This window comes from Micromonospora sp. ATA51, from assembly GCF_016802855.1.
GTDB lineage: Bacteria > Actinomycetota > Actinomycetes > Mycobacteriales > Micromonosporaceae > Micromonospora > Micromonospora sicca.
Genome location: NZ_JAEVHJ010000023.1, coordinates 1 through 40,502, shown reverse-complemented (window position 1 = coordinate 40,502; position 40,502 = coordinate 1). Strand labels below are relative to the sequence as shown.

At 70.9% G+C, this 40,502-nt stretch carries 45 protein-coding genes and 5 pseudogenes; 23 read left to right on the top strand and 27 right to left on the bottom strand.

Annotated features, from left to right (window positions below):
- The first annotated feature begins 2 nt into the window (after positions 1-2).
- From JNW87_RS06640 to JNW87_RS06625, 4 genes are all read left to right on the top strand, one after another.
- Entirely contained in the window at positions 3-887 is an 885-nt protein-coding gene (locus JNW87_RS06640) for a serine hydrolase (protein WP_238453300.1), read from the top strand.
- Positions 888-1,039: 152 nt separating this feature from the next.
- Positions 1,040-1,294: a hypothetical protein gene (locus tag JNW87_RS06635; protein ID WP_238453302.1), complete on the top strand. Its 255-nt coding sequence runs from the start codon at positions 1,040-1,042 to the stop codon at positions 1,292-1,294.
- A complete protein-coding gene (locus JNW87_RS06630; RefSeq protein ID WP_238453301.1) occupies positions 1,252-1,539 on the top strand; it encodes an MBL fold metallo-hydrolase in 288 nt (95 codons plus the stop codon). Before JNW87_RS06635 ends, JNW87_RS06630 begins: the two co-directional genes overlap by 43 nt.
- Positions 1,536-2,039: a hypothetical protein gene (locus JNW87_RS06625; RefSeq protein WP_238453299.1), complete on the top strand. Its 504-nt coding sequence runs from the start codon at positions 1,536-1,538 to the stop codon at positions 2,037-2,039. The genes JNW87_RS06630 and JNW87_RS06625 overlap by 4 nt, the downstream gene beginning before the upstream one ends.
- Positions 2,040-2,091: 52 nt before the next feature.
- Here JNW87_RS06625 and JNW87_RS06620 read toward each other — a convergent pair whose 3' ends face one another.
- Positions 2,092-2,319, bottom strand: coding sequence for a TM2 domain-containing protein (locus JNW87_RS06620; protein WP_109801640.1), 228 nt, complete (start codon positions 2,317-2,319; stop codon positions 2,092-2,094).
- Between the two features lie 106 nt (positions 2,320-2,425).
- Positions 2,426-2,986, bottom strand: coding sequence for a DUF1697 domain-containing protein (locus JNW87_RS06615; protein ID WP_236647739.1), 561 nt, complete (start codon positions 2,984-2,986; stop codon positions 2,426-2,428).
- A gap of 240 nt (positions 2,987-3,226) precedes the next feature.
- On the opposite strand from JNW87_RS06615, the pseudogene JNW87_RS06610 reads away from it, so the two are divergent.
- Both JNW87_RS06610 and JNW87_RS06605 read left to right on the top strand, forming a co-directional pair.
- Positions 3,227-4,626: pseudogene (locus JNW87_RS06610) on the top strand (APC family permease).
- Complete coding sequence (locus JNW87_RS06605; RefSeq protein WP_109801639.1) at positions 4,623-5,636, top strand: acetamidase/formamidase family protein; 1,014 nt, start codon at positions 4,623-4,625, stop codon at positions 5,634-5,636. The pseudogene JNW87_RS06610 and the gene JNW87_RS06605 overlap by 4 nt, the downstream one beginning before the upstream one ends.
- Positions 5,637-5,700: 64 nt before the next feature.
- Here the strand turns inward: JNW87_RS06605 and JNW87_RS06600 are convergent, their stop codons facing one another.
- Both JNW87_RS06600 and JNW87_RS06595 read right to left on the bottom strand, forming a co-directional pair.
- Complete coding sequence (locus tag JNW87_RS06600; protein WP_109801638.1) at positions 5,701-6,162, bottom strand: Rho termination factor N-terminal domain-containing protein; 462 nt, start codon at positions 6,160-6,162, stop codon at positions 5,701-5,703.
- A complete protein-coding gene (locus tag JNW87_RS06595; protein ID WP_238453298.1) occupies positions 6,159-7,091 on the bottom strand; it encodes a ParA family protein in 933 nt (310 codons plus the stop codon). The genes JNW87_RS06600 and JNW87_RS06595 overlap by 4 nt, the downstream gene beginning before the upstream one ends.
- 425 nt (positions 7,092-7,516) lie before the next feature.
- On the opposite strand from JNW87_RS06595, the gene JNW87_RS06590 reads away from it, so the two are divergent.
- Positions 7,517-9,601, top strand: coding sequence for a hypothetical protein (locus JNW87_RS06590; RefSeq protein WP_109801636.1), 2,085 nt, complete (start codon positions 7,517-7,519; stop codon positions 9,599-9,601).
- A gap of 127 nt (positions 9,602-9,728) precedes the next feature.
- Here the strand turns inward: JNW87_RS06590 and JNW87_RS06585 are convergent, their stop codons facing one another.
- On the bottom strand, positions 9,729-10,226 hold the full coding sequence (locus JNW87_RS06585; protein WP_238453297.1) for a hypothetical protein: 498 nt from the start codon (positions 10,224-10,226) through the stop codon (positions 9,729-9,731).
- A 229-nt stretch (positions 10,227-10,455) separates the two neighbouring features.
- Positions 10,456-10,863 (bottom strand): annotated as a pseudogene (locus JNW87_RS41340) (heme-binding protein); the annotation flags it as partial.
- Positions 10,864-11,021: 158 nt separating this feature from the next.
- Between JNW87_RS41340 and JNW87_RS06575 the strand changes: the two are divergent.
- Complete coding sequence (locus JNW87_RS06575) at positions 11,022-11,480, top strand: hypothetical protein (RefSeq protein ID WP_238453295.1); 459 nt, start codon at positions 11,022-11,024, stop codon at positions 11,478-11,480.
- A gap of 119 nt (positions 11,481-11,599) precedes the next feature.
- On the opposite strand, the gene JNW87_RS06570 is transcribed toward JNW87_RS06575, so the two are convergent.
- Complete coding sequence (locus JNW87_RS06570; RefSeq protein WP_109801632.1) at positions 11,600-12,376, bottom strand: D-Ala-D-Ala carboxypeptidase family metallohydrolase; 777 nt, start codon at positions 12,374-12,376, stop codon at positions 11,600-11,602.
- A 314-nt stretch (positions 12,377-12,690) separates the two neighbouring features.
- Between JNW87_RS06570 and JNW87_RS06565 the strand changes: the two are divergent.
- Positions 12,691-13,331 (top strand): annotated as a pseudogene (locus JNW87_RS06565) (DUF6642 family protein).
- Positions 13,332-13,392: 61 nt separating this feature from the next.
- Positions 13,393-13,857, top strand: coding sequence for a PPOX class F420-dependent oxidoreductase (locus JNW87_RS06560; protein ID WP_109801631.1), 465 nt, complete (start codon positions 13,393-13,395; stop codon positions 13,855-13,857).
- 3 nt (positions 13,858-13,860) lie between these two features.
- Here the strand turns inward: JNW87_RS06560 and JNW87_RS06555 are convergent, their stop codons facing one another.
- Both JNW87_RS06555 and JNW87_RS06550 read right to left on the bottom strand, forming a co-directional pair.
- On the bottom strand, positions 13,861-14,499 hold the full coding sequence (locus JNW87_RS06555) for an NAD(P)-dependent oxidoreductase (RefSeq protein WP_109801630.1): 639 nt from the start codon (positions 14,497-14,499) through the stop codon (positions 13,861-13,863).
- A gap of 99 nt (positions 14,500-14,598) precedes the next feature.
- Entirely contained in the window at positions 14,599-15,831 is a 1,233-nt protein-coding gene (locus tag JNW87_RS06550; RefSeq protein WP_109801629.1) for a serine hydrolase, read from the bottom strand.
- Positions 15,832-15,896: 65 nt separating this feature from the next.
- On the opposite strand from JNW87_RS06550, the gene JNW87_RS06545 reads away from it, so the two are divergent.
- Positions 15,897-16,490 (top strand): pentapeptide repeat-containing protein, encoded by a 594-nt coding sequence (locus JNW87_RS06545; protein WP_109801628.1) that lies wholly within the window; start codon positions 15,897-15,899, stop codon positions 16,488-16,490.
- A 327-nt stretch (positions 16,491-16,817) separates the two neighbouring features.
- On the opposite strand, the gene JNW87_RS06540 is transcribed toward JNW87_RS06545, so the two are convergent.
- From JNW87_RS06540 to JNW87_RS06525, 4 genes are all read right to left on the bottom strand, one after another.
- Entirely contained in the window at positions 16,818-17,471 is a 654-nt protein-coding gene (locus JNW87_RS06540; RefSeq protein WP_109802393.1) for an HAD family phosphatase, read from the bottom strand.
- Between the two features lie 36 nt (positions 17,472-17,507).
- Positions 17,508-17,768 carry a YciI family protein gene (locus tag JNW87_RS06535; protein WP_109802392.1) on the bottom strand — a complete coding sequence of 87 codons (261 nt, stop codon included), beginning with the start codon at positions 17,766-17,768 and terminating at the stop codon, positions 17,508-17,510.
- 62 nt (positions 17,769-17,830) lie between these two features.
- A complete protein-coding gene (locus JNW87_RS06530) occupies positions 17,831-18,661 on the bottom strand; it encodes a hypothetical protein (protein ID WP_109802404.1) in 831 nt (276 codons plus the stop codon).
- Between the two features lie 139 nt (positions 18,662-18,800).
- Entirely contained in the window at positions 18,801-19,472 is a 672-nt protein-coding gene (locus tag JNW87_RS06525) for an FKBP-type peptidyl-prolyl cis-trans isomerase (protein WP_201749696.1), read from the bottom strand.
- 156 nt (positions 19,473-19,628) lie between these two features.
- On the opposite strand from JNW87_RS06525, the gene JNW87_RS06520 reads away from it, so the two are divergent.
- Positions 19,629-20,021, top strand: a complete 393-nt coding sequence (locus JNW87_RS06520; protein WP_109802390.1) for a PPOX class F420-dependent oxidoreductase — start codon at positions 19,629-19,631, stop codon at positions 20,019-20,021.
- 54 nt (positions 20,022-20,075) lie between these two features.
- Here the strand turns inward: JNW87_RS06520 and JNW87_RS06515 are convergent, their stop codons facing one another.
- Positions 20,076-21,098: a Ku protein gene (locus tag JNW87_RS06515; RefSeq protein WP_109802389.1), complete on the bottom strand. Its 1,023-nt coding sequence runs from the start codon at positions 21,096-21,098 to the stop codon at positions 20,076-20,078.
- Between the two features lie 85 nt (positions 21,099-21,183).
- Between JNW87_RS06515 and ligD (JNW87_RS06510) the strand changes: the two genes are divergently transcribed.
- From ligD (JNW87_RS06510) to JNW87_RS06490, 5 genes are all read left to right on the top strand, one after another.
- Positions 21,184-22,125, top strand: coding sequence for a non-homologous end-joining DNA ligase (ligD, locus tag JNW87_RS06510; RefSeq protein ID WP_109802388.1), 942 nt, complete (start codon positions 21,184-21,186; stop codon positions 22,123-22,125).
- Positions 22,115-23,029 (top strand): non-homologous end-joining DNA ligase, encoded by a 915-nt coding sequence (gene ligD, locus JNW87_RS06505; protein ID WP_109802387.1) that lies wholly within the window; start codon positions 22,115-22,117, stop codon positions 23,027-23,029. Before ligD (JNW87_RS06510) ends, ligD (JNW87_RS06505) begins: the two co-directional genes overlap by 11 nt.
- 56 nt (positions 23,030-23,085) lie before the next feature.
- Positions 23,086-23,838 (top strand): TIGR03089 family protein, encoded by a 753-nt coding sequence (locus tag JNW87_RS06500; protein ID WP_109802386.1) that lies wholly within the window; start codon positions 23,086-23,088, stop codon positions 23,836-23,838.
- Positions 23,839-24,053: 215 nt separating this feature from the next.
- The gene (locus tag JNW87_RS06495) at positions 24,054-24,938 is read left to right on the top strand and encodes a GNAT family N-acetyltransferase (RefSeq protein WP_109802385.1); all 885 of its coding nucleotides are present in this window, start codon (positions 24,054-24,056) and stop codon (positions 24,936-24,938) included.
- A 237-nt stretch (positions 24,939-25,175) separates the two neighbouring features.
- A complete protein-coding gene (locus tag JNW87_RS06490; RefSeq protein WP_161557858.1) occupies positions 25,176-25,733 on the top strand; it encodes a TetR/AcrR family transcriptional regulator in 558 nt (185 codons plus the stop codon).
- A 69-nt stretch (positions 25,734-25,802) separates the two neighbouring features.
- Here JNW87_RS06490 and JNW87_RS06485 read toward each other — a convergent pair whose 3' ends face one another.
- From JNW87_RS06485 to JNW87_RS06465, 5 genes are all read right to left on the bottom strand, one after another.
- Positions 25,803-26,984, bottom strand: a complete 1,182-nt coding sequence (locus JNW87_RS06485) for an MFS transporter (protein ID WP_109802403.1) — start codon at positions 26,982-26,984, stop codon at positions 25,803-25,805.
- Between the two features lie 2 nt (positions 26,985-26,986).
- Positions 26,987-27,403, bottom strand: coding sequence for a heme-binding protein (locus JNW87_RS06480; protein ID WP_109802383.1), 417 nt, complete (start codon positions 27,401-27,403; stop codon positions 26,987-26,989).
- A 424-nt stretch (positions 27,404-27,827) separates the two neighbouring features.
- Positions 27,828-28,355: a GNAT family N-acetyltransferase gene (locus JNW87_RS06475; RefSeq protein ID WP_109802382.1), complete on the bottom strand. Its 528-nt coding sequence runs from the start codon at positions 28,353-28,355 to the stop codon at positions 27,828-27,830.
- A gap of 468 nt (positions 28,356-28,823) precedes the next feature.
- A complete protein-coding gene (locus tag JNW87_RS06470; protein ID WP_109802381.1) occupies positions 28,824-29,090 on the bottom strand; it encodes a hypothetical protein in 267 nt (88 codons plus the stop codon).
- Positions 29,087-29,332, bottom strand: coding sequence for a DivIVA domain-containing protein (locus tag JNW87_RS06465; RefSeq protein WP_236647954.1), 246 nt, complete (start codon positions 29,330-29,332; stop codon positions 29,087-29,089). Before JNW87_RS06465 ends, JNW87_RS06470 begins: the two co-directional genes overlap by 4 nt.
- 414 nt (positions 29,333-29,746) lie before the next feature.
- On the opposite strand from JNW87_RS06465, the pseudogene JNW87_RS06460 reads away from it, so the two are divergent.
- Positions 29,747-29,974, top strand: a pseudogene (locus JNW87_RS06460) (winged helix-turn-helix domain-containing protein).
- Between the two features lie 1,208 nt (positions 29,975-31,182).
- On the opposite strand, the gene JNW87_RS06455 reads toward JNW87_RS06460, so the two are convergent.
- From JNW87_RS06455 to JNW87_RS06435, 5 genes and pseudogenes are all read right to left on the bottom strand, one after another.
- A complete protein-coding gene (locus JNW87_RS06455) occupies positions 31,183-31,755 on the bottom strand; it encodes a GNAT family N-acetyltransferase (RefSeq protein WP_201749692.1) in 573 nt (190 codons plus the stop codon).
- 225 nt (positions 31,756-31,980) lie between these two features.
- Positions 31,981-32,826, bottom strand: a complete 846-nt coding sequence (locus JNW87_RS06450; protein ID WP_109802379.1) for a hypothetical protein — start codon at positions 32,824-32,826, stop codon at positions 31,981-31,983.
- 12 nt (positions 32,827-32,838) lie between these two features.
- Entirely contained in the window at positions 32,839-33,015 is a 177-nt protein-coding gene (locus JNW87_RS06445; protein WP_161557857.1) for a hypothetical protein, read from the bottom strand.
- Between the two features lie 776 nt (positions 33,016-33,791).
- Positions 33,792-34,504 (bottom strand): annotated as a pseudogene (locus JNW87_RS06440) (helicase-related protein); the annotation flags it as partial.
- Between the two features lie 81 nt (positions 34,505-34,585).
- Entirely contained in the window at positions 34,586-35,071 is a 486-nt protein-coding gene (locus tag JNW87_RS06435) for a carboxymuconolactone decarboxylase family protein (protein ID WP_109802377.1), read from the bottom strand.
- A gap of 131 nt (positions 35,072-35,202) precedes the next feature.
- On the opposite strand from JNW87_RS06435, the gene JNW87_RS06430 reads away from it, so the two are divergent.
- Positions 35,203-36,180: an RNA polymerase sigma-70 factor gene (locus tag JNW87_RS06430; protein ID WP_201749691.1), complete on the top strand. Its 978-nt coding sequence runs from the start codon at positions 35,203-35,205 to the stop codon at positions 36,178-36,180.
- Positions 36,181-36,333: 153 nt separating this feature from the next.
- Here JNW87_RS06430 and JNW87_RS06425 read toward each other — a convergent pair whose 3' ends face one another.
- Positions 36,334-36,777 (bottom strand): type II toxin-antitoxin system HicB family antitoxin, encoded by a 444-nt coding sequence (locus tag JNW87_RS06425; RefSeq protein WP_201749690.1) that lies wholly within the window; start codon positions 36,775-36,777, stop codon positions 36,334-36,336.
- Between the two features lie 15 nt (positions 36,778-36,792).
- Entirely contained in the window at positions 36,793-36,984 is a 192-nt protein-coding gene (locus JNW87_RS06420) for a type II toxin-antitoxin system HicA family toxin (protein ID WP_109802376.1), read from the bottom strand.
- 108 nt (positions 36,985-37,092) lie between these two features.
- On the opposite strand from JNW87_RS06420, the gene JNW87_RS06415 reads away from it, so the two are divergent.
- On the top strand, positions 37,093-37,293 hold the full coding sequence (locus JNW87_RS06415; RefSeq protein WP_236647953.1) for a hypothetical protein: 201 nt from the start codon (positions 37,093-37,095) through the stop codon (positions 37,291-37,293).
- Between the two features lie 38 nt (positions 37,294-37,331).
- Here the strand turns inward: JNW87_RS06415 and JNW87_RS06410 are convergent, their stop codons facing one another.
- Positions 37,332-39,011, bottom strand: a complete 1,680-nt coding sequence (locus tag JNW87_RS06410) for a DNA repair helicase XPB (protein ID WP_109802375.1) — start codon at positions 39,009-39,011, stop codon at positions 37,332-37,334.
- Positions 39,012-39,185: 174 nt separating this feature from the next.
- Between JNW87_RS06410 and JNW87_RS06405 the strand changes: the two genes are divergently transcribed.
- From JNW87_RS06405 to JNW87_RS06395, 3 genes are all read left to right on the top strand, one after another.
- The gene (locus JNW87_RS06405; protein WP_109802374.1) at positions 39,186-40,055 is read left to right on the top strand and encodes a L,D-transpeptidase family protein; all 870 of its coding nucleotides are present in this window, start codon (positions 39,186-39,188) and stop codon (positions 40,053-40,055) included.
- Positions 40,056-40,165: 110 nt separating this feature from the next.
- Positions 40,166-40,402, top strand: coding sequence for a hypothetical protein (locus JNW87_RS06400; RefSeq protein ID WP_109802373.1), 237 nt, complete (start codon positions 40,166-40,168; stop codon positions 40,400-40,402).
- Between the two features lie 6 nt (positions 40,403-40,408).
- A partial coding sequence (locus JNW87_RS06395; protein ID WP_309233917.1) for an ATPase, T2SS/T4P/T4SS family occupies positions 40,409-40,502 on the top strand: 94 nt, incomplete at its 3' end.

Genomic DNA, 40,502 nt, shown 5'->3' with positions numbered 1-40,502 from the left:
GTGTGGGGGAGCGGATCGGGGAGATCTTCGGGCGGGTAGGGGTTCGGGGGAACCTGCATGTGGTCGAGGTGGATGACGGGGGTGCGGGGCGGGAGGTGGGGGTTCGGGCGGACGAGCAGGTCGTGATCGCCTCCGTTTTCAAGATCCTGCTGGTGCTGGAGTTCGCCCGGCAGGTCGCCGCCGGCCAGCTCGACCCGACCGAGCGGGTGCTGGTGCGGGCCGATGACCGGCTCGGCGGGTGGGGGATCGCCGGCTGCGCCGACGACGCCGAGGTCTCCCTGCGCGACCTGGCCTACTTCGCCATGTCGGTCAGCGACAACACCGCCGCCGACCTGCTGCTGCGCCGGGTCGGCCCGGACGTGGTGCCGATGCTCGCCGCCGAGCTGGGGTTGTCGCGTACCCGGATCGTGGGTGGCCCCCGGCAGTTGGTGGAGACGATGCTGGCCGACGTCGGCGCGCGCACCGAGGCGGACTTCGCCCGGATCTTCCCGACGCTGCCCCCGGAGCGGGTCCGGGCCATGCGGGTCTTCGACCCGGCGCACACCACGTCCAGCACGGTTCGGGAGCTGACCCGGCTGCTCGGCCTGATCTGGCGGGACGAGACCGGACCGCCCGCCGCGTGCGCCATGGTCCGGGAGTTGATGGGCCGGCAGCTCTTCTGGACCCGGCTCGCCTCCGGCTTCCCGCCCGGCGTGCGGATCGCCGCGAAGAGCGGCACGCTGCCGGGCCTGCACCTGGAGGCCGGCGTCGCCGAGTACCCCGACGGCGGCCGGTACGCGATCGCGGTGTCCACCCGCACCGAGCGGCTCGACACCCGCCGGATCGACGTGGACCTGGCGATGGGCGAGGCCGCCCGGGTGGCCGTCGAGGCGCTGCGCGCCGGCTGAGTTCGCCACCGGTGCGGCCGCCGGCACCCGCCGTGACCTGCTCCGATATGCGACCGGATATCGGCGGTGCGGCTGGTCGATCTTGGACGTGGGGCGGGTCCGGGTGGTGGGGTGGGCGTACCGATCACCGAACCCCACGGGGAGGACGCACCATGCCCGAGAACCGTACGTCCGGCATCGACCGTCGCCGGCTGCTCCGGGACGCCGCGGTCGGCACCGCCGCCGTCTCCGCCGGCGGGCTCGCCGCCGCCGCGCTGACCACGCCGGCCCAGGCGGCCCGCCGGCCACCGCGCCGGTCGCCGCCAGCACCGGCCGACGCCGTGGCGCGGTCAGTTTCCGCTGGTGGGGTACGTCCGGCTGGCGGATCGACATCGGCGACCGGACGGTCCTGGTCGACCCCTACCTGAGCCGCCTCGACACCGGCCTGTTCCGGGGCGCCTTCGACCCGGCCACCCCGCTCGAGGTGGACACCGCCGTCGTCGACCGGCACGTGGACCGGGCCGAGAACGTGCTGGTCACGCACACCCACTGGGACCACTACAACGACGTGCCGCACATCGCCGGCCGGACCGGCGCCCGGGTCTTCGGCACCCTCACGGCCTACCACCTGGGCCTGGCGTACGGGGTGCCGGCCGGCAGCTCAGCCCGGTGAAGGGCGGCGAGGTGCTCGACTTCGGCGACTACACCGTCGAGGTGGTCAGCTCGCTGCACAGCCGCAACGGGGCGTACTCGCTGGCCTTCCCGGGAGTGCGGGTGTCCCCGCCGCCGAAGCCCGCCACCATCGCGGACCTGCCCGAGGGCGACACCCTGGCGTACCAGATCCGGGTCGCCGACGGCCCGGCGGTGTTCTTCATGGGGGCGAGTGACCTCAACGAGCGCCACCTCGCCGGGCTGGCGCCGGACGTCGCGATGGTGGCCTCGGCGGCGACCAGCTCGACGGCCGACTACGTGCCGCGGCTGATGGCGGCACTGGACTACCCGAAGGTCGTGGTGCCGGTGCACTGGGACAACTTCGAGACCCCGCTGACCAACCCGCCGACCGTCGCGCCGAGCGACCGCAAGCGCCTCGACGACCTGATCGCCGCCGTGCGGAAGGCGTCCCCGCGCAGCCGGGTGGTGGTGCCGGAGTACCACACCGCCTACCACTTCTAGGCGTACGCCGGAGGGGCCGGGATCGCCCGACCCCGGCCCCTCCGCGCGGTGCTCACTTGGCGAGCGGCTGGCCCTGCTTGTCCTTGAACGACCCGACCAGGATCAGGATGAAGTCGATCAGCGTCCAGATGCCCAGACCACCGAAGGTGATGAGCTGCAGGATGCCGGTGCCGACCTTGCCGGCGTAGAAGCGGTGCACGCCGAGCACGCCGAAGAAGAAGCAGAGCAGAAGCGCGACCACCCAGGACTTCTGGGCGGTGGCGGAAACGGGAGCGGTCACGGTGGTCCTTTCACAAATGACGTTGGCGGCCCCGCAGCGTAGCGGGACCGTGGACCACCGGACAAGATCGATAAGGTGAAGTTCAGCCGGACGGTGGAGTCGCCGCTCAGCTCGTCGCCAGGTCGCGCAGCGCGCACACCGACTTCCAGTTGCGGGTCGTCGCCACCACGCCGAGCTGCTTTTCCAGGTACGCGTTGGTGAACTTCGTCCGGCCGTACCCGCCGTCGGGGAAGTGCAGGTGGATCTCCCGGCCGGCCACCGCGTACTCGACGTTCTCCCCGGCCGGCACGGTCAGCTCGGCCACGCGGCTTTTCGTGGGGGGCGCCGACAGGAAGGCCACCAGCAGCCGGGTCGGGTCGTCCTGCCGGTCGGCGTACGGGCTGGCCTCGGTGACCGCCGTCAGTTCGGCGCCGCTGCGGACCAGCACCGGCACGGTCAGCCCCAGCTCGTCGCTGATCGCCCGCTCGATGCCCCGGGCCAGCTTGGCGGGGTCTGTCGCGGTGCTGGTGAAGACCGCGTTGCCGCTCTGCAGGTAGGTCTTGACGTCCTCGTGGCCGAGGTCGGCGACGAGACGGCGCAGGTCGGCCATCGCGATCCGGGTGGTGCCGACGTTGACCCCGCGCAGTAGGGCCACGTACCGGCCCACGCCGGCCTTCCGTTCTGCCATCCCGCCTCCTCGCGTCGATGTGCGTCCTCGTCCAGCCTAGGCAGTCCGTGCGTTGGCCGGCAGCGCCCGCCGGTGGTTGACCCGGCGATCGGCAGGGCGTAGAAGTTAATCAATAGGGAAGCCCGTCTCACTTTTCCGGTCCAGACCCGCGGCTCCATCACGTGACTCCACCCTGCCCCTCCCGTCACGAGCGGAAAGGAGACCTCGGTGACCCGACCCCCGGGCGAGGCTTCCACCCCCATCGAGCGCTTCGGCTACCGGCAGGAGCTGAGCCGTTCCCTGAGCTTCACGGACCTGCTGGTCTACGGTCTGATCTTCATGGTGCCGATCGCCCCATTCGGCATCTTCGGCAGTGTCTACGCCGGCTCCGGCGGCATGGTGGCGCTGGCGTACCTCATCGGCATGGTCGCGATGATGTTCACCGCCCTGTCGTACGCGCAGATGGTCAAGGCCTTCCCGATGGCCGGCTCGGTCTACAGCTACGCCGGCCGCGGCATCGCCCCACCGGTCGGCTTCCTCGCCGGCTGGGTGATCCTGCTCGACTACATCCTGGTGCCCGGTCTGCTCTACCTGGTGGCCAGCGTAGCGATGCACTCGCTCGTGCCGGCCGTGCCGGTGTGGGCCTGGCTGGCCGCCTTCGTCGTGCTCAACACCGCGGTCAACTACCTCGGCATCCGGATGACCGCCCGGGTCAACCGGGTCATGCTGGCGGCCGAACTGGTGATCCTGGCGATCTTCCTGGTGGTCGGCGTGGTCGCGCTCGCCGAGGGCAAGGGCGACGGATTCAGTGTGCGCCCGCTCTTCGACTCCGGGACGTTCTCCTGGCCGCTGGTGTTCGGCGCGGTGTCGATCGCCGTGCTCTCCTTCCTCGGCTTCGACGGCATCTCCATGCTGGCCGAGGAGAGCCGGGAGGAGGCCCGCCAGATCGGCCGGGCGATGGTGGCGGCGTTGCTGCTCGCCGGCACCCTGTTCATCGTGCAGACCTGGGTCGCCGCGCTGCTCGTACCGGACTCGGCGAGCCTGCTGGCCGACGGCGACCCGGAGGGCACCGCGCTCTACGACGCCGCCCGGGTCGCGGCGGGGGCTGGCTGGCCGGGCTCACCGCCCTGGCCACCGCGATCGCCTGGGGCTTCGCCAACTCGCTGGTGGCGCAGGCCGCCACCTCCCGCCTGCTGTACGCGATGGCCCGGGACGGGCAGATGCCCCGGCTGCTGGCCCGGGTCAACGCCCGACACCGAGTGCCAGCCAACGCCACCCTGCTGGTCGCCGGCATCTCCCTCGCGCTCGGGCTCTGGATGGCGAGCCGGGACGACGGCATCTCCCTGCTCTCCACACTGGTCAACTTCGGCGCGATGACGGCCTTCCTGGCGCTGCACGTGTCCGTGGTGGTGCACTACGTGATCCGTAACAGCAGCCGGGACTGGCTGCGGCACCTGGTCGTGCCGGTGGTCGGCTTCGTCATCCTGCTCTTCGTCGTGATCAACGCCAAGGTCGCCGCTCAGGTGCTCGGCTTCGTCTGGCTGGGCATCGGGGTGCTGGTCCTGCTGACCTTCTACGCGACCGGCCGGCGCCCCGAACTGCCCGCCCTGACCGACGCCGAGCACGAACCCACGGACGAGCCGGCCAAGGAGCGAGCATGAACGAGGTCGTGAAGTACCGGCCCGAGCCAGACGAGCTGTCGTACACCTTCGGCGGGCGGGAGCCGGTGCGCCGGGTACGGCCGGGCACGATCCTGGAGCTGCACACCGAGGACTGCTTCGGCGGGCGGGTACGCGGGGTGGACGACCTGCCGTCGCGGGTGTGCGAGTTCCCGTACCTCAACCCCGTGACGGGCCCGATCCACGTCGAGGGCGCCGAACCGGGGGACACCCTCGCCGTCCACTTCGTCGCCATCGAACCGGCCCGGGACTGGGCGATCTCCACCACCTTCCCGCATTTCGGGGCGCTCACCGGCACCCACGCCACCGCCACCCTGCATCCCCCGCTCGACGAGGTCGTCTGGCGGTACGACGTCGACGTGGCCGCCGGCACGGTCACCTACCGCGCCCGGCGCGGCGACTTCACCGTCGAACTGCCGCTGGACCCGATGCACGGCACCGTCGGCGTGGCGCCCGGCGCCTTCGAGGCGCGCATGACGATCACCCCGGACACCCACGGCGGGAACATGGACACCCCCGAGCTGCGGGCCGGGGTCACCGCCTACTTCGGCGTCAACGTGCCGGGAGCCCTGTTCGCCCTCGGGGACGGCCACTGCCGGCAGGGCCACGGCGAGGTCTGCGGCACCGCGGTGGAGGCGGCCATGAACACCACCGTCGTGGTCGACGTGATCAAGGGCGTCGGGACGCCGTGGCCGCGCCTGGAGTCCGACGACGCGCTGATGTGCACCGGCTCGGCCCGGCCGCTGGAGGACGCGTACCGGATCAGCCAGCACGACCTGGTCACCTGGACCGCCGAGCTGGTCGGCCTGGACCAGCTCGACGCGTACCAGCTGATCAGCCAGGCCGGCGAGGCGCCGGTCGGCAACGTCTGCGACCCCAACTACACGATGGTCGCCAAGGTGGCCAAGCGCTACCTCGGCGGCGCGAGCACCTACGACGGGACGCACACCCGGCTGCGGCAGATCGCCCGCGACTACCTGACCCACCGCTGAGCCGACGGGGACGCCGCCGTTGGCGGGCGTCCCCTATGGCGGCCAGCAGCCGGGGGCGTGGCGGTCAGCGCCGGCGGATGGCGGTGGAGTCGAGCCGGAAGCCGATGGTGCGGTCGACAATCCGCTCGACCAGCTCCATCTTCCGCAGTCCGGTTACCCCGCGCAGCCCCGTCCGCGCGGCCAGCGCCCGCAGGTCACGGGTCGTCCACGACGACAGGTACGCCGTACCGTCGTCGCGCCGCGACATGGCGGCGAGCGCCGCGTAGGCGTGCTCGGGGTCCACGGCGGACGCCGCCACCGGCCGCGTGGCCAGCGGGGCGGCCGCACCGGTCGGTGCCGCGACGGTGGTCGTCCCGGCGGCGGTCGCCAGGGCCGGGGAGGCGGAGGGACCAGATGGCGTGGCGTCCCCCGCCCGGACCAACGCCAGCCGGGCCCGCCCGGCGGCCAGCTCGGTCAGGTCCGCCGCCGAGAGGCCGGTCAGGAACTCGGCGACCCGGGCCAGGGCGGTGCGCGTCGGGTCGGTCATGCCGTGGCTCCGGCGGGCTGGAGGTGGGCGAGGAACTCGGTGGTGATCTGCCGCAGCTCCTCGCGGACCGGTGGGGCGGTGACCCGTTCCCGCAGCACCACCGGCACGCCGCGCGGGGTGTTCGTGGCGAAGAGCGTGACGTTCTCCCGCAGCGCGGTCGGGAAGACCGGCACGCCGAGCGCCCGGACCTGGTCCATGTAGCCCTGATGGGCGGCGATCGGCCGCTGCGCCATGAGCTGGATCATCGTGAACACCACGCCGGCGATCCCCGGCGCGACCTTGTGGTGCCGGCGGATGGTGGCGAACCGGCGGGAGTCCGCGTTGTACCGGTCGACCAGCTCCCGGACGTTGCCGTGCAGGTAGTCGATGCCGAGCGTGGAGAGGTAGTCGGCCCGCGCCGGGATCAGCAGGTGGTCGCTGGCGATGATCGCCGACTGAGTGACCACGTTGAAGTTCGGCGGGCAGTCGATCAGCACCAGGTCGTACGGATCCAGCGCCTCGTCGTGCAGCCCCTCGGCCAGCGAGCCCCGCACCCGGAACAGCTCGGCGTCGTACTCGTCGCCGTCGGCCACGCCCCAGGCCAGCGCCAGGTCGATGTCGACGAGCTGGAGGTGGGACGCGATCAGGTCGAGCCGGCCGGCGCCCTTGAGGTGCGCGTTCGCCGGGCCGGGGGAGACCACCAGCTCACCGAGGGTGATCTTGGGGGTGTCCCCGCGCAGCCCGTCGTACCAGCGCTTGACCGTGCGGTCGTCGCGCAGCCGGTCCCGCCAGTCGTCCGGCTCGTAGAAGCTGAACGTCAGGCTGGCCTGCGGATCGAGGTCGATCAGCAGCACCTTCATCCCCCGGTTGGCCAGCTCGGCCCCGAGGTTGGCGGTCATGGTGGTCTTGCCCACCCCGCCCTTGTAATTGATCACCGATACGACGTACACCGGCACCTCCCCAGACGGGGAACGGTAGCGGCAGCCGGATCCGACCCAAGAAGCCCCCCGTACGTCCTGCCGCGGTCCGGGCGGCCCCGTACGCATTGTCGTGTCCCTCGTCAGTGGACAGCTGCTCGGAGGATGCGACGTCGGCTTCCCGGGTGACCCGGGATCAGGTTCCGGTACGACGGGAATTTCCGGCCAGCCAGTTATCGACGTCGTGACGTCTTCGTTACAGAAAGTCTCTTCGCATTCGTCGTCGCTGATGGTCTGCTAAGGAACGTATTCCCTGGTCAGCCCCGGTAGGACTGCAACGCACGGGGCTGGAAAGGTGTTACATCGATGGCCGTGGACGAGCTGTCGCGGCCACACTCCCAGGAGGCATCCGCGTGCGAATGAGACGACCGAGCCGGATCGCGGCCCTGACGGCGGGCATGACAGCGCTCGCCTTCACGGTCTCGGCCCCGGCCCAGGCCAACGACCACGAGAACCTTCCCGGCGAACCGACCATCACGCTGCCGATCAACGACAGCGCCGCGGGCGGAACGTACAACCAGGACTTCACCCGGGTGTACGCCAACACCACGCCCGACGGCACCCCGGTCTACATCTACGTCCCGAAGGGCACCCCGCTCGACGGCACCGCGCCGGCCGGCGTGGCCAGCCTCGACCCGCAGTTCGACCACAACCCGGCCGACGGGTTCACGCCGTGCGCCACCGCCACCGCGGCGCAGTTCACCCTCACGCAGGCGGAGATCAACTACGTCGGCGACAAGCTCGCCGACCAGATCGTCGCCGTGGACGAGGAGCACTACGGCCCGATGGACGCGGCCGACCCGGCCGAGCCGGCCAGCGACTCGCTGGTGATGGTCCTCTACAACATCCAGGACGACGCGTACTACGACTGCGCGCAGACGTCGTACACGGCCGGCTACTTCGCCCCCGACTTCATCGACAGCGTCGGCATGAACGTGATCGTGGTCGACGCCCTGGACTGGGCGAACCGGGTCGGGCCGAACGACTCGCCGTGGCGCGACGCCAACCCGGCCAACGACCGTCCGGAACTGTACGAGGGCACCGTCGCCCACGAGCTGCAGCACCTGCTGCACAACTACAGCGATCCGGGCGAGCTCTCCTGGGTCGACGAGGGGCTGGCCGACTTCGCCATCTTCCTCAACGGCCTGGACGCCGGCGGCTCGCACCTGAGCAACCAGCAGGTCTTCTACGAGGAGACCTCGCTGACCCGCTGGGGCGGCACACTGGCCAACTACGGCGCCTCGTTCACCTACTTCCAGTACCTGTGGGAGCAGGCCGGCGGCAACGGCGACGGCACCTACACCCCGGACAAGCAGTACGACGACAAGGCCGGTGACCTGCTCATCAAGACCATCTTCGAGGAGCAGGCCGACGGCATGACCGGCGTGCAGAACGCCATCGACGACTTCAACGCCGCGACCGGCTCGCACCTGCGCAGCGCGGCGGACCTGTTCCGCGACTGGTCGGTGGCGGTCTACCTGGACGACGAGAACTCGCCGACCTACGACATCAAGGCCTTCAACTTCGGTGACCCGGCCGACACGGCGTGGACCATCGACATCGCCGACGACGTGTTCTGGAGCGGTCGCGGCAGCTACCAGGGGGCCACGCCGGAGGCCAAGTGGGCCCGGCTGAAGAACCGCCCGGACACCACCGCCGTGCCGTTCGGCATGTCGGTCGAGCGGTTCCGCAACCCCGGCCCGACCGTCGCGGTCGCCTTCGACGGCGACGACCAGACGGTCATCGCCCCGCACACCGGCACCACCCACTGGTACGCCGGCTACGAGAGCCAGTCCGACAACATCCTCAACGTCGACACCGCCGGCCCGGTCAGCTCGCTGGACTTCTGGAGCTGGAACTTCATTGAGGAGGGCTGGGACTACGGCTTCGCCGAGGCCCTGGTCGGCGGCGACTGGGTCACCGTCCCGCTGCGGAACGACGCCGGACAGGTCGTCACCACCAACGACAACCCGCACGGCAACAACACCGAGGGCAACGGCCTGACCGGCACCTCCGGCGGCGAGTACTTCGTGGACGACCCGGTCTACGTGCACCTCACCGCCAACCTGCCGGCCGGCGCGACCGACGTGCGGTTCCGGTACTCCACCGACGCCGCCTACCTGGACACCGGCTGGTTCGTCGACGACGTCCGGGTCAACGGCGCCGACGCGACCCTCTCCTCGCCGGCCGGCGACTGGTTCTCCACCACCGGCACCCAGGACAACAACTGGACCGTCCAGGTGGTCAGCCACTGCGACCTCACGCCGGGCACCACCTCGGCGGGGGAGATCACCGACGGCGCGGGCAACTGGGTCTACCGGTTCACCGGGGACCAGTTCACCCGTAGCGGTCTCCAGACGAAGTGCGCCGGCGGCAACCAGGACGACTTCGCCGTCCTGATCTCCAACCTGCCGACCGGCGACCTCACCTTCCTGGACGCGGACTACACCTTCCGGGTGACCAACACCGGCAACAAGAAGTAGGACGCACCACCATCGGTGGGCCCGTGCCGCGCGACGGCACGGGCCCACCGCCGCGTCGGGGTCGGGCGCCCGGGGCTACCGCGCCGCCGCGCTCGCCGTGAGCTTCGGGCAGCCGCGACGGCCGAGCTCAGGGCTTCTGGTAGGCGGGCAGGCCGAGGCTGGCGCGTACCTGGGTCGCCTGCTCGCCGCCGTCGTGCGCGGCGGCCGCGCGGATCTCCCGCATCAGCGCCGCGGCGCTCGTCGCCTCGCCGGCCAGCTTCCAGTGCGGCAGCGCCAGGTCGTTCTCCTTGAGCAGCGCAGCGACCGGGGCCTGCGCCTTCGCCGGCCAGACCGTCGTCCGCAACTGGTCCGCGTGGGCGGCGTTGGTGGTGGCGACCGTACGGGCCAGGGTGCGGACCGTACGCCACGGCCGGCCCGCCTTCAGCGCCTCCTGCAGCTCCTCCAGGGCCGTGTTGTACGGCGCCACGATCGCCAGGTAGCGGCCCTTGGCCTCGTTCGCGGTCAGCGGGGCCGGGGCCGTCGGCGCGGAGGTCTGCCAGGCCGGCAGCTCGGTCGTCCGTTCGGTGCCGCCGCCGCAGCCGGCGAGCAGCAGGACCAGGGCCAGGGCGGCGGGCCAGCGATGCACGGAACTTCCCATCTGGGCCGGGGGCGAGACACCGGAAGTCTAGGGGTGACCCGGCAACCCTGCCGGCCGCCGAGCTATTCGGCGACGGGGAGCGCGACCTCGTTACGGCGCAGGAACGACGGCTTCCACGGCGGGTCGAAGCGGGCGTACCGGACCGCGCCGCCGGCTGGAACCCGGCGGCGGCGACGGCCCGGCCCAGCGCGGTGGCCCGCTCCTCGAACGCCCGGGTGGTCCACCGGCCGGAGAACCGCGTCGCGGCGACGAGCTGCCCGGGGATCTCCCGGGTGGTGATCCGGGGATCCTCCGGCTCGGGCAGCGTCGCCGCGGTGAAGGGCGCGGGCATGGCGAACCGCACCAGCCAGCAGCCGGGCCGGTCGCCCTCCTCCTGGACCATCGGGGCGGTCACCTCGATCTTCTCCGTCCTGGCCGGCTCCTGCACCACCGGCGCGGTCATGCCGATCGGCCGCCGGGACCGGTTGGCCCCGCCGATGTACCGGGCCAGCAGTCGGAACGCCTCGCTGCCGGCCGTGGCGAAGTCGCCCTCGACGCGCACCTCGGCCACCAGGTGCGGCGGGTAGCGGCGCAGCTCGAAGCCCGGATGGCGGGCCACCACCCGGTACGGCTGCCGCTCGGTCATCGCATGCTCCCGGCCTCGCTGTCCTGTCGGAAACGCTACCGGGCTCCCGTCGCGGGGCAGGCCGGGATTGAACTCCTGCCGCTCGGGGCCCGTACCACTGGGCGAGGATGTGGTGCGGCGGGTCAGCCGCACCGCTGCCGAGTTGCGGGAGGCCTGCCGTGCGAGTTGGTGAGCAGTCGACGGATCCCATCGATCAGATCCTGGGTGAGGTGCCGGTGCCGGCATCGCTGACCCCCGAGGATGTCCGGCTCGCGGTCCGGGCGGTGGTGGTGCACGCCGCCGAAGAGTGGCCCGCCGGACCGAAGTGCCGCAACGACGGCGCTGCGTACCCCTGCCGGCTGCACCGCTGGGGCCGGCGGGTGCTGGCGGCCCACGGCCTCAACGAGCGACAGATCGACGCGCTGGTGCGGCACGGCAACCCGTTCGTGCACGTGCCCTTCCCGTTCGTGCTGACCCGGCCGACGTCAGCGCGTCCGTCGGCCCCGGTCACCCAGTCCCCGCGCGGCCAGGCCGGCCGGGTCGTCGCACCTGGGGTGCGGCCCGCCATCCGGCCCGGCGGTACCGGTCGGCCGGTGGCGCCCCCCGCCACCAGGCCGCGCTGGCCCCGGGCGAGCTGATCGGGGGCACGCCCGACAGCCCGCGCCCGGGGTGGCACGACGGCGGCCCGGCCGCAGGGTCCCCCACCCCTGTGCCGAGCCGCCGTCCACGTCCGCCGGCTCGTGGCTGCCGGCGGCGATCAGATTCCGCAGTTCGGCGCGGACCAGCTGGTCGTGTTCGAGCTGCGGTCGCGGTTGTTCTCCCGGCGGGAGTCCACGTGGACGTGGTTCCCGTGGCCGGGGTAGCCGGGACCGTAGATGCCGCTGAAGCCACGGCTGCGGGCCGTGCGGGCCAGCTGGCACAGCGAGGAACTGCGCGAGGTCAGGTCGGCGGCGTTGCCGTAGAGGTGTTGGCTGTCCGCCGCCGCCCCGCTGACCTGGTTGTTGCAGGCGATGCTGCGAAAACCGCTGCTCACGTAGATCGGTTTGTCGCCGAGGCTGCGCCGCAGCGCCTCCAGTTTCCACATGGTGCGTATCGCGTTTTCCCTGGTCGCGGTCGGTGAAAGCGGGCCAGCGCTCCACCCACCCTTGCCGCAGCCGTTGTCCAGCTCGGTGTAGCTGAAGTGCTTCGGCGTGCAGTCGTTGTCCTGCAGGTCGTAGATCTTGGCGAAGGTCTGTGGGCCGGCGATGCCGTCGACGCGCAGCCCGTACGCGGACTGGAAGCGCCGGACCGCGGCGGCGGTCTCCGGCCCGTAGCTGCCGTCGACGCGGACGATGTCCCGGTACGCGGCCCAGCCGGCCACCCGGATCTGCAGCTGGCGGACGTCGGCGCCGGAACGCCCCTGGGACAGGGTCCGTTGCCAGGTGTAGCAGCCGTCGGCGTGGGCCGCCGGCGCGGCGACCAGCGTGGCGATCGCGGCCCCGGGCAACGCCAGGGCGAACGCGATGACCGCCCGCTTCAAGGTGTTCACGCGCACAGAAGTCCTCCCGTAACAGGTCGAATAGGTGGTGATCAGGACATGGACCGGAACGTCCCGTCCCTTCCACCCTGACAGCCTTCCGGGCGGTCAGCGGCCGTTAACCAGAATTGTCCTCACAATCGCTTGTTCCTGGGCAGCCGCTGTGAATAGTGCAAATTGCGAAACACCCATGCGGATCCGGCCGGTCGAAGCGGGTCGCGAAAACGCCCATGAGTGACAGAAGCGGCGGTTCGGGGACACCGAGGGTGATGCCGGCTCGTGACCCGGGGCCGGTAAGGTCTGCGCCGGGCTCCGCGAACGGGGAGGTGGGCGTGGCGCGCGGTGGCGTCTTCTGCATCGAGGGCCAGTGGCACCGGGACCTCAACGAGCGCGGGTCCGTCCTGCCCACGCTGGAACTGCTCGAACGGCTCGGCCGGATCCGGTTCATCCACAAGGACGCGGCCACCCGCGACGAACTCTTCTACTTCCTCGACCGCTGGCTGCTCAAGCAGTACGCCGACTACCGGGTCGGCTTCTTCGCGATGCACGGCGAACCGAGCCGGCTCTGCCTCACCGACTGGGACTCCGTGGAACTGGCCGACGTTGCGGAACGGATGGCGGCCGGTGCGAGGGGCGTCGGCTCTACTTCGGCAGCTGCTCGGTGCTGCGCGCCTCCGACGCCACGCTGCGCGATTTCCTGGACATCACCGGAGCGGCCCTGATCTGCGGTTTTACCCGCGAAGTCGACTGGGTGGAATCGGCCGCCTTCGAGACCGTGCTGCTCGACGTGCTCGCCAACGGTCAGCGGCACAACGCCGCCGAGCTGCGGATGGGCTCGGCGCACTGGGCGCCGCTCGCGTCGTACCTCGGGTTCCGGGTGATCTACGCCAACGGCCGGGCCTGGCGGGCGTCGGCCCGCCCCCGGGTGCCGGCCCAGCCCTCCCCGCACGGCGTCGCCGGCCGCTCCCGCTGACGCCGCGTCACCCGCCCGGGGGCGCACCCCGGCCCGCCGGGCGGCCTGGTAGAACCGACGCATGGCACGCAGCATCGCGAGCAACACCCGGGTCGACCGGGACGCCCTCATCGAGTTCCTCCGCCCCCGGCACAAGGTCGTGCTGATGACCACCCGCGCCGACGGCCGGCCGCAGTCCTCCCCGGTCTCCTGTGGGGTGGACGCCGCGGGCCGACTGGTGATCTCCACCTACCCGGAGCGGGCGAAGGTGACCAACATCCGGCGTGACCCCCGGGTCTCCGCCTGCGTGCTCTCCGACGACTGGAACGGGCCCTGGGTGCAGGTCGACGGCACCGCCGAGGTGCTCGACCTGCCCGAGGCCCTCGAACCGCTGGTGGAGTACTTCCGCAGCATCTCCGGGGAGCACCCGGACTGGGACGAGTACCGGGCGGCGATGGTCAAGCAGGGCAAGTCGCTGATCCGGGTCACCATCGACAGCTGGGGACCGATCGCCACCGGCGGCTTCCCCGCCCGGCTGGCCGACTGAACGTCAGTACGCGGCGGTGAACCGGGCGTTCGCGAACTGCGGGTTCTCGATCTCGTCCACGATCGCCACCGCCAGGTCCTCGTAGGTCAGCACCGAGCGGCCCTGCGCGTCGGTCACCGGCTCGTCGGTGCCGGTGCGGTAGTGGCCGGTGCGCTCGCCCGGGTGGAACTCCAGCGGCGGCGGGGAGACGTACGTCCAGGTCACCCCGTCGGCGGCGCGGTAGACGGCCAGCGCGTCGGCCTGGCCCTTCGCCGAGTCCCGGTACTCGGCCGGGAAGTCCGGCTCGTCGAAAAACGGGGTGCCCTTCGGGGTCAGCAGCGTCGCCCCGCCCCCGACGTGGATCACCCGGGGCGGGTGGGGCAGCTCCCGCAGCGTGCCCACCAGGGTGTCCGCCGCGTCCCGCCACAGGTCCCGCTCGCCGCCGCCGATCGCCACCACGAACACGTCGGCGTCCTCGGCCAGCTCTCGTACGCTCCGCGGGGACGTCGCGTCGCCGGTGACCGTCCGTACCCCCGCCGGCAGGTAGCTGGTCGCCTCCGGGCGGCGCACCGCGGCGGTGACCCGGTGCCCCCGCGCGACGGCTTCCGCCGTGATCCGCGACCCCGCGGTGCCACCCGCGCCGAACACGACGATGTTGCTCATGACCGCCTCCCGCCCGGACCTGCCTCGTCTCACAGGCTATGGAGCGGGCCACCCGGCCGGTGCCGTAACGGCGATCCTGGCCGGCGCGCCCGGACGGGGTCAGTCGATCAGCGCGGAGTAGACCAGCTGGCGCAGCTGCGAGCGCAGCGGGTACGTGCTCGACGGCATGAGCTGGGTGAAGAGCAGCGCCGTGACCTCCTCCACCGGGTCCACCCAGAACGCCGTGCTGGCCAGTCCGCCCCAGTAGAACTCGCCGACGCTGCTCGGCACCCGGGCCGGCACCGGGTCCAGCACCACGGCGAAGCCGAGGCCGAAGCCGATGCCGTCGAGCACCGTCTCGGCGAAGCCCTCCGGGTGGAACGAGGCCAGGTCGCGGCCGTCGGGCAGGTGGTTGCGGGTCATGAAGCGCAGCGTCCGCGGCGCCAGCAGGCGTACCCCGTCCAGCTCGCCGCCGCGCAGCAGGAACTGGGTGAAGCGGTGGTAGTCGGCGGCCGTGGAGACCAGCCCGCCGCCCCCGGAGAACCAGCTCGGTCCGGCCAGCGCCGCCCGGCCGACACCGTCGGCGCGGACCGCCTGCCCGGTCGCCGGGTGCGGGGCGTAGAGGGCGGCCAGCCGCTTGGCGTCCGGCTCGTCGACCCACCAGCGGGTGTCGGTCATGCCCAGCGGCCGGAGGATCCGCTCGGTGAAGAACTCGTCCAGCCGCTGCCCGGAGACCACCTCGACCAGCCGGCCCAGTACGTCGGTGGAGACGCCGTAGTTCCAGCTCGACCCGGGCTGGAAGAGCAGCGGCAGCTGGGCCAGGCCCGCCGACGCCGCCGCCAGGTCCGCGCCGGCCGGCACGCCCAGGTCGAAACCCGCCGCCCGGTACAGGCCGTCGACCACCGAAGTCTGGGCGAAGCCGTACGTCAGGCCCGAGGTGTGGGTGAGCAGGTGCCAAACCCGGATCGGCTCGACCGCCGGCACCGTGTACGGCTTGAGCACCGAGCCCTTGTCGTACACCCGGACGTCGGCGAACTCGGGCAGCCAGCGGCTGATCGGGTCGTTCAGCTCGAACCGGCCCTCCTCCCAGAGCATCATCGCCGCGACGGAGGTGATCGGCTTGGTCATCGAGTAGATGCGCCAGAGGGTGTCCGACTCCACCGGGGCGCCGGCCTCCCGGTCGCGCAGGCCGTAGGTCGACGAGTGGGCGATCTCGCCCCGGCGGGCGACGACGATCTGCCAGCCGGCGAGCCGGCCGTCGTCGACGTACCTGCCGAAGTGCTCGTCGATCCGCGCCAGCCGGGCGGGGTCGAAGCCGATACGGTCCGGGTCGATGCTCACTGCCACGCTCACGCCGCCGAACCTACTCGCCGGTACGCCGGTCGGGAAGTGTCGGCCCGCGCCACTAATCTGGCCCGATGGCTGAGCCCACCGAGGATGTCACCTACCGTCACGAGGACTGGTACGCCCAAGAGCTGGTCGACCGGCACTTCGTCCGCTGCTCGTTCTTCCACGTCGACCTCACCGAGGCGATCAGCCAGCGGGCGATCTTCACCGAGTGCGTCTTCGGCAACGTGGCGTTCAACGCCTCCCGGCACACCGACTCCGCCTTCACCCGCTGCACCTTCAAGCGGTGCAACCTCTTCGAGGCCGAGTTCACCGGCTGCAAGCTGGTCGGCAGCAGCTTCGACCAGTGCGACCTGCGTCCGCTGCGGATCAGCGGCGGCGACTGGTCGTTCGTGGCGCTGCCGGGCGCGGACCTGCGCGGCGTGAGCATCACCGACGTACGGATGCGCGAGGTCGACCTGACCGGGGCGAACCTGACCGACGCGACGGTCACCGGCGCCGACCTGTCCGGCGCCCAACTGCACAGCTCCCGGCTCTCCGGCGCCGACCTGCGGGGCAGCGACCTGACCGCGCTGGACCCGACGGTGGTGGAGCGGGCCGGCGCGATCGTCGACGCCGAGCAGGCGATCGTGCTGGCGCAGGCGCTCGGCTTCCAGATCCGCTGACGCCCATTACCGCTTGGTAACAAAGTGGAAACGCGCGACCGTCCCCGTATGGCGCATTCGCCCGGTCGATGAAAACGTGAAGCGGCCACGCCCGCCCGTCCGCCGGCCGGTGCGTGGGTGGGGAGCGGAGGTTCGGTGGCGGAGGAAGACCGCACTCGGGTCGGCGGCCGGGCGTCGTCCCCGTACGGGCAGACCCGGTCCGCGCTGCGCCGGATCGCGCGGGCCCGGCGACGCCGCCGCTGGATGGTGGAGGCGCTGGCCGCGTTCGCCTGCGTCGAGCCGCAGCCGGGCGATCTGAGCGGCGGCGCGGACGCCGCCCGCACCGGCTCAGCCGAGCCGGTCCACGACGTCCGGGGTGAGCGCGTCGACCGATGCCAGCAGCACGTCCGCGAGCGCCTCCGCGTCCGGATCCAGCGGGTACGACCCGTGCGGGATCGCCACCACCCGCATGCCGGCGGCGGCCGCGGAGCGCACCCCGTTCGAGGAGTCCTCGACCGCCACGCAGCGGGTCGGATCGACGCCGAGCCGCGCGGCCACGGCGAGCCAGACGTCCGGCGCCGGCTTGCCCCGCGCGGTCTCCTCGGTCGACATCGTCGCGCCGAAGGCGTCGGCCAGGCCGGTGGCGGCCAGCGCCGCCGCGATCAGCCGGGTGGGGGAGGAACTGGCCAGTCCCAGCGGCCACCGCGCGGCCATCCGGCGCACCACCTCGTCGGCGTCGTCGATCAGCGGTACGCGCTCCGCGTACCGCCGGGTCATCTCCGCGACCACCTCGGCGGCGACCTGCTCCGGACTCCGGTCGACGCCCAGCTCGCCGCTGAGGTAGGCGGCCCACTCGTCGGTGCTCATCCCCATCAGCCGGCGCTGGGTGTCGGACTGCCAGGTCCCGCCGTGCGCGGCCACGTACGCCCGCCGGACCTCCTCCCAGACCGGCTCGGAGTCCACGATCACGCCGTCCAGGTCGAAGAGCACCGCGTCCACCATGAGCCCATCCTGCCCTGCCCTCCCGCGGCGGCCGGCTCAGGTCAGGAAGGGCGCCCACTCCCGGATCCGGACGACCTCGACGCCGGGCGTGGTGTAGTACGGGTCGGCGGCCAGCAGCTCGTCCAGCGCGGGCCGGTCCGGCACGTCGAAGACCAGCACCGCGCCCGAGTCGTCGGCCAGCGGCCCGGAGATCCGTACCTTGCCCTCGGCGTGCAGGGCGGTGATCCGCTCCCGGTGGGCCGGTCGGGCGGCGAGCCGGTCCGGGACGTCGGTGAAGGCGAGTTCCACGATCCACATGCCGGGCACGCTACGCCTCCGGCATGGCGTTCCGCCGCCGCCCTGGTGAACGGGCCGGGTGGTCAGCCCGGCTGGGTCGCGGGCAGGCCGATCGGGCTCTGCCGGGGAATGATGGTGCGGCAGCGGCGGGCGATCGGTTCGAGCAGTTCGCGCAGCCGCTCCGTACGCTCGGCGCCGAGCGCCCGCCACGGGCCGGCCGCGGCCCGGTCGGTGGCCTCCTCGACCGCGCGGAACGCGTCGCTGCCGTACGTGGTGGGCTCGTGCCCGGCGGTCAGCCAGCCGCGGGCCACCAGCCGCTCCTCGGCCGCCAGCCACTCCTCGTCGGTCCACCCCCGGGCCGGCTGGTGGAACTCCCGGGACTGGTCGACCCGGCAGCGCCAGGCCAGCACCTCGACCGGGTCCAACCCGGTGGTGACCAGGGCGGCGACGTGCCCGTCGCCCCGGTGCTCGCGCAACGTGGTGGCGGCCTGCCAGAGCCGGGCCAGCGGGTACTCGCCGGCCGGCAGGGCGGCGTTGACGCCGCCCAGCACCCGGCCGGCGGTCTCCACCTGGCCGGCGGCCGCCTCCAGCAACTCGGCGGCCTCGACGAGGTGGGTCTCCGGCAGCTCGTAGGTGAACTCGGCGAGCGCCTGGACGGCACCGGTGAGCCGGGCCCGCAACGCCTCCTCCGGGGTGGCCAGCCGCCACACCGAGGGCAGCGCCCGGGCCACCATCCGGGGCGCGAAGCTGAAGAACGCGGCGATCACCGGCGGGGCGGGCGTCGGGCCGAGCGGGGCGGCCCGGCCGGCGAAGTATCCCCGCCAGTAGCCGCGCAGCCCGACCGCCTCGTACGCGGCCCGGGCCCGCGGGTGGAAGTAGGTCACCGCGTGGACCGGCTCGAAGTGCGTCCACATCACCCGGGCCAGCTTGGGGTCGTCCAGCGCCGCCACGTGCACCTCCGCCTCGGTGACAGGTCACCGTGGGCGGGTGGTGCCGCCCACGGTGACCATGAACCTACTGCCGGTAGGTGACCGGACGGAAGACCGGTGTGACCTACTGCGCGGCGAGCACGTCCACGACGAAGCGCAGCGGACCGGCCGGCCGGCCGCCCGCACTGTCGTTGCCGTACGCCAGGTCGGCCGGGATGTCCAGCTGCACCCGGCTGCCCACGGTGACCCCGACCAGGCCCTGGTCCCAGCCCTTGATGACCTGGCCGACACCGATCGGGAAGCTGGCCGGCTGCCCGTTGTTCCAGGAGGCGTCGAACTCCTTGCCGTCCTTGTAGAACACCCCCACGTAGTTGGTGGTGATGGTCTGGCCGGCCTTGACCGCCGGGCCCTTGCCCTTGATCAGCGGGGTGACGGTGAGCTTGGTCAGCTCGCCCTTGCCCGGGCCGACCTTCGGCTTGGTGGCGAGCGCCGGATCCGCGCCCTCCGGGAGCTGCTGCTGGGGTGCGGCGGGCGCGGTGGCCTCGGGAGCCGGGGCGGTGGCGCCGGCCGAGGGGGTGCCGGCGGCGTCCTTCTTGTCGTCGTCCCCGCCGTTCACGACGACGAAGACGCCGATCAGCACCGCGACGACGGCGACACCGGCGAGCGCGCCGAGCAGCGACTGCCGGCGGCGCTTCGCCTCGGCCGCCTTCTTCGCCGCCAGCTGGGCGGCCAGCCGCCGCTCCGCCTTGGTGCCCGGGCCCTGGCCCGCCGACCGGTTCTGCACACGCTCGCTCACGTCGAACTCCCCTGCTGGGTGGGTGGGTGCGGCCCGGCGGCCGCTGCCGAGACCAGCGCACACGGTACCCGTCGGGACGCCCTCGGTGCCCCCTCGCCCGGGCCGAATCGGGCAGGAGACCGGTCGGCGGCGGTTTCCGGTAGTAGGTTCACGACCATGGCGATCCTCACCGAAGTAGACCTGGCCCTGCTCGCCGAGCCGCAGCTCGCCCACGTGGCCACCATCGAGGCCGACGGCACCCCGCACGTCACCCCGGTCTGGGTGGACACCGACGGCGAGTACATCCTTTTCAACACCGTCAAGGGCCGGCAGAAGTACGTCAACATCGAGCGCAACCCGGTGGTCGCGCTCTCGGTCGTGGACAAGGCGGACGACTTCCGCACCCTGTGGGTGAAGGGCACGGCCGAGTTCGTCACCGAGGGCGCCGACGAGCACATCAACCGGATGGCGAAGAAGTACCTGGGCCAGGACACCTACCCGTTCCGCCAGGCCGGCGAGGAGCGGGTCATCGTCCGGATCACCCCGACCGGCAAGCTCGGCCGAGGCTGACGCCCGGTCCCATCCCCTGCCGTGCGATCCGGCTCGGCAGGGGGTGGTCGCAGGTCAGGCGGTCTTACGCGGGGCGGCCTTCTTCTCGGCGGCCTTCTTCGCCGGGGCCTTTGCCGCCTTCTTCTCCGCGGTCTTCTTCGCCGCCGCCTTCTTGGCCGGTTCCGCCTTCTTCGCGCCGGCCTTCTTCGCCGGCGCCTTCTTCTCCGCGGCCTTCTTCGCCGGCGCCTTGGCCGCCTTCTGCGCGGAGCGGGCGGCCGAGATCGGGGTCGGCTCGGCGGCCTTACGGGCGGGCTCCTCGCCGCGCGCGGCGCGGGCCCGCTCGACCGAGGCCTTCAGGGCGGCCATCAGGTCGACCGCGGCGGCCGGTGCGGCCTCCACCTCCTCCGGCTGGACCACCTCGCGGCCCTCGATCTTCGCGTCGATGACCTCCTGCAACGCCGCCCGGTAGTCGTCGGTGAAGGCGTCCGGCTGGAACTCCCCGGCCATCGAGTCGATCAGCGAGCTGGCCATCGCCAGCTCCGGCGGCCGGACCTTCAGGTCCTCGTCCAGGAAACCGAAGTCCGGAGTACGCACCTCGTCCGGCCAGAGCATCGTGTTGAGCAGCAGCACGCCCTCGCGTACGCGCAGGGTGGCGAGCTGTTCGCGCTGGCGCAGCGCCACCTTGACGATCGCCACCCGCTCCGAGTCGGCGAGCGCGTTCCGCAGCAGCACGTACGGCTTGGTCGCCGAGCCCTCCGGCTCCAGGAAGTACGCCTTGTTGTAGAGGATCGGGTCGACCTGCTCGGCGGGGACGAACTCCAGCACGTCGATCGCGCGCGAGGTGGTCAGCGGCAGCTCGGCGAAGTCCTCGTCGGTGAGGATGACCATCTCGCCGCCGCCGATGTCGTACCCCTTGGCGATGTCGTCGTAGGTGACCTCCTCGCCGCAGACCGAGCAGGTGCGCTTGTAGCGGATGCGCCCGCCGTCGTCGCGGTGCACCTGGTGGAAGCGGATGTCCTTCTCCTCGGTGGCCGAGTAGAGCTTCACCCCGATCGACACCAGGCCGAACGACACCGCTCCTTTCCAGATCGCCCGCATCCCGCGCTCCTCTCCCCGGTTCTGACCAGGATCGCAAACGATCGAACGGTACGCACGCTCTTCGCTGCGCAACTACAGTCAGAAGGTGCCCGGCGCGCCCCTGAAGCCGATGCTCGCGATGACCGGGCCGCTCCCGGCCGGTGCCGGCTGGGCGTACGAGTTCAAGTGGGACGGGGTCCGCGCGCTCGCCGACCTCTCCTACGGCGACCACCACCTGTACGCCCGCTCCGGCGTGGAGATCACCACCGCGTACCCGGAATTGATCACGCTGAGGGACCAGGTCGACGACGCGCTGCTGGACGGCGAGGTGGTCCTGTTCAACGAGCTCGGGCAGCCGTCGTTCACCGCGTTGGCCGAGCGGATGCACGTCCGGAACCCGGCCAAGGCGGCGCGGCTGGCGGCCACCGTGCCGGTGACGTACATGATCTTCGACCTGCTCCGGCTGCGCGGCGAGGACCTGACCGGCCGCTCCTACCGGGAGCGGCGGGCGGCGCTGGAGTCCCTCGGGTTGGGGGCCGCGCGGTGGGCCGTCCCGCCGACCTTCGGCGACGGCCCGGCCACCTACGAGGCGGCCGGCGAGCACGGCCTGGAGGGGGTGATGGCCAAGCGGGTCGACTCGGTCTACCGGCCCGGGGTGCGTTCGCCGGACTGGGTGAAGGTCAAGCTGGAGGTCACCGGCGACTTCGTGGTGGGCGGCTGGCGGCCAGGCGCCCGCAAGATCGGCGGCCTGCTGGTCGGGGTGCCCCGCAAGGACGGCCGGCTCACCTACCGGGGCCGGGTCGGCGGCGGGATCGGCGCGGCCCTGGAGAAGGAGCTGCTGCGCGAGCTGGAGCCGCTGCGCACGCCGGCTTCGCCGTTCGCCGGGGACGTGCCGCGCGAGGATGCCCGGGGCGCCAGCTGGGTAACACCGCAGATCGTGGTGGAGGTGAAGTACGGCCAGCGCACGCCGGACGGACGGCTGCGCTTCCCCCGGATCCTGCGCCTGCGCCCGGACAAGCCACCCGAGGAGGTCGACGATGCCAGCTGACCGGTTGAAGGTGGAGGTCGAGGGGCGCTCCCTGGAGCTGTCCAACCTGGACAAGGTGCTCTTTCCGGAGGCCGGCTTCACCAAGGGCGAGGTGATCGACTACTACACCCGGATCGCCCCGGTGCTGCTGCCGCACCTGGCCGACCGAGCGCTCACCCGGATCCGCTACCCCAACGGCGTGGGGGGCGCCTCGTTCTTCGAGAAGAACGCCCCGGCCGCCACCCCCGCCTGGGTACGCACCGAGACCCTGCCCGCCCCCGGGTCGAGCAAGGGCCGGGAGACCATCGACTACGTGGTCGCCGACGACCTGCCCACCCTGGTCTGGCTGGCCAACCTCGCCGCCCTGGAGCTGCACACGCCGCAGTGGAAGATCGGCGCGCACCCGGACATGATGGTGGTCGACCTGGATCCGGGCGCGCCCGCGGCGCTGAAGCAGTGCTGCCAGGTGGCGCTGCTGATGCGGGACCGGCTGGCGGCGGACGGGGTGGAGTCGTACCCGAAGACGTCGGGGAAGAAGGGCATGCAGCTCTGCTGCCCGATCGCCGGTACACAGTCCTCCGATGTCGTCTCCGACTACGCGAGGCGGATCGCGCAGGAGTTGGAGCGGGCGCACCCGAAGCTGATCGTGTCGAAGATGGCGAAGAACCTGCGACCGGGGAAGGTCTTCATCGACTGGAGCCAGAACAACGCGGCGAAGACGACCGTCGCGCCGTACTCGCTGCGCGCCCAGTCGGTGCCGTCGGTGTCGACCCCGCTGACCTGGGACGAGGTCGAGGCGGGCGCGGCGGGCAAGCGGCCGTCGACCAAGCCGTACACGGCTGGCGAGGTGCTCAAGCGCGTCGAGAAGCAGGGCGACCTGCTGGCCCCCCTCCTGGACGGCGGCCCCGAACTGCCGTTGCCCTGACCGGGCGCCACGGAGCCGGTCGATAGGGTGAGGCGATCCGGAGTGAGGAGAGTCTGATGGCCGGACTGCCCACGGCCGTTGCGGGTGCCGTGCCCACCGACGGCGAGCCGCCGCTGCTGACGTACCGGGACGACGCCACCGGCGAGCGGGTGGAGCTGACCGCGCCCCAGCTCGGCGGCTGGGCGGCGCGCAGCGCGGGCCTGCTGCGGGACGGCTGTGGACTGGGCCCGGGCAGCCGGGTCGCGGTGCTGCTGCCGCCGCACTGGCGTACCGCCGCGGTGCTGCTCGGCGCCTGGTCGGTGGGCATGGCCGTGTCGTTCCGGCCGCGGGCCACCGCCGGGCTGCCGGTTCTCGAACCGGGCGGCGACCTGCCGTACGACGCGGTGTTCGTGACCCCTGAACGCCTCGACGACTGGCTGGAGGACGTGCCCGAGGGGCGGCACCGCTACCTCGTCGGCGCCGGGCCCGGACCGCTGACCAACGTGCCCCTGGGCTGGCTCGACTGGTCCACGGAGGTTCTCCGGCAGACCGACACCCCGCCCGACTACACCGCCGTCCACCCGTCCGACCCGGCCAGCCCGGACGGCACCAGCTACGGCGAGTGGGCCGCGGTGGCGACGGGGATCGCGGAGCAGCTCGACCTTCGGGCCGGCGACCGGCTCCTGGTCGACGCGGCCGAGCACGAGCAGCCGTTGAAGTGGCTGCTCGCCCCGCTCTCCGCCGGCGCCTCCGTGGTGATCTGCGCCAACCTGGACCGGGAACGGCTGGCCGATCGGATCGACGTCGAGCAGGTGACCCGGGTGCTCTGAGCACCACCGCCGGGCCGGTCGCCTCCACGACGGCCTGTTGGACCTGCTAGCGCGGCCCGACTGAACCCGATTTCGGGCATGGCGGACTGGAACCCGTTGACAGTGGTTCAGGCCGCGATGCCTACTGCCCACCGGACGCCGTACGCGCCGGCCCGGCACCAGCCGCCACGGCCGGACGTCGTGCGATCGGCGGCAGGCGACAGGGGCAGAGGATCATGGTGGACCGGACGGAACCGGGCGGCGACGCTCTCACGTGGAAAGAGTTCGGCGAGGGGCACCTCGCGGAGTTGACTGAACTGGCTGAGGCGTGCCTGGCCGCCGACGGTGGGCTGTCGTTGTTCGCCCGCCCTCCATTGCTGCGGGCGCGGCTGCTCCAGGACCGTACCCTCGGCGTCTGGCACGAGGGCAGCCTGGTCGCGGCCGTGGGGGTCGGCACCGCCGGGCAGCCCGCCACCAGCACCGCCCTGGTGCATCCGGCCTGGCGGGAGCGGGGCCTCGGCAGCCGGCTGTTGAGCTGGGCGGACGAGCAGGCCGGCGACGCCGACCTGCTCGTGACCACCGAGTCCTTGAGTCCGGGCGCGGAGGCCCTCTTCACGGCGCGTGGGCTCGAGCGGACCTTCGCCGAGTGGGTGCTGCGGCACGACCTCACCGCCCTCCCGGATGTCGCGCGCCCTGACGGGGTGCGTACCGAGCCGGTGACCTGGGAGAGCGGCCCCGAGCTGTTCGAGACCTACCACGCGTCCTTCGCCGACCGACCCGGCTTCGCCGCGCCCTGCGCCGAGGACTGGTTGGCTGAGCTGCGGGAGGACGACGAGTACCGGCCGGACCTATCGATGATCGCTCGCGGTCCCGACGGTACGGCGGTCGGCTTCCTCAACGTCATCGACAACTGGGTCGACCAGGTGGGCGTCGTGCCCGGCTGGCGGCACCGAGGGGTCGGGGCGTACCTGGTGGCGACCGCGTTGCGGTCGCTGGCCGGAGAAGGCACCCGGGAGGCGTGGCTCTGCGTGAACGACAACAACCGGGCCGCCGCGCTGTACCGGCGGCTCGGGTTCCGCGACGCCGGCCGCCGCGCCCGCTACCTGCACCGCCGCTCGTGACCGCCGCCGACGGTGACCCGGCCGGATCTTGTCGAGGCCAGGTTCACGTACCGAATATGGTACCATTCGGTAACAAATGAGCGTCGATGGTCGCTACTCACGTGCCGGCTGGCGAAGTCGCAGGGCCGCCGAAGGGGGACGTCGGCGCCTGTCGGGATGTGCGCTCGACTGGATCGTGCGGGAGGATGTATGGCTCGGCCTCGGACGTTTGATGAGCGGACGGCACTTCGCGCTGCGATGTTCGCCTTCTGGCGGTATGGCTATGAGGGCGCGTCGATGAGCGTCCTCATGGAGGCGACCGGGCTGGGGAAGACGAGCCTGTATCGGACCTTCGGCAACAAAGAGGGGCTCTTTCGCCGAGCGGTGGAGTTGTACCACGAGGAATTCCTGGCGTTCCGGGAGCGGGCGCTGGCGGAGCCGACTCCACGCCGCATCGTGGAGAAGCTTCTCTTCGGCCTGGCGGAACTGCACGGAGACGACTCGACCCCTCCCGGGTGTTTGGAGACAGCCGGGGCGCTGACCTGCGGTCCGGACAACGAGATCGTGCAAAAGCAACTGGCGGCCAACCGAGAGGCGATCGCCGCAGTGCTGGAACGTCGCCTTTCCGAGGCCAGCGCGAACGGCCCGCTGCCTCCGGGCCTCGGCGTCGCCGAGACCGTGGCACTGGTCGTGACCGTGATCCAGGGCATGGCAGTCCAGGCGGTCAACGGGCACTCAACGACGTGGCTTCGTGGAGTTGCCCGCAGCGTGCTGACATTGTGGGGGAACGACGCTTCGTCGTCAGCCACCGATTGACGCGTGATGCGCACACGGTGACGGGCGGAAAGCCGGATGGCCTTCCGCCCGTCACCCATCGCTGGTCGATCAGACCCCGATGAGGCTTGTCTTCACGTGACTGCGCCGTTTGAGGACGACCGTTGCGATGCCCAGCGCGACAACGGCCATGACAACGCCACCCCATGGCGTCGAGATCACGCCTGACGACTGGACGATGAGGCCTCCGAGGAGCGATCCGCCGGAGATACCCAGGTTGAATGCGGCGATGTTGAACCCGGAGGCGGTGCCGACCGCATCGGGGAACTCGTCCTCGGCGATCTGCACCACGCCCGCTTGCATCACCGGATTGATGGCGAATGCGAAGAAACCCCACACCGCGATGTTGATGAACATGGCGACTGCGGAATGCGCGGTGAACGGCAGTGCGGCCAGCACGATCGACGTTCCGATCAGGACGAACGTCAGCGTCGGCTTGGTCCCGAGCCGGTCAGCCAGCCGGCCGCCAGTGATATTGCCTGCCACGGTCGCGACACCGAAGACGACGAGAGCCACGTTCACCGCGCTCGCACTGATTCCCGTGACCTCGGTCAGGAGCGGTGAGATGTAGGTGAACGTCACAAAGGTCGCTCCCCACCCGATCGCTGTCACCAAGTACATCGTCACGAGCCGCGGGTTGCCGAGCAGCCGCGCCTGCGCGATGAGGCTTTCCGGCGGCGTGTGCGCGATCGACGCCGGAAGGAACGCGAGCAGGGATACGAGTGCCACGAGGGCGAGGCCGGCGACAACGAGGAACGGGGCACGCCAGCTCAGCTGTTCTCCGAGCCAAGACCCGAGCGGAACACCGAGGACCATCGCGATGGTGAGACCACCCATCATGACCGCTACGGCCTGTGACGACTTGTTCCGTGGCACGAGTGTTGACGCGACCGCGGCCCCGACGCTGAAGAACACGCCGTGAGCGACTGCTGTCACGACACGAGCAGCCAGCAGCATCTCGAAGTTCGGTGCCCACGCCCCCGCGAGGTTCCCGAGCAGGAACACCCCCATGAGGGCGATGATCAACCACCGCCGGTCGAAATGACCGGTGAGCGCTGTGCCCAGCGGCCCCCCGATCGTGATCGCCAGCGCGTACATGCTCACGAGCAGACCCGCGGTGGTGAGGCTTACGTGAAGGTCGGCGGCCATCCCCGGGATCAGGCCCACGATCACGAACTCGGTCGTGCCGATCGCGAACGTGGAGATAGCGAGGGCGTGCAGGGCGCGAGGCATGGTCACCTGCCTCCGTTCATGGCAAGTGCCACCGCTGCTTGCGCGATGAGCTCATCCTCTTCGACCGAGGCCCCGGAGATCCCGATCGCGCCGATCACCCGTTCCTGGCCGTCACGCAGCACGACTCCGCCGCCGAAGTTGATCAGGCCGCCGTTCGTGTGTTCCACCATGTAACTGGCTCCGGACGGGTGCGCGACGCCCGCGAGGCTCGCGCTGTCCGCCTCGAACAGCGCGGCTGTCCGCGCTTTCCGGTGCGCGACATCGATGGTTCCGAGGATCGCGCCATCCATCCTGAGGAACCCGGCCAGGTGTGCCGCATGATCCACCACGCTGATGTTGACAGGTGGCAACTTGCGGCGTGCAGCTTCTTCCCGTGCGGCGGTGATGAGCTGCTGGGTGAGTTCCGCTGTCAGCGGCATCCTCGCTCCTCCGTTTGGTACCGATCGGTTTGCTACCGAACGGTACCAAACAAGGGGGCAGCTCGGATGTGGTGGTGCTCTCACCGTCGAGGCTCCGGGGAGTAGCCCCGCCGAGTGCGCCGAGGGACAGGTCGCCATAGCGGTGGATCGGTATGGCGACCCCGAGGCGGTGATCCTGCACGCTGGCGCGTCTGCTCCGGCTGAGAAAAGGTGGGGTCGTCCCCGGCTGGCGGCACCGCCGGCTCGGGGCGTACCTGGTGGTAGGCGCGCTGCGGGCGCCGGCCGCCGAGGGCGCCGGCGAGCGGTGGCTCTGCGTCAACGACGACAACCCGGCTGTACCGGCGACTCGGGTTCGGCGACGCCGGCCGCCGCGCCCGCTACCTGCGCCGCCGCCCGTGACCGCCGCCGAGCGGCGCACCCGACCTCAGCGCTGGAGCTCGATCCAGTAACGCCGGGCGGGGCCGAATGTCGTGTCCCGGATGCCCTCGAAGACGCCGCCGCACCGCTCGATCGTCTTCACCGAGGCGACATTGTCGACCGCGCAGACGACCAGCACCCGATCCAGGCCGAGCCCCCGCGCCTCGTCGAGCATCCGACCCAGAGCCCAGGTGGCCAGCCCGCGCCCGCGGGCGGACGGCCGGATGCCGTACCCGATGTGGCCGGCCCACCGGACGTAGTCGCTGCTACCGTGCCGCAGCGCGATCCCACCGAGCACGCGGTCGTGCTCGACGATCCATCGATACGTGCAACCGGGTTTGCCGGCGTCGATCGGCTTCGCCGGGTCCGACTGGTCTGTCAGCCCAGCCACCCAGGCCGCGAATCCGGCCGGTGAGTCCACCTCGTCGGACGGGCCCAGCCCGAAACCGTCCTCGTGCGGCCCGGGACCCCACTCCGCGTGCGCCTCGAGCCAGGCTGGATGCAGGCGGACGGTGGGTGCGACCAGCTCGGGCATCCGACGACGATAACGCCGAGAACACGTACTGACACCGGAGCCGGCCCTCGGGCGCCGGCCGGTCCGTCATCAGCTGCCGGCGGGTGGCGCTCTCATTGGAAAAGCCTGCCGGGCCTTCTGGAGCGGCTCGGCTTGGTGATCACGGCATCCCCGCGCCGGCGGCGCACCATGATCGTGTTTGCCTTCTTCCTCAGCCCTTTGAGGATTCGGTCCTTCATCGCATGCCTCTCTTCTCGCGTACGTCAGATCGGCCATGGCGATTCCGCGCCGAACACTTGGTCGGCGTGGCAGCGGCGCGGGGGTCTACCGGCCTGATCCTTCTCCTGTCGCGGCCCGCATACCCGGCGAGACAGCGGCCAGTCATCACCGTCCGCCCACGCCGCCTCGCCGACTCACCCCAGGTGACGGAAATGACCGGGTCCGGGTTCACCACGCCGTGTTGGTCGGCACACCTGCGCCCGGTCGTCTTCACCGGCGGTTGAGCCACGGCGCGCACCGCGAGCAGGGCGAGGTGTGGTCCACCGGCAGCGCACACCGCGAGCCGCCGGGCAGCAGCCGGTCGCAGAAGACCCAGTGTCGTACGTTCTGCTGGTCCTCGGCCGAGACGGTCACGCCGCCCGGCTCGACCCGTGCGCTGAGCCGGGCCAGCACCCGAGCGGCGGTCCGGGCAAAGATCCGGGCGCGGTGCAGGTCGGGCGCGGTGATCGGCAGGTGGATCACCCAGCGGTCGGTCATCGGTAGCGGTGGTTCGCCGACTGGGCGCTCTGCCACGCGCGCAGGGCGTTCTTGATCCGTACATTCTCCTCCTGCACCGCGACCAGGGCGGTCTGCGCGACCGTGAGTTCGTCGGCCACCTGGTGCAGGAAGGCGCGGATCTCGACGGGGTCGAGGCCGTGCCGGCGGACGTTGAAGCACCGGTCGCGGATCTGCCAGGGCCGGAGGGGAAGCCGACCCCGGGCTGGGCCGGCGTCTTCCATCGGACGTCGTTCCTCGCGTCGGCCCGCCAGCCGACGGATCAGGTTGCGCACGGTGACCGCCCTTCGTCGGGTCGCGTCGAAGTGGAGGGGGGGGGCCTCCGCCGGTTGCGGTCGGCGAAGACCGCCCCGCCCTGCCACCGCAGCCTCGATCGGCAGTACGACAGCAGGGCCGCGCCGGGGAGCGCGGAGGGTGAGGTCTCGGCGGCGATGCGAGACCGGTACGAGTGGCGCCAACCGACCGCAGCAGCACCGCATCACCGAGAGCGACGCTACCGATACCTCTCACCTCTGTCAACGCTCTCTTACCTGTCGAATCTCGCCAGTGCGCTTCCTGCTGCTTCCCTCTCAGTTGTTGCCGCTCTTTCAGCTGGTGCTCGATACTGGAAGGGCCAACCGACTGCAAGGGGCCTCCACGTGCCGATTCCGCCAACCATGGACGAGTTGATCAAGGATCTGCTGAAGCGGATCGAGGCGGGCGAGTTCCAGCCCGGGTCGCAGATACCGTCCACTTAAGAACTAGCTGATCACTACGACCTGTCGCTCTCGACGATTCACCGCGCCGTGGCGACGCTACGGGAGCAGGGTGTGCTGGTTGGCCGCCCGGGTCGCGGTGTCTTCGTTGCTGAGACCACCCGCCCCTGACCCGCACCGGCGAGCCGGTGAGTTGATCCGCGGCCCGGTCGGCAAACAGCCGTCCTAACCCTGTCACTGAAAGATCAAAACCTCGCTCGGCCGCGCTCCCGAGGTCTGAACGGGAACAACGGGGCGTTCGGGAGCGCTGCTGATCTTCCTCGCGTAAGGCTCACTCATGCCGCTGGCCGTGGGATCTTGCCACTCGTCTGCGGGAGCCAGCGCCAAGCATGTCCGTGACAGGACGCGACCGGTTGCCGGCGATGCCGGGCGAAGCGGTCCAAACTTTCGGTGCGTCTATCAAGGCGGCCCTGGACGGGCCGCACGCGCCGCCGCCTGGGCGCGCGCCGGCCGCTGCCGCTGTCGCTCTGCGGCCGCCACGCCTGACGCCCGGCGGCTGGCGCGGACAGCGGGGAGCCTGGAGGGCCGCCGCAGAACGATAGGCCGTTGGCCGGTGGTGGTGGTGGGCCGGCAGCCGGCCGGGCCGCGCGGCCCGGACCGCGCGGCGTAGGGGAGCGGACGCCGGCACGGCAAAGCTGCCGAGCCTGAGCGCACGGAACGACACGTGGTGACATCGCTTGGCTACCACCACCAGGCTCCCCCGGCGAGGGTCGGGCTTAGCTGGACGTGCAAGCGGCGGCGCTGTCGACAGCAACGCTGACAGCAACCGCCCCGGACGCCGACGCACCAGCGAGACCAGGGATGGACGCTGCTCCGAGCTGACGGCCGCTCCCAGACGGGGACGGACGTCCCGCACACAGCTTACAAACGAGAGGTCAGGGGCGGCTCGGGTGCCCAGCGGCATCGTTGCTCAGTGCTTCTGCTTCCACCAGGCTGTGAGAACGGCAAGGAGGAAGAGGCAGGTATGGCCTGCGAAGACCAACAGACCAAACTCGACGATCGCGCCGACATCCACCGGCCGAATGTAGATGACTCGCCCGTTCTGGTCCACAACGTCCAGAGACGTCCCGGCCGCGTGGGGCACGCGGCACCCGGCTCGATCAGGGGCACAAGACACCGTCAAACCTTGTCGACCAGCGAGCAACCATGGCAACCTCAGACGCCCTGTGACCAGCTATCGAGCAAGGTCTTTGCTGGTGGGCCGAGCGCGGCACTAAGTTCCGCTTCAACGTCTGGCTCCGGACTAGGTGAGCATCCGGGTGGCGACGGGTGCAGCCAACACCGGACGTCCACGGACTCGGCGGACCCGTTCGGACGGGTCAGTCCTTCTGCTGGTGCAGCTCATCGACGGTCAGTGGCTCGCTCTGAACGAAGGATCGAACTCCGCCGGGGAGACGGCGGCCGGCGAGCTCAGCAACCATCGTGTCTGCGTCGTCGAACGACTCGACTGTGTGGAAGCCTTCACTGGCGTACAGCCTTGCGGCGAAGTTCGCCCGCTCCACGCTCAACGACACCGCCTGCAGGCCCCAATCGTGTGCGACGTACAGAACGGCGCGCAAGAGCGCCCGGCCCACACCGCGGTTGCGCCAGGATTCCACCACGCCGATGGTCAGCTCCGGCACGTCGTCACTCACGTACCCGTAGCCTGGATCGGCGGCGGTCAGGTATCGGCACCAGGCCGCGCCGACTGGCCGATCAGCCAAGTCCACCGCGATTACCCCGAAATCCCCCGGCTGCATCCAACCGGTGACATAGTGGGCCAGCTCGGGGTTCGTCAGGATCTCCTTGCGTGACCAGTTGCGCTCAGGCAGCCAGTTCATGGCCTCCATGAGCATGTCGACCAGGAAACCGCTGTCAGCCGAGGTGGCTGTACGGATGCTGAACTTCGTCACCGCCGAAGCCTCGCATACGGGACCGAGGCGAGACGAGAAGCGGTCCAGTCCGCAAGATCCGGAACATGCGCGGAATGATCAAGGATATCGCCGGCCCGCCAGTGTCCGTACATGCTGGCAGGAGGCGCGCCTGCGCGGTCAGTGCTAATCCCTTCCTAAACCGTGTGTCGCAGGGCCTCCAGCAAGGCAGGCTTGCAACCTTCGCGCGATGGGCAGGCATGCCGGTCAGCGTGCGAGCCTGTCTAGTGCGGCGGATATGGCGTCGTCGGGTGCGTCCGTTCGGACATGGCGGATGACGGCGCCGTCGGCGTTGACCAACGCGATCACGCCTGACTGCGCCGCATCGACCTCTGCCATGTCGAAGAACCAGACTGCGGGCCGAGGGATCGCGGCATAACCAACTGGAACGGTAACTTGGCCGGCCTCCTGCTCGATCTCCGCGATTGGTGCCGGGGCGTCTTTGGACCCGAACGGCTTCCATACCAGGCCAATGACGGCCGGCCGGGGACTGGTGGTCAGCGCAAGGACGCGCTGAATCCCTGTGAGCACGTGCGGCACGTCACCGACCACGACCACCACGGGCTTGCCGAGGTACGCCGCCCAACGGAGGTCACCGCCGCCGAGCCGGGCCACGGTGAAGTCAGGCACCTGCATATCCCCGACCGGTTCCGATCCCTCTTCGGGTTCCATGCGACCGGTGTCGTCCGGGTTCTTCCCGCAGGCAGCTTCGATGACATGCAGGGCCACGGTGTCCGGCGGCGGAAGCGCCGCACGGGAAAGCTCCGCACCTACCTTGCGCAGCTGCTCCGCCGCGGCGACGGCGGTCGCCGTGTCATCACCGGTCACGGCGACGGTGACCAGCGAGTCACCGGTGAGCAGGACGAGCGCACCGCCGAAATGCACGGCTGGGACGCCGCGGACCGGCGGCAGGCGCCTGCAACCGACGGCCATACTCCACGCTGAGAAGTCGAGCGGCTGATTGATGACGTCGACCGGGGGCGAACACCCGTCAACGGCCGCGAGACATGTCCCGTAGATCGCGTCGACCCGGCCGGTGTCGTCCGCGCCCACCTCGGTCAGCGGCTAATCACGGAACCGCGGGCCGAGGTAGTAGACCGGCCGTTCGGCCTCGGTGGCGATCTCGCTGAGACGCTCCTCAACCTGCTCGGGTTTGGGTGACGTGCCGGTCCCGCAACCGGCAACTGCAAACATCAACACGGCGGTCAGCCACATCGGCAGCGCCCGCCGACGCACCGTCATATACCGAAAGTAAGACCGCCCCCCCATGCGGGGAAGGACCGGAAGCTAGCGACTCATGTCGTAGTTGACGCGTGGTGGACAAGATGACGAGGGGCCCACCGGCTGGTGGGGCCCCTCTCGTCGCGTCTGAGGGGTCAAGAAGGCACCGCGCCAGCAGAAAATCAGCGAACGCTGTGGTGCGCGACCGACTCCAATGGTCACAGCCGGCATGACACCGAGGGCGGGACCACAGGGAACGACACCCGCTGAAAATGCCCGACAACATCGACCAGGCTCCCCGCAGCGGGGGTCAGATCCGGCCGGAGCGCTGGCGGGAACGCTGTCGACAGCCATGCTGAAGCAAAACAGTTGACGGCGGCGTCCCGCCGGATCTCCACCTGCACTGCGGGGCGGGTCCAGGCACCGGGAGCATGTCGACTGTGAGCGGCAGTTTGTCGCGGCGAGCCGCCCGGCGCTCCGGGATCTTGACTGTGGCACCGTCGCCGCGGACCGCACCCCTCCAGTAGCTGGCCGGGGCGCTCCAAGGCGATCTTCACCTCGCCCGGATCGGTTGGCCTCAGCCGCTTGGACTCGGAGTGTTCGTTGTCGAGTCGAGGAAGGCGCTGACGGCTGAGTCGTTTACGACATCAGGTCCATAGCGAGCACGAAGGACAGTCGGTCCCGGCGCGGTCTCCCCGAGGCTCATACAGTGATCGACTCCGTTTCCGGGGATATTGGGGTGTCGAGGCAACCCCGGACACCGCAACATCCCGCAGGCGGAGTCGTTCAGCGCGGGGTCAGTCGACCGTGGGGAGCTTCGGGCCGAGGACGTCGTCGGCGTCCACGATCGTGTACGCGTACCCCTGCTCGGCGAGGAAGCGCTGCCGGTGGGCGGCGTACTCGGTGTCGATGGTGTCCCGGGAGACCACGGTGTAGAAGTGCGCCTGCCGGCCGTCGGCCTTCGGCCGGAGCACCCGGCCGAGCCGCTGCGCCTCCTCCTGCCGGGAGCCGAAGGTGCCCGACACCTGGATCGCCACCGCCGCCTCGGGCAGGTCGATGGAGAAGTTGCCGACCTTGGAGATGACCAGCGTACGGAGCGGAACGCGTCGAAGAGCCGTTCCCGCTCCTTGTTGGTGGTGGAACCCTGGATGGTCGGGGCGTCCAGGTATTCCCCGAGCTGGTGCAGTTGGTCGATGTAGCCGCCGATGACCAGCACCTGGTCGTTCGGGTGCCGGTCCACCAGGGCCTTTACCACCGGCAGCTTGGTGCGGGCGGTGGCCGCCATCCGATCCCGCTCCTCGGCCTCCGCCGTCGCGTACGTCATCCGCTCGGCGTCGGTCAAGGTGACCCGTACCTCGGTGCACTCGGCCGGGGCGATCCAGCCCTGCGACTCGATGTCCTTCCACGGTGCGTCGTACCGCTTGGGGCCGATCAGGCTGAACACGTCGCCCTCCCGTATCAAAGTCGCGGTCAGGCCCAGCCGGCGGCGGGCCTGGAGGTTCGCGGTGAAGAGGGGTTGGTTGAAGGTCACCAAGGTGAGCGCCCGGCCCAGGATCGGATGATCCTGGGCCGGGCTGGGTTCGTCTGCGCGTTAGTCGAACGCGGCGGCGAACATGCCGGGCTGGTAGGAACCGCCCTGCTGGTGGACGATCACGGCGAGCCGGTTGGCTGCGTTGATCAGGGCGACCAGGGAGACCAGCGCGGCGATCTGGTCGTCGTCGTAGTGCTTGCGTACCTGGGCCCAGGTGTCGTCGGACACGCCCTGGTGGGCGTCGGCGAGCCGGGTGCCCTCTTCGGCGAGCGCCAGCGCGGCCCGCTCAGCCTCGGTGAAGACGGTGGACTCGCGCCAGGCGGCGACCAGGTGGAGCCGGACCGCCGTCTCGCCGGCGGCTGCGGCCTCCTTGGTGTGCATGTCGATGCACCAACCGCAGCCGTTGATCTGGCTGGCCCGCAGCGATACCAGCTCCTGCGTGGACTTCGGCAGCGGCGACTGCTGGATGACCATGCCGGCGTTGGCGAACCGCTTGAAGAACTTCATGGCGATCTCGTTGTCGAACATGTTGAATCGGGCGTCCATGGTTCCGTCCTTCACTCGTGGTGTTCGGTTGGACGAACATGAGATGCCGGCGATCGGAGCCCTGTGACGGCGCGGCCAGGTGACGGCCGCCACAGCCGGAGGTGTCACACGACGGCGGGGTCCGGCATCTGATGGACGACACAGTCGAGAGCGAACGGGAGTCACCCATGGTGGGCACGCCGCGGACCGCAGCCGACGATCGAGGCCGGGGCATCGGCCGTGACGACCGCCCGGATCCCGCCACCGAGGCGTTCCTCGCCCACCGCAACCTGCTGTTCACCGTCGCGTACGAGATGCTCGGCTCGGCCGCCGATGCGGAGGACATCCTTCAGGAGACGTGGTTGCGGTGGTCGGGCGTCGATCTCGGCACGGTGCGGGACCACCGCGCCTACCTTGTCCGGATCACCACCCGCCAGGCACTCGCCCGGCTGCGTACGCTCGGCCGCCGCAGAGAGTCCTACGTCGGCTCCTGGCTGCCCGAGCCGCTGCTCACCGCGCCCGACGTGGCCGAGGACGTCGCGTTGGCCGACAGCGTCTCGATGGCGATGCTGCTGGTGCTGGAGACGCTCGCGCCGACCGAACGGGCGGTGTTCGTGCTGCGCGAGGTGTTCGACGTCGGGTACGACGAGATCGCCGAAGCCGTCGACAAGAGCCCGGCCGCGGTCCGTCAGATCGCACACCGGGCACGGGCGCACGTCGCGGCGCGCCGGCCGCGCCGGGTCGTCTCGGCGGCCGAGACGCGGTACGCGCTCGATGCGTTCCAGTCGGCGGTCGAAACCGGCGATCTGCAGAGCCTGCTCGACATCCTCGCACCGGACGTCGTCCTTCTCGGCGACGGTGGTGGAGTCAAGCAGGCCATCCTGCGGCCCATCGTGGGAGCCGACAAGGTCGCACGCCTGCTGGCCGGCGGCTGGGGCCGGGTCGCCGACATCTCGTCGCTGCGGCCGGCGCAGGTCAATGGCTACCCGGCGCTGATCCTCCGGCTCGACGGAGAGCTCGACACCGTCCTGGCCGTGCGCATCGACGACGGCCTCATCGCCGGACTCTACGCGGTGCGTAATCCCGAGAAGCTGTCGCACATGAAGCGGGAGACCGTCCTGAGCCGCTGAGTCGGCAGCGGACACGCGGCCGGCTGATTCGTTTACGACATCAGCTCAAAAGCGTGTGAGACAGACACCTGCGCCGGGCCGCGCGTCAGTCCACGCTCGGGAGCTTCGGGCCGAGGAAGGCGTCAAACAGGGTCGTGGTGCCGGGAGACCGGATCAAGCAGCGGCGATTTCCCGGTCCTGCTTGAGCGCGGCTCTCCCGCCCTTGCTGGTCTTGCCGGCATCGCCGGCCGCACCCCTCTTCGGTGCCAGCTGCGACACGCGCTGCGGGGAGATACCAAGAAGCACGCCCGCGTCGCGGACCGTGTAGCCCTTCGCGAGTAGTGCGCGTGCGGCAGTGACCGTCGCCTCGTCGGCGGACTCCTCGGCCTTGCGCAGGGCGCTCCGGGCCTTGCGGGCGCGGGTCACCTCTTCCGGCAGGTCGGGCTGCACGTCGACATCGAAGCTGTGCGGGTCGACGTCGAGCATGAGGGCGATGGCTTCACGTGCCATTCCTTCGACCTGGTCGAGACGACGAGCCTGAGAGAACACGCCCTTGATCTCCGGCACGGTGATCGCCCACCAGGCACCCGAGCGTGCGCATCTGACCGTGTACTTCATCGACGAGCGCCCCCTTCACCTCAAGCCCAGGCTGCGCAGGATACCCCGCGCGGTGAGTTCGTTGATCTCCTTGTGTCGTGGTATGACGACGTTCTGCGGGCCGTATCGGTAGATCGTGTGGCTGCCACCCTCTCGGACCTTCTCGAAGGTCACGCCAGCATCGGCAGCCGCCTTGCTGATCTTGTTGATCAGGTCAACCCGCTTCACGCCGCGAGTCTAGTCTACTAGATGGATTAAGTAGAGCATCCTAGACGACAGTGAAGGCCCAGACTATGTTCAAGGCGCCTTCGGGACGAGCCGCTGAGAGGCCGTGTGATGCAGTCCGACGCCCGTCCCGACACCACGCGCTACACCTACCGGGTCACCTGGTCGGCCGAGGATCACGAATTCGTCGCCACCTGCGCCGAGTTCCCGTCCCTCTCCTGGCTCGCGCCTTCCCGGATCGAAGCTTTGCAGGGGCTTGAAAAACTGCTTCGCGAGGTCATCGCCGACATGAAGAAGCAGGCGACGCCGTGAGCCTCCTCGGGAGGCTCCGCATCGCCTGACGGGTACAGTCAGTCGACAGTCGGCAGCTTCGGGCCAAGGACGTCGTCGGCGTCCACGATCGTGTACGCGTACCCCTGCTCGGCGAGGAAGCGCTGCCGGTGGGCGGCGTACTCGGTGTCGATGGTGTCCCGGGAGACCACGGTGTAGAAGTGCGCCTGCCGGCCGTCGGCCTTCGGCCGGAGCACCCGGCCGAGCCGCTGCGCCTCCTCCTGCCGGGAGCCGAAGGTGCCCGACACCTGGATCGCCACCGCCGCCTCGGGCAGGTCGATGGAGAAGTTGCCGACCTTGGAGATGACCAGCGTGCGCAGCTCACCGGAGCGGAACGCGTCGAACAGCCGTTCCCGCTCCTTGTTGGTGGTGGAACCCTGGATGATCGGGGCGTCCAGGTATTCCCCGAGCTGGTGCAGCTGGTCGATGTACGCGCCGATCACCAGCGTCTGGTCGCCCTTGTGCCGGTCCACCAGCGCGCGAACCACCGGCAGCTTGGTGCGGGCGGTCGCCGCCATCCGGTACCGCTCCTCGGCCTCCGCCGTCGCGTACGTCATCCGCTCCGCGTCGGTCAGGGTCACCCGTACCTCGGTGCACTCGGCCGGGGCGATCCAGCCCTGCGACTCGATGTCCTTCCACGGCGCGTCGTACCGCTTCGGGCCGATCAGGCTGAACACGTCGCCCTCCCGGCCGTCCTCGCGGACCAGCGTCGCCGTCAGCCCCAGCCGACGGCGGGCCTGGAGGTCCGCGGTGAACCGGAAGATCGGCGCGGGCAGCAGGTGCACCTCGTCGTAGATGACCAGACCCCAGTCGCGGGCGCCGAACAGGTCCAGGTGGGTGAACGCGCCGCCGCGCCGCGAGGTGAGCACCTGGTACGTGGCGATGGTGACCGGGCGGATCTCCTTGCGCTCGCCCGAGTACTCGCCGATCTCGTCCTCGGTGAGCGAGGTGCGGGCGACCAGCTCCCGCTTCCACTGCCGGCCGGCGACCGTGTTGGTCACCAGGATCAGCGTGGTCGCCTTCGCCTCGGCCATCGCCGCCGCCCCAACCAGCGTCTTGCCCGCGCCGCAGGGCAGCACCACCACGCCCGACCCGCCGGCCCAGAACGCCTCCACGGCCTCCAGCTGGTACGACCGCAGCGTCCACGGCTTGCGCCCGTCCTTGCCGGCCTCGGCCAGCTCGATCGGGTGCGCCTCGCCGTCGACGTACCCGGCCAGGTCCTCCGCCGGCCAGCCCAGCTTGAGCAGCGCCTGCTTCAGCCGGCCCCGCTCCGACGGGTGCACCTGGATCGTGTCGTCGTCGATCCTGTCGCCGAGCATGCCGGCGAGCTTCTTGCTCTTGGCGACCTCGACCAGCACCAGCCGGTCCAGGGCGCGCAGCACCAGGCCGTGCGCCGGGTCGTTGGCGAGCTGGAGCCGGCCGTACCGGTCCATCGTCTCGGCCACGTCCACCAGCAGCCCGTGCGGCACCGGGTAGCGGGAGTACTTGATCAGCGTGTCCACCACGCCCTCGGCGTCGTGGCCCGCCGCCCGGGCGTTCCACAGCCCCAGCGGCGTCAGCCGGTAGGTGTGCACGTGCTCGGGGGAGCGCTCCAGCTCCGCGAACGGCGCGATCGCCATCCGGCAGGCCTGCGCGTCCGGGTGGTCGATCTCCAGCAACAGAGTCTTGTCCGACTGCACGATCAGTGGTCCACCGCTCACGCCAGCGTCCTCTCCCTTGCCGGATTTTCCCGCCCGTCGGCCGGCTGACCTGCCGAAGGCGGACCATCCAGTGTTGCACGCGGGAAGGTGACCGGAAAAAGTCACGCGCGACAGGCAACGTGACGGTCCTCCCACACGTCTAGCAAGCGGGACAACTGTCCAAGGGGAGGGCCGATGCTGCGTGTCCGGATTGCCGCTCGAGTCGTCGCCCTGGGAGCGGTCCTGCTGGTCGGCGTCGGTGCGTGCGCGCTCGATCCGCGGGGCGACGGATCCGGCGCTGCCGCGCCGGCCCCCGTCGGCCTGACGGAACGGGCATCGGGGGCGAGCGCGACGCCCGCGCCGGACCCGACCACCGGTCGTCCGACTCCGCAGCCGAGCCGGACGACCACGCCGAAGCCGAGCCGGACGGCGAAGCCGAGCGCCACGCCGAAGCCGAGCAGCTCGGGCTTCACCGGCTGCCCGCAGGGGGACCGGCAGCGGGACGTGGAGACGTACCTGGCCCGGCTGGGCGGATTCGGGAAGCTGACCGTGGACGGGAAGCAGTCCGCCGGCGACTGCGCCGCGATCAAGCGGTTCCAGCGCCGGTACGGGATCAGCCCGGCCGAGGGCCGCGCCGGCCCCACCACGTACGACGTGGCGCGGCGGCTCGCCACCACCGACGTACGCCGCTGCCGGGCCGGCTCCGGGCTGACCTTCTGCGTCGACCTGACCCGGCAGACGGTCTGGGCGATGCGCGGCGGCAAGGTGGTGCTCGGCCCCACCGTCACCCGCACCGGCATGGCCGGGTACGCGACCCCGGCCGGCACGTACCACGTCGGCGGGCGGAACCTGCGCGAGTGGTCCAACCCGTACGAGGTGTGGCTGCCGTACTGGCAGCAGTTCAACGGCGGGATCGGCTTCCACGAGACCACGACCTACCTGCACAACGGGGCGATCGGCTCGCACGGCTGCGTGAACCTGCTGCACGCCGACGCGGTCCGGCTCTGGGAACTGGGCTCCATCGGCACCCGGGTGGTCGTCCTCGGCCGCCGCCCCGGCACCTGAGGTCGACCCGAGGCGTGACCGGGCCGACCGGATCGGGGTTTTATCCCCTGTCACCGCCGTCCGCCGGGTGACACGCTGGAGGTCAGGTCCGGACCGGACGGGGGTGGGAGATGACGGTCGACCACGAGGCGATCCCCGACGACGACCGGGCACCGGCCCCCGAGGTCTCCACGGCCGCCCTGGTCGGCTACGCGGCGGCCGCCGTCGGCCTGGTCGGCTGGTTCCTCTTCGGGCTGCTCGTGCAGCGCCAGGGCTTCGTGGACTCGGTCGGCGAGTCGGCCGGCGCCGGGTTCGCGCTGCTGCTGGCCGTCTCGGTGATCGGCACGGTCCGGCGCAACGGACGCTGACCCCGGCTGGCGTACCTGGTCACCGGGGGCACCGGTTCGGGCAAGACCACCCTGCTCAACACGCTGCTCGGGCTGGTGCCGACGACCGAGCGAATCGTGC

Bases quoted from the DNA above. Each gene is read 5' to 3' on its own strand.
- JNW87_RS06635 (WP_238453302.1), top strand. From the start codon at position 1,040: ATGCCCGAGAACCGTACGTCCGGCATCGACCGTCGCCGGCTGCTCCGG.
- JNW87_RS06615 (WP_236647739.1), bottom strand. From the start codon at position 2,986: ATGGCAGAACGGAAGGCCGGCGTGGGCCGGTACGTGGCCCTACTGCGC.
- JNW87_RS06605 (WP_109801639.1), top strand. From the start codon at position 4,623: ATGAACGAGGTCGTGAAGTACCGGCCCGAGCCAGACGAGCTGTCGTAC.
- JNW87_RS06600 (WP_109801638.1), bottom strand. From the start codon at position 6,162: ATGACCGACCCGACGCGCACCGCCCTGGCCCGGGTCGCCGAGTTCCTG.
- JNW87_RS06590 (WP_109801636.1), top strand. From the start codon at position 7,517: ATGACAGCGCTCGCCTTCACGGTCTCGGCCCCGGCCCAGGCCAACGAC.
- JNW87_RS06560 (WP_109801631.1), top strand. From the start codon at position 13,393: ATGGCACGCAGCATCGCGAGCAACACCCGGGTCGACCGGGACGCCCTC.
- JNW87_RS06555 (WP_109801630.1), bottom strand. From the start codon at position 14,499: ATGAGCAACATCGTCGTGTTCGGCGCGGGTGGCACCGCGGGGTCGCGG.
- JNW87_RS06545 (WP_109801628.1), top strand. From the start codon at position 15,897: ATGGCTGAGCCCACCGAGGATGTCACCTACCGTCACGAGGACTGGTAC.
- JNW87_RS06540 (WP_109802393.1), bottom strand. From the start codon at position 17,471: ATGGTGGACGCGGTGCTCTTCGACCTGGACGGCGTGATCGTGGACTCC.
- JNW87_RS06535 (WP_109802392.1), bottom strand. From the start codon at position 17,768: ATGTGGATCGTGGAACTCGCCTTCACCGACGTCCCGGACCGGCTCGCC.
- JNW87_RS06530 (WP_109802404.1), bottom strand. From the start codon at position 18,661: ATGTGGACGCACTTCGAGCCGGTCCACGCGGTGACCTACTTCCACCCG.
- JNW87_RS06520 (WP_109802390.1), top strand. From the start codon at position 19,629: ATGGCGATCCTCACCGAAGTAGACCTGGCCCTGCTCGCCGAGCCGCAG.
- JNW87_RS06515 (WP_109802389.1), bottom strand. From the start codon at position 21,098: ATGCGGGCGATCTGGAAAGGAGCGGTGTCGTTCGGCCTGGTGTCGATC.
- ligD (WP_109802387.1), top strand. From the start codon at position 22,115: ATGCCAGCTGACCGGTTGAAGGTGGAGGTCGAGGGGCGCTCCCTGGAG.
- JNW87_RS06500 (WP_109802386.1), top strand. From the start codon at position 23,086: ATGGCCGGACTGCCCACGGCCGTTGCGGGTGCCGTGCCCACCGACGGC.
- JNW87_RS06495 (WP_109802385.1), top strand. From the start codon at position 24,054: ATGGTGGACCGGACGGAACCGGGCGGCGACGCTCTCACGTGGAAAGAG.
- JNW87_RS06490 (WP_161557858.1), top strand. From the start codon at position 25,176: ATGTTCGCCTTCTGGCGGTATGGCTATGAGGGCGCGTCGATGAGCGTC.
- JNW87_RS06485 (WP_109802403.1), bottom strand. From the start codon at position 26,984: ATGCCTCGCGCCCTGCACGCCCTCGCTATCTCCACGTTCGCGATCGGC.
- JNW87_RS06480 (WP_109802383.1), bottom strand. From the start codon at position 27,403: ATGCCGCTGACAGCGGAACTCACCCAGCAGCTCATCACCGCCGCACGG.
- JNW87_RS06475 (WP_109802382.1), bottom strand. From the start codon at position 28,355: ATGCCCGAGCTGGTCGCACCCACCGTCCGCCTGCATCCAGCCTGGCTC.
- JNW87_RS06470 (WP_109802381.1), bottom strand. From the start codon at position 29,090: ATGACCGACCGCTGGGTGATCCACCTGCCGATCACCGCGCCCGACCTG.
- JNW87_RS06465 (WP_236647954.1), bottom strand. From the start codon at position 29,332: ATGGAAGACGCCGGCCCAGCCCGGGGTCGGCTTCCCCTCCGGCCCTGG.
- JNW87_RS06445 (WP_161557857.1), bottom strand. From the start codon at position 33,015: ATGACGGTGCGTCGGCGGGCGCTGCCGATGTGGCTGACCGCCGTGTTG.
- JNW87_RS06435 (WP_109802377.1), bottom strand. From the start codon at position 35,071: ATGGACGCCCGATTCAACATGTTCGACAACGAGATCGCCATGAAGTTC.
- JNW87_RS06430 (WP_201749691.1), top strand. From the start codon at position 35,203: ATGGACGACACAGTCGAGAGCGAACGGGAGTCACCCATGGTGGGCACG.
- JNW87_RS06425 (WP_201749690.1), bottom strand. From the start codon at position 36,777: ATGAAGTACACGGTCAGATGCGCACGCTCGGGTGCCTGGTGGGCGATC.
- JNW87_RS06415 (WP_236647953.1), top strand. From the start codon at position 37,093: ATGCAGTCCGACGCCCGTCCCGACACCACGCGCTACACCTACCGGGTC.
- JNW87_RS06405 (WP_109802374.1), top strand. From the start codon at position 39,186: ATGCTGCGTGTCCGGATTGCCGCTCGAGTCGTCGCCCTGGGAGCGGTC.
- JNW87_RS06400 (WP_109802373.1), top strand. From the start codon at position 40,166: ATGACGGTCGACCACGAGGCGATCCCCGACGACGACCGGGCACCGGCC.